Origin of the sequence: Phocaeicola intestinalis (assembly GCF_014837065.1) — a bacterium.
Lineage (GTDB): Bacteria > Bacteroidota > Bacteroidia > Bacteroidales > Bacteroidaceae > Phocaeicola > Phocaeicola intestinalis.
Genome location: NZ_JACSPP010000007.1, coordinates 1 through 57,671, shown reverse-complemented (window position 1 = coordinate 57,671; position 57,671 = coordinate 1). Strand labels below are relative to the sequence as shown.

At 42.7% G+C, this 57,671-nt stretch carries 48 protein-coding genes, 2 tRNA genes and 4 pseudogenes (1 of these 54 running past the window's edge); 36 read left to right on the top strand and 18 right to left on the bottom strand.

Translation table 11 applies throughout. From position 1 onward, the window contains the following. The 3 genes from ffh to H9625_RS03950 form a co-directional block, all read right to left on the bottom strand. Positions 1-1,049, bottom strand: partial view of a signal recognition particle protein gene (ffh, locus tag H9625_RS03960; RefSeq protein WP_022038774.1) — the 5' portion only. The gene continues 277 nt to the left of window position 1, outside the view; 1,049 of the gene's 1,326 nt are visible here — the first part of the coding sequence; it begins with the start codon at positions 1,047-1,049; its stop codon lies beyond the left edge, outside the window. A gap of 166 nt (positions 1,050-1,215) precedes the next feature. After that, positions 1,216-2,538 (bottom strand): MATE family efflux transporter, encoded by a 1,323-nt coding sequence (locus H9625_RS03955; RefSeq protein WP_087250184.1) that lies wholly within the window; start codon positions 2,536-2,538, stop codon positions 1,216-1,218. 238 nt (positions 2,539-2,776) lie between these two features. Continuing rightward, positions 2,777-3,157: a 2-amino-4-hydroxy-6-hydroxymethyldihydropteridine diphosphokinase gene (locus H9625_RS03950; RefSeq protein WP_191763068.1), complete on the bottom strand. Its 381-nt coding sequence runs from the start codon at positions 3,155-3,157 to the stop codon at positions 2,777-2,779. A gap of 378 nt (positions 3,158-3,535) precedes the next feature. Between H9625_RS03950 and H9625_RS03945 the strand changes: the two genes are divergently transcribed. From H9625_RS03945 to H9625_RS03935, 3 genes are all read left to right on the top strand, one after another. Next, a complete protein-coding gene (locus tag H9625_RS03945; protein ID WP_087398255.1) occupies positions 3,536-4,792 on the top strand; it encodes a phosphoglycerate kinase in 1,257 nt (418 codons plus the stop codon). Between the two features lie 91 nt (positions 4,793-4,883). Further along, positions 4,884-6,017, top strand: a complete 1,134-nt coding sequence (hemW, locus tag H9625_RS03940; RefSeq protein ID WP_191763066.1) for a radical SAM family heme chaperone HemW — start codon at positions 4,884-4,886, stop codon at positions 6,015-6,017. 111 nt (positions 6,018-6,128) lie between these two features. After that, positions 6,129-7,499 (top strand): TrpB-like pyridoxal phosphate-dependent enzyme, encoded by a 1,371-nt coding sequence (locus H9625_RS03935; protein ID WP_191763064.1) that lies wholly within the window; start codon positions 6,129-6,131, stop codon positions 7,497-7,499. A gap of 120 nt (positions 7,500-7,619) precedes the next feature. Here the strand turns inward: H9625_RS03935 and H9625_RS03930 are convergent, their stop codons facing one another. Together H9625_RS03930 and H9625_RS03925 are read right to left on the bottom strand one after the other, a co-directional pair. Next, positions 7,620-7,715 (bottom strand): smalltalk protein, encoded by a 96-nt coding sequence (locus H9625_RS03930; RefSeq protein WP_013618581.1) that lies wholly within the window; start codon positions 7,713-7,715, stop codon positions 7,620-7,622. A gap of 356 nt (positions 7,716-8,071) precedes the next feature. After that, on the bottom strand, positions 8,072-8,563 hold the full coding sequence (locus H9625_RS03925; RefSeq protein ID WP_191763062.1) for an HU family DNA-binding protein: 492 nt from the start codon (positions 8,561-8,563) through the stop codon (positions 8,072-8,074). Positions 8,564-9,446: 883 nt separating this feature from the next. Between H9625_RS03925 and H9625_RS03920 the strand changes: the two genes are divergently transcribed. From H9625_RS03920 to H9625_RS03895, 6 genes are all read left to right on the top strand, one after another. Further along, on the top strand, positions 9,447-9,689 hold the full coding sequence (locus H9625_RS03920) for a hypothetical protein (RefSeq protein WP_191763060.1): 243 nt from the start codon (positions 9,447-9,449) through the stop codon (positions 9,687-9,689). A gap of 52 nt (positions 9,690-9,741) precedes the next feature. Beyond that, positions 9,742-10,587, top strand: a complete 846-nt coding sequence (locus tag H9625_RS03915) for a toxin-antitoxin system YwqK family antitoxin (protein ID WP_191763058.1) — start codon at positions 9,742-9,744, stop codon at positions 10,585-10,587. Positions 10,588-10,643: 56 nt separating this feature from the next. Further along, positions 10,644-11,093, top strand: coding sequence for a hypothetical protein (locus H9625_RS03910; protein ID WP_191763056.1), 450 nt, complete (start codon positions 10,644-10,646; stop codon positions 11,091-11,093). Between the two features lie 1,215 nt (positions 11,094-12,308). Next, the gene (locus tag H9625_RS03905) at positions 12,309-12,662 is read left to right on the top strand and encodes a hypothetical protein (RefSeq protein ID WP_191763054.1); all 354 of its coding nucleotides are present in this window, start codon (positions 12,309-12,311) and stop codon (positions 12,660-12,662) included. 1 nt (position 12,663) lies between these two features. Further along, a complete protein-coding gene (locus H9625_RS03900) occupies positions 12,664-14,892 on the top strand; it encodes a BT4734/BF3469 family protein (RefSeq protein WP_191763052.1) in 2,229 nt (742 codons plus the stop codon). Between the two features lie 8 nt (positions 14,893-14,900). Beyond that, positions 14,901-15,317, top strand: coding sequence for a DUF5675 family protein (locus H9625_RS03895; protein WP_191763050.1), 417 nt, complete (start codon positions 14,901-14,903; stop codon positions 15,315-15,317). Positions 15,318-15,424: 107 nt separating this feature from the next. Here the strand turns inward: H9625_RS03895 and H9625_RS03890 are convergent, their stop codons facing one another. Further along, positions 15,425-15,667, bottom strand: coding sequence for a TPR end-of-group domain-containing protein (locus tag H9625_RS03890; RefSeq protein WP_087405871.1), 243 nt, complete (start codon positions 15,665-15,667; stop codon positions 15,425-15,427). 426 nt (positions 15,668-16,093) lie between these two features. After that, positions 16,094-16,831, bottom strand: a complete 738-nt coding sequence (locus H9625_RS03885; protein ID WP_191763048.1) for a hypothetical protein — start codon at positions 16,829-16,831, stop codon at positions 16,094-16,096. Between the two features lie 475 nt (positions 16,832-17,306). Here H9625_RS03885 and H9625_RS03880 point away from each other — a divergent pair. From H9625_RS03880 to H9625_RS03855, 6 genes are all read left to right on the top strand, one after another. Further along, positions 17,307-17,378, top strand: a tRNA-Glu gene (locus H9625_RS03880). Between the two features lie 39 nt (positions 17,379-17,417). Beyond that, positions 17,418-17,489 (top strand) — tRNA-Glu (locus H9625_RS03875). Positions 17,490-17,596: 107 nt separating this feature from the next. Then, complete coding sequence (locus tag H9625_RS03870; protein ID WP_022038781.1) at positions 17,597-17,881, top strand: hypothetical protein; 285 nt, start codon at positions 17,597-17,599, stop codon at positions 17,879-17,881. Then, entirely contained in the window at positions 17,871-18,209 is a 339-nt protein-coding gene (locus tag H9625_RS03865; protein ID WP_087397118.1) for a type II toxin-antitoxin system RelE/ParE family toxin, read from the top strand. Before H9625_RS03870 ends, H9625_RS03865 begins: the two co-directional genes overlap by 11 nt. A gap of 16 nt (positions 18,210-18,225) precedes the next feature. Continuing rightward, positions 18,226-19,644 (top strand): RapZ C-terminal domain-containing protein, encoded by a 1,419-nt coding sequence (locus tag H9625_RS03860; RefSeq protein WP_191763046.1) that lies wholly within the window; start codon positions 18,226-18,228, stop codon positions 19,642-19,644. A 6-nt stretch (positions 19,645-19,650) separates the two neighbouring features. After that, a complete protein-coding gene (locus tag H9625_RS03855) occupies positions 19,651-20,385 on the top strand; it encodes a nucleotidyltransferase family protein (RefSeq protein WP_087249599.1) in 735 nt (244 codons plus the stop codon). Positions 20,386-20,445: 60 nt separating this feature from the next. Here the strand turns inward: H9625_RS03855 and metH are convergent, their stop codons facing one another. The 6 genes from metH to H9625_RS03825 form a co-directional block, all read right to left on the bottom strand. Next, positions 20,446-23,196 carry a methionine synthase gene (metH, locus tag H9625_RS03850; RefSeq protein ID WP_191763044.1) on the bottom strand — a complete coding sequence of 917 codons (2,751 nt, stop codon included), beginning with the start codon at positions 23,194-23,196 and terminating at the stop codon, positions 20,446-20,448. A gap of 113 nt (positions 23,197-23,309) precedes the next feature. Beyond that, positions 23,310-23,768: an SsrA-binding protein gene (smpB, locus tag H9625_RS03845; RefSeq protein WP_013616098.1), complete on the bottom strand. Its 459-nt coding sequence runs from the start codon at positions 23,766-23,768 to the stop codon at positions 23,310-23,312. Next, a complete protein-coding gene (locus H9625_RS03840) occupies positions 23,768-24,334 on the bottom strand; it encodes a Yip1 family protein (protein ID WP_087249611.1) in 567 nt (188 codons plus the stop codon). Before H9625_RS03840 ends, smpB begins: the two co-directional genes overlap by 1 nt. A gap of 113 nt (positions 24,335-24,447) precedes the next feature. Then, entirely contained in the window at positions 24,448-25,296 is an 849-nt protein-coding gene (locus tag H9625_RS03835) for a hypothetical protein (RefSeq protein ID WP_191763042.1), read from the bottom strand. 155 nt (positions 25,297-25,451) lie between these two features. Beyond that, complete coding sequence (locus H9625_RS03830; RefSeq protein ID WP_087208243.1) at positions 25,452-26,264, bottom strand: hypothetical protein; 813 nt, start codon at positions 26,262-26,264, stop codon at positions 25,452-25,454. 226 nt (positions 26,265-26,490) lie between these two features. After that, positions 26,491-27,012 (bottom strand): DMP19 family protein, encoded by a 522-nt coding sequence (locus H9625_RS03825; protein ID WP_022038789.1) that lies wholly within the window; start codon positions 27,010-27,012, stop codon positions 26,491-26,493. A 524-nt stretch (positions 27,013-27,536) separates the two neighbouring features. Between H9625_RS03825 and H9625_RS03820 the strand changes: the two genes are divergently transcribed. The 12 genes and pseudogenes from H9625_RS03820 (at position 27,537) to H9625_RS03765 (ending at position 41,168) form a co-directional block, all read left to right on the top strand. Next, positions 27,537-28,238 (top strand): iron-sulfur cluster assembly scaffold protein, encoded by a 702-nt coding sequence (locus H9625_RS03820; RefSeq protein ID WP_022038790.1) that lies wholly within the window; start codon positions 27,537-27,539, stop codon positions 28,236-28,238. Between the two features lie 16 nt (positions 28,239-28,254). Further along, positions 28,255-29,265 (top strand): GGGtGRT protein, encoded by a 1,011-nt coding sequence (locus H9625_RS03815; RefSeq protein WP_087208238.1) that lies wholly within the window; start codon positions 28,255-28,257, stop codon positions 29,263-29,265. A 223-nt stretch (positions 29,266-29,488) separates the two neighbouring features. Beyond that, on the top strand, positions 29,489-30,082 hold the full coding sequence (locus tag H9625_RS03810) for a putative polyvalent protein kinase domain-containing protein (protein WP_191763040.1): 594 nt from the start codon (positions 29,489-29,491) through the stop codon (positions 30,080-30,082). A 148-nt stretch (positions 30,083-30,230) separates the two neighbouring features. Beyond that, positions 30,231-30,407: pseudogene (locus H9625_RS03805) on the top strand (GGGtGRT protein); the annotation flags it as partial. Between the two features lie 522 nt (positions 30,408-30,929). Continuing rightward, positions 30,930-31,979: an asparaginase gene (locus H9625_RS03800; protein ID WP_013618852.1), complete on the top strand. Its 1,050-nt coding sequence runs from the start codon at positions 30,930-30,932 to the stop codon at positions 31,977-31,979. A 188-nt stretch (positions 31,980-32,167) separates the two neighbouring features. Beyond that, positions 32,168-32,854 (top strand): response regulator transcription factor, encoded by a 687-nt coding sequence (locus H9625_RS03795; protein ID WP_022038766.1) that lies wholly within the window; start codon positions 32,168-32,170, stop codon positions 32,852-32,854. Positions 32,855-32,962: 108 nt separating this feature from the next. Beyond that, positions 32,963-34,744 carry a sensor histidine kinase gene (locus H9625_RS03790; protein WP_087398259.1) on the top strand — a complete coding sequence of 594 codons (1,782 nt, stop codon included), beginning with the start codon at positions 32,963-32,965 and terminating at the stop codon, positions 34,742-34,744. Positions 34,745-34,928: 184 nt separating this feature from the next. Then, positions 34,929-35,396: a Fur family transcriptional regulator gene (locus H9625_RS03785; protein ID WP_087208271.1), complete on the top strand. Its 468-nt coding sequence runs from the start codon at positions 34,929-34,931 to the stop codon at positions 35,394-35,396. A 12-nt stretch (positions 35,397-35,408) separates the two neighbouring features. After that, a complete protein-coding gene (locus H9625_RS03780) occupies positions 35,409-36,677 on the top strand; it encodes an adenylosuccinate synthase (protein WP_022038763.1) in 1,269 nt (422 codons plus the stop codon). A gap of 110 nt (positions 36,678-36,787) precedes the next feature. After that, complete coding sequence (locus H9625_RS03775) at positions 36,788-38,725, top strand: ABC-F family ATP-binding cassette domain-containing protein (RefSeq protein ID WP_022038762.1); 1,938 nt, start codon at positions 36,788-36,790, stop codon at positions 38,723-38,725. Between the two features lie 93 nt (positions 38,726-38,818). Then, complete coding sequence (locus tag H9625_RS03770; protein WP_191763038.1) at positions 38,819-40,858, top strand: M13 family metallopeptidase; 2,040 nt, start codon at positions 38,819-38,821, stop codon at positions 40,856-40,858. A gap of 103 nt (positions 40,859-40,961) precedes the next feature. Beyond that, entirely contained in the window at positions 40,962-41,168 is a 207-nt protein-coding gene (locus H9625_RS03765) for a hypothetical protein (protein ID WP_191763036.1), read from the top strand. Positions 41,169-41,567: 399 nt separating this feature from the next. Here H9625_RS03765 and H9625_RS03760 read toward each other — a convergent pair whose 3' ends face one another. The 5 genes and pseudogenes from H9625_RS03760 to H9625_RS17575 form a co-directional block, all read right to left on the bottom strand. Then, positions 41,568-41,864 (bottom strand): helix-turn-helix domain-containing protein, encoded by a 297-nt coding sequence (locus tag H9625_RS03760; RefSeq protein ID WP_191763034.1) that lies wholly within the window; start codon positions 41,862-41,864, stop codon positions 41,568-41,570. Continuing rightward, positions 41,842-42,150, bottom strand: coding sequence for a helix-turn-helix domain-containing protein (locus tag H9625_RS03755; RefSeq protein WP_191763033.1), 309 nt, complete (start codon positions 42,148-42,150; stop codon positions 41,842-41,844). The genes H9625_RS03760 and H9625_RS03755 overlap by 23 nt, the downstream gene beginning before the upstream one ends. A 622-nt stretch (positions 42,151-42,772) precedes the next feature. Further along, positions 42,773-43,935: pseudogene (locus H9625_RS17940) on the bottom strand (transposase). Between the two features lie 427 nt (positions 43,936-44,362). Further along, positions 44,363-45,805 (bottom strand): annotated as a pseudogene (locus tag H9625_RS18015) (IS4 family transposase). 529 nt (positions 45,806-46,334) lie between these two features. Further along, positions 46,335-46,618: pseudogene (locus H9625_RS17575) on the bottom strand (DDE transposase); the annotation flags it as partial. 987 nt (positions 46,619-47,605) lie between these two features. On the opposite strand from H9625_RS17575, the gene H9625_RS03745 reads away from it, so the two are divergent. From H9625_RS03745 to tnpC, 9 genes are all read left to right on the top strand, one after another. Continuing rightward, positions 47,606-48,826 (top strand): radical SAM protein, encoded by a 1,221-nt coding sequence (locus H9625_RS03745; protein ID WP_191763030.1) that lies wholly within the window; start codon positions 47,606-47,608, stop codon positions 48,824-48,826. A 145-nt stretch (positions 48,827-48,971) separates the two neighbouring features. Then, the gene (locus tag H9625_RS03740) at positions 48,972-50,858 is read left to right on the top strand and encodes a GNAT family N-acetyltransferase (protein WP_225226249.1); all 1,887 of its coding nucleotides are present in this window, start codon (positions 48,972-48,974) and stop codon (positions 50,856-50,858) included. A gap of 1 nt (position 50,859) precedes the next feature. Further along, on the top strand, positions 50,860-51,393 hold the full coding sequence (locus H9625_RS03735) for a GNAT family N-acetyltransferase (protein WP_191763027.1): 534 nt from the start codon (positions 50,860-50,862) through the stop codon (positions 51,391-51,393). Between the two features lie 3 nt (positions 51,394-51,396). Then, positions 51,397-53,235 carry a B12-binding domain-containing radical SAM protein gene (locus tag H9625_RS03730; RefSeq protein ID WP_191763025.1) on the top strand — a complete coding sequence of 613 codons (1,839 nt, stop codon included), beginning with the start codon at positions 51,397-51,399 and terminating at the stop codon, positions 53,233-53,235. Between the two features lie 19 nt (positions 53,236-53,254). Continuing rightward, positions 53,255-54,337: a glycosyltransferase family 2 protein gene (locus H9625_RS03725; protein WP_191763023.1), complete on the top strand. Its 1,083-nt coding sequence runs from the start codon at positions 53,255-53,257 to the stop codon at positions 54,335-54,337. 2 nt (positions 54,338-54,339) lie between these two features. Next, positions 54,340-55,251, top strand: a complete 912-nt coding sequence (locus tag H9625_RS03720) for a hypothetical protein (RefSeq protein WP_191763021.1) — start codon at positions 54,340-54,342, stop codon at positions 55,249-55,251. A 74-nt stretch (positions 55,252-55,325) separates the two neighbouring features. Next, positions 55,326-55,667 (top strand): IS66 family insertion sequence element accessory protein TnpA, encoded by a 342-nt coding sequence (gene tnpA / locus H9625_RS03715; RefSeq protein WP_191763020.1) that lies wholly within the window; start codon positions 55,326-55,328, stop codon positions 55,665-55,667. A 3-nt stretch (positions 55,668-55,670) separates the two neighbouring features. Continuing rightward, the gene (gene tnpB, locus H9625_RS03710; protein WP_191763018.1) at positions 55,671-56,033 is read left to right on the top strand and encodes an IS66 family insertion sequence element accessory protein TnpB; all 363 of its coding nucleotides are present in this window, start codon (positions 55,671-55,673) and stop codon (positions 56,031-56,033) included. Positions 56,034-56,116: 83 nt separating this feature from the next. Continuing rightward, complete coding sequence (gene tnpC, locus H9625_RS03705) at positions 56,117-57,631, top strand: IS66 family transposase (protein ID WP_225226247.1); 1,515 nt, start codon at positions 56,117-56,119, stop codon at positions 57,629-57,631. Positions 57,632-57,671 lie beyond the last annotated feature (40 nt).

Here is a 57,671-nt window from a genome sequence, read left to right as displayed (position 1 = left end):
GAAGCCAGTTCTTTCAGGTTACCCATCTTCTTGATTTGCTGGATCTGTCCCAAAAAGTCGTTAAAGTCGAACTGGTTCTTCTGGATTTTCTTCTGCAAACGCTTGGCTTCTTCCTCATCGTATTGCTCTTGTGCACGCTCTACCAACGAAACGATGTCGCCCATACCCAGGATACGGTCTGCCATACGTGCCGGATGGAAAAGGTCGACGGCATCCAGTTTCTCGCCCGTACCAACAAACAGGATAGGCTTGTTTACCACCGTACGGATGGAAAGGGCGGCACCGCCACGCGTATCACCATCCAATTTGGTAAGTACCACACCGGTGAAGTCGAGACGTTCGTTAAATTCACGGGCTGTGTTCACCGCATCTTGTCCGGTCATCGCATCCACCACAAAAAGGGTAGCATCCGGAGTGATGGCATTTTTGATAGCGGCAATCTCGTTCATCATCTGTTCGTCTATCGCCAACCGGCCGGCTGTATCGACAATAACCAGGTCATACCCTTTCGCCTTGGCTTCCTGAATGGCATTCAAGGCTATCTGTACCGGATCTTTGCTGTCCGGTTCGCTATAAACCGGTACTTCCACTTGCTCGCCCAGCACTTTCAACTGGTCGATGGCAGCCGGACGGTAAACATCACATGCTACCAGCAAGGGCTTACGGTTCTTCTTCGACTTGAACATCCGTGCCAGCTTGCCCGAAAAGGTTGTCTTACCCGAACCTTGCAGACCCGACATCAGGATAACAGCCGGACGGCCTTTCAACTCCAGTTCCACCGTATCGCCTCCCATCAGCTTCGCCAGCTCGTCGTGAACAATCTTCACCATCAACTGGCTGGGCTTCACGGCTGTCAGGACGTTCTGCCCCAGTGCTTTCTCTTTTACCGTATCGGTAAAGTTCTTTGCCACCTTATAGTTTACATCGGCATCCAGCAACGCACGACGTACATCTTTCAGGGTCTCCGCCACATTGATTTCGGTGATTTTGCCTTCACCTTTCAATATCTTGAACGACCGCTCCAGTCTTTCACTTAAATTATCGAACATAATTCTATTTACTATTTAGCGATTTACTATTTACTATTTAGCGATTTATTATTTACTATTTAGCGATTTACTATTTAATTTTTATGCCACAGAGGCACAGAGATGTACGCCGTCTCTGCACCCAATAAAAAAGCAGCGTGCAAAAATAGTAAAAAACTTGCAGGCTTCAAATCTTTTTGTTCTGCCATTTCGCTTTTTTCAGATAAATCACACTGAAAACCAACATCAAGGTATAGTAAATCACTTCGGTAGTGAAACAAATCTCCACCGGAGCCTGCACCACCATGCCGATAATGATGATATAGAGGGCATAAAACACCTGTATGCCGATTTCGAGCACCAATGCCGCCTGTGTATTACCTGTTCCCGAAATACCGTTGAAATACACATTGGAAAGTGCCGCAATCAGCATCGCCACGCACACTACATAAAGTGCCAGTTCCGATTCATGAAGCAATGCCTCCTCGCCTGTATATACCGAAAGGATGGCATGAGGAAATGCCACGCACAACACTACACAAACCACCATGATGAGGAACGACATCCGGGCGATGCGGTTCAGCAGATACATCACCTTCGACACACCTCCCGAACCGATAAGGTTACTCACCAACGAGTTCGCCGTAGTAGAAAGTGCCTGCACCGGAATAAGCAAAACGACGTAGACACTGCGCACAATATTGGCTATCGCCAGCTGGCGCTCGCCCAACCGCTCCAGTGCCATAAAAAATACGAACCAGATAGCCATCGAGAGGAAATACTGCACCATCGTGAAACAGGAAATATGCAAGATACGCACCACCATGTTCCAGTCGAACTGCCCGAAGCGGTGCAGCCCGTACTTATGAAGGTCTATCTTCGCATAGGTATATACAAGGTAAAACACCAGCGAAGACGCCTCGGCTATCACCGAAGCCAGTGCCGCCCCACGCACACCCATCTCGGGGAAACCCCACTCACCGAACACCAATACATAGTCGAGTATTACATTGACCGCAGCCATGACCACAGCACTCATCGTAAGCACTTTCGTCTTAGTAATGCCTATATAAAGGGCACGGAACATCACGTTGACAAATGCAAACAGGAACCCCCAGATGCGCCACGTAAAAAACTCGTAAGTAGCATGGTAGATATTGTCTGATGTAATGAGCAGGCGTATCAGAGGCTCGGCAAACAGATACATTGCCGCCAGCAGCACTACCGCCATCCCGAAACTAAAGGCAGAGCCCTGCCACATAATCGGCCCCACGGCATGGTAGTTCCCCTCACCATTACGCCGCGCTATAAGAATCTGCGAACCCACACTGAAACCGAAAGCCACCGTATAAATGCAGATATACAGCAGTCCACCCATAGCCGAAGCTCCCAGTGCCACTTCGCTCACATGTCCCAAAAAGGCAGTATCGGTCACGTTGATGACATTCTGTGCCAGCAATCCCAAGAAAATGGGATAAGTTACATTCCATATTTCTTTGTTCGTGTACATAACAGATTGTTTGATGATATAATTCTTGAAACAAGCGCACAAAGATACGGATTTTATACATACAAACCTAATCCTACTCTTTTCCCCAGGCCTGGAAACTGTCTCTGCTATACTATAGGTATAGATATATTTACTATTTTTCGATTTACGAAGTACGATTTTAATATCAAAATAGTAAATAGCAAATTGTCAAATCGTAAATTAATAAATCTGTGGTGATAAATCGCACAAGCCGTTTTTATATCCCCAACCCATGTAGTGCCAGGTGCACATATTTTTTTTGCATGTCGGCAGGTTTGCATACGACACCATCTATCATCAGCAGGTCAATGTCGAGTGGAATAACCCCTGTCTGCTTACTGGCAGGAGTGCGCCCGCAAGCTTTTTCTATGTCCTTGAAAAAGCTCCTCAAACTATCTGGATCCCAAGTGGTTTCAAACAGTGCCGCCCGGTTGAGATAAGGAGCATGATGTATGCTCCCTTCGGGTGCGGTCTGTATGGTTTTCCCCCATCGGATACAAGGGAAATAATGTCTTAATACTTTTTCGGCTATATTCATATGCATTTCCGCATGGTAATTCGACCCGATACACAAGACACATTGATGCATTTTTTTCATAAATAGTTCTTTTAATCTTTCCAACCTGCCAGAAACTGCCCGGAATCCATCCAAGAATAACGGTATAGCGTCCATAAATATATGAAACCGGCACTGCCTGAAAAACAGTGCAAGTTATAAAAAAGATCATAAACCCGCAAAAAGGGAGCCGAAAACATTCACTTCAGAACGGAACAGGATGATAAATACCATTCTGCAACCAGCCTGAATGACGCGCCAAACACAGACAACTTACTTTACCATACGAACCCGCCTTTTTTAAAACAAAATAACAAAGAGGCAGAAAATAATCGGGTGAAATACATGTCGGATAGTTTTTTTTCTTAACTTTGCGGTGCAACTGAAATGCAAACACTTTAAACAAAAAATATTGAGACTATGATGACTATTGACAAATTCAACTTTGCCGGAAAGAAGGCAATCGTCCGCGTGGACTTCAATGTACCTTTGGACGAAAATGGTAAGATTACCGATGACACTCGTATCCGTGGCGCTCTGCCTACCTTGAAGAAAATCTTGGCTGACGGCGGCGCTTTGATTATCATGTCGCACATGGGCAAGCCCAAAGGCAAAGTAAACGCCAAATATTCGTTGAGCCAGATTGTTGATGCTGTATCAGCAGCTCTGGGCACTCCGGTTCAGTTCGCTCCCGACTGCGCCAAAGCACAGGATGCAGCCGCAGCCTTGAAACCGGGCGAAGTATTGTTGCTGGAAAACCTCCGCTTCTATCCCGAAGAAGAAGGCAAACCCGTAGGCATCGAAAAAGAAGACCCTGCTTACGAAGCCGCTAAGAAAGAAATGAAGGCACGCCAGAAAGACTTCGCCAAGACATTGGCTTCGTATGCAGACTGCTACGTGATGGACGCATTCGGTACGGCTCACCGCAAACACGCTTCTACAGCCGTTATCGCCGACTATTTCGATGCAGACCACAAGATGCTGGGCTACCTGATGGAAAAAGAAGTGAAAGCCGTTGATAACGTATTGAAAGACATCAAGCGCCCGTTCACCGCTATCATGGGTGGTTCGAAAGTTTCTACAAAAATCGGTATCATCGAAAACCTGATGGATAAGGTAGACAACCTGATTCTGTGCGGCGGTATGACATTTACTTTCGCTAAGGCTCAAGGCGGCAAGATCGGTAAGTCTATCTGCGAAGATGACAAGCTCGACCTGGCTCTCGACATCATCAAGAAAGCAAAAGAAAAAGGTGTAAACCTGGTATTGGGTACCGACTGTATCGCAGCTGATGACTTCAAGAACGATGCCAACACACAAGTTTGCCCGGCTAACGACATACCGGAAGGCTGGGAAGGACTGGATGCAGGTCCTGCAAGCCGCGAAGCATTCAAGGCTGCTATCGTAAATGCCAAGACTATCCTGTGGAACGGTCCTGCCGGTGTATTCGAATTCGATAACTTCACAGGCGGTTCGAAAGCCATTGCAGAAGCCATTGCAGAAGCTACCAAGAACGGCGCGTTCTCATTGATTGGCGGTGGCGACTCTGTAGCCTGCATCAACAAGTTCGGCATGGCAGACCAGGTATCTTACATCTCTACCGGTGGCGGTGCATTGCTGGAAGCCATCGAAGGCAAAGTATTGCCGGGTGTAGCTGCTATCTGTGGCGAAGAATAAGAATAACATTATTTTTCAATAGAAACCCGAAAGCGTATGTATACGCATACGTTTTCGGGTTTCAACGTAGATAAACCTCATCAAGCGATATATGGCAGGCATCTACCTACACATTCCCTTCTGCAAACGCCGGTGCATTTATTGCGATTTCTTCTCAACCACTCAGGGAGGACAAACAGACCGTTATATCCAGACGCTATGTAAAGAACTGGAACAAAGGAAAGAGTACCTCGAAGGAGAAGATATCGAAACCATCTATTTAGGCGGAGGCACCCCTTCGCAATTGCAGGAAAAACACTTCGAACAGATATTCTCTACCTTATATATATATTATCCTGTCCGCCCGGATGCCGAAATCACCCTCGAAGCCAACCCCGATGATTTAAACAAGGAATATGTAACCATGCTCCGGCACTTTCCCTTCAACCGCCTGAGCATGGGAATACAAACCTTCAACGATACAACCTTACGGCTGCTGCACCGCCGCCATACGGCACAACAAGCCATTGATGCTTTCGAGCGATGCCGGCAAGCAGGCTTCGCCAATATCAGCATCGACCTGATGTACGGACTGCCCGGTGAGACACTCGCTTCCTGGAAAGCCGACTTGGAGCAAGCCATCGCCCTGCACCCCGAACACATTTCCGCCTACCACCTGATTTACGAAGAAGGCACACCCCTATGGAAACTCAGGGAAGAGCATCGGGTAAGCGAAATAGACGAAGATTTGAGTGTAAGCCTTTTTTCCGAACTGATTCATACGTTGAAAACCGCCGGATATGAACATTATGAGATTTCCAACTTCTGCCTGCCCGGAAAACATTCGCGCCATAATTCCAGCTATTGGATTGGAAAGAAATACTTGGGCTGCGGTGCTTCGGCTCATTCGTACAACGGCATCTCGCGCCAATGGAACATCGCATCGCTTGAAAAATACATGACAGGCATCGAAAACCATAAGCCTGATTTTGAAAAAGAAGAGCTCGACCTCTACACCCGCTACAATGATTTTATCATTACCAGCCTGCGCACCATGTGGGGCATGTCCCTGACCAGGCTCAAGACCGGTTTCGGAGAAAAACTATACGATTATTGTATCCACCTTGCCACACCCCATTTACAACAACATACTTTACAACAGACCGGCGATTTCCTGAAGCTTACCGAACAAGGTATTTTCATATCCGACAGCATCATGAGCGACCTGCTTTGGGTGGACGATTGAAACAAGATTGAAACAAGATTAGTCCCCTCTGGAAGAAATTTTCGTAAAAGAGGTTGCATAGTTTCACTTTTTTACCTATTTTTGGCAAAACGTTTAAAAATGTAAGTCATTATGAGCAATAAACAGAAAAGATTCATCTTACCCGAAGACGAAATACCACGCTTCTGGTACAACATTCAGGCAGATATGATAAACAAACCGCTGCCTCCCTTAAACCCTGCTACCAAAGAACCGCTCAAACCCGAAGACCTTTACCCTATCTTCGCCAAAGAACTTTGCCAGCAGGAATTGAACCAAACAGATACATGGATCGAGATACCCGAGGAAGTGCGCGACATGTACAAATACTACCGGAGCACCCCACTGGTACGTGCATACGGACTGGAAAAAGCATTAGACACCCCTGCCCACATCTATTTCAAAAATGAAAGTGTCAGCCCAATCGGCTCGCACAAGCTGAATTCGGCACTGGCACAAGCCTATTATTGCAAAAAAGAAGGCGTAAGCAATATCACAACCGAAACAGGAGCCGGACAATGGGGAGCAGCCCTGTCGTATGCAGCCAACGTATTCGGACTGGAAGCTGCCGTATATCAAGTAAAAATCAGCTACGAGCAGAAACCATACCGGCGCAGCATCATGCAGACCTTCGGCGCACAGGTGACTCCTTCACCTTCCATGTCAACCCGCGCAGGAAAAGACATCCTGACCAAATACCCTAACCACCAAGGTTCACTGGGTACAGCTATTTCTGAAGCAGTAGAACTGGCACGCACGACACCTAACTGCAAATACACTTTAGGCTCTGTATTAAGCCATGTCACCCTCCATCAGACCATCATCGGACTGGAAGCCGAAAAGCAGATGGAAATGGCGGGCGAATATCCCGATGCCATCATCGCTTGCTTCGGCGGAGGTTCCAACTTCGGCGGCATCGCTTTCCCGTTCATGCGGCACACCATCCTGGAAGGAAAGAAAACCCGATACATTGCAGCCGAACCGGCATCATGCCCCAAACTGACACGAGGCAAATTCGAATACGACTATGGAGACGAAGCCGGATATACCCCGCTGCTTCCGATGTACACATTGGGACACAATTTTACCCCTGCCAACATCCATGCCGGAGGCTTGCGTTATCACGGAGCTGGTGTCATCGTATCGCAGCTGATAAAAGACAACCTCATGGAAGCCGTCGACATCCAACAATTGGATTCGTTCAAATCCGGCTGCCTTTTCGCCAAAGTAGAAGGCATCATCCCGGCACCGGAATCATGCCACGCCATCGCTGCCACCATTAATGAAGCATTGAAATGCAAAGAAAGCGGCGAAGAGAAAGTGCTTCTTTTCAACCTCTCCGGACACGGCTTGATCGACATGAGCGCTTACGACCAATACCTGGCAGGCAATCTCACCAATTATAGCCTGAGCGATGAGGAAATAAACAAGAGCCTGGCAGAAGTGAATGAACTGAATAAATAATGCCTTTAAATGAAGAACCTTCTTGAATGAAGAACCTTCTTGAATGAAGAATGAGGAATGAAGAATGAAGAATTGCTCCGCCTGCATGGAAATTCTTCATTCTTCATTCTTAATTCTTAATTAAATACAAGATGTTACTCCCAGCGTAGTTCCGATAGCGGTCAAAATCGTGATAAGGGTTTGGATAATAATCCCCCAAATGTTTTTCTTTTCCATAGCTTAGTTTAGTTAATAGTTAACAATTAATAGTTAATAGTTTAAATCGAACGCAGAGACGCAAAAGCGCAAAGTTTTTATTAAGGTACTAGGAACTAGGTACTAGGGACTAGGTTTTGAATAGCTTTGCTAATGATTAGGGACTAGGAACCAGGTACTAGGGACCAGGTTTTAAATAGTTTTACTAATAGTATCTAAAACCTATGTCAACTAGTACCTAGTACCTAGTCAACTAAATAATGGTATCTGAAACCTAGTCAACTAGTACCTAGTACCTTGTCAACTGAAACTTGTTTCGTGTCCTCATGCCTTCTCTAAAAAAATTCTCCGCGCTTCCGTGTCTCTGCGTTCGATTTTTAAACACCCGGTTCTTCCGAGCCCGACGGCTTGCGCTTCGCCGCTTCGAGGTCCACGGTAGCCTCGCCCGCCTTCTCGGCTTTCAGGGTAGCCGCCTGTGCTATGCGGCTTGCCACGGGATTGAACTGTGCGCGGTTGATGAGGTCGTCAAAGTCCGAGCCGGGAGTGAAAATCACGTTGATGCCCGTGATGTTCGCCGCCGTAAAGTCCGCCAGCGAATCCGCGCCTTTCGACGAGAGCGAAATCCAGAAATCACCCAGCGCTCCCAGCTGCACCTTGTTGCCGTTCAGGAGCATCTCCACCAGGCACTCGCACATGTCCAGCACCACGCCCTGCACCGTGCCGCGCGAAAACGCCCCGTTGTGGTCGGCAATGTGCTTCACAAACTTGTCAAAGGTCATCAACTCGCTCATCTGAGCTTTTCCGTAGGCTTTCGACGGAGCTTCCTCGTCCATCGGGTTAGTCATCATGTAAACAGAATAGTCAATCATAGTAGTTTAGTTTAAGTTAGTTTTTTAGTTGACAAGGTACTAGTTGATTATGTTTCAGATAGTTTAGCGGGACGACTGCCCAACCATTCATTACCTCGCCCGGTACCTTGTCACCTGTATACCACAAAGGTACTGCTTCTTCTCCCGTCTGCCAAAAAACGGATGACGCTAAAGTGTAAAAATCCGTTAACAAAACGGCAATTCCGAGGAGAATCGCATTCCAATGCTGATTATCAATGACTTACTTTCCTTCCGATTGTCAACTACATTCGTCCGCCGCCGCATATATATGCGCGTGCGAATGCATATAGTTTCCCCATCCTGTGCAAATACTTGGATATGTCAACCTATAAGCAGTGACAGGTGACACTTATTGACACAATATCAAACTATCAAAGAGATTTACCCTACTTGGATTTAATTTATTTGTATAATATAATTAATTATATTATACAAATAAATTAAACACTGCAATACGTTCTCTTTATGTGTAAGAGATTGAGAATAGATGTTGTTACTGTCACCTGTCACCGCAGTACTTTATCAGCAATTGGGATTTTTTATGGCCTCTGACTATGTTAGCAAAAGGAGGCTTAGGAGATTGGGCTATCGTGATAATTTGGGTAATACTTTTAATTGTTGGATAAAACTAAGCTATTTTTTGCAGAGGAAACAAGACTATCCGGCCGTAAGCAATGTTTTCCTGCCCTGATAAATCAGAAAAGGTATGATTCATTCAATGCTTGCGTTTGTTTCCCAAATATCCAAGAGGTTGAAAAATCAGAGAATTTACTCTTATAAGTAAGAATGAAAATGGATTTTCTACCTGCTTAATTTCATTTTAATATACTGACCCATTGCATTTATAAGTTTTTTTGTAACTTTGTGGCATAAATTAAAAAGAACTGCCTATGTAACATTACAGACAAATAGACATAAAGATAAAGAAGCGTTAGCTTTATTCTTGCTTTCAGAAAATTCGCCAAAATTCAAAGATGCCGCAAGAGTAAAAGTTGATGCTCACGCCATACGGCGTGGGCTTTTACTCGTATATGTGGCAACGGTGTTTGGCGATACCTCTGAAAGCGTAGACGAAGTTATAAGTCCGCGCTTTTTTATTGTCTAAATCCAGCTATCGGACTTCCTAAATAATCTCTAATCTAATAAAAAATAAAAAAATGAGAAAAGGTAAATTTATACTATTCGTTTTACTCGCTTATTGTTTGCCCTCTTTTTCGCAAAAAATCGATACTCTCTATTATGATAATAATTGGAAAGGAGTAGAATCTAAACAATTCGCAAATTTTGTTCGATATGCTTCTTATGCAGAAAATAGCAATTATAAAAATAGATACCGGGATTACTATATTACTGGAGAATTACAGGGCGAAGGTGAATTTATTTCTATCGATAGATATGACGATAAAAATTCCGTCTTTGGCATCCAAAAAACTTATTACAAGAATGGGAACATAGCATCGGATTGCACTGTCGTCAATGGGAATGGCAAAGTCATCTTGTATTATGAAAATGGAAAAAAGAAAGAGGAATATGAACTTGCTAACGGAGAGCCCAACGGAATCGCTATAAGCTATTATGAAAACGGTTTAATACACACTAAAAGTAATCTTGCACACGGCAAGTTGGATGGAATCTTTTATCAATTTACAGAAAATGGCGATGCTTGTTCGCAAGTTGAATTTAAGAATGGTGAGTATACTAAACCTTATTATACTTATTCAACACAAAACGGATTAGTAACAAAATACAAAATAGCAGATAATAGTTTATACTTGGAAACGCCATCTCTCAATGAGAAGCAAACATATCATCAAAGAGGAACTACATGGGATTATTATATGAAAAACGGGTTGTGTATGATGGTTAATGCTTCGATTAATAAAGATTATGGCAAATACTTTACATTATATATTGTACTAACAAACAATTCAGTACAACCCATAACTTTAGATCCGTCATTAATTACTGCTTATAAAAAGAAAAAAATAAGACAGAAAGCCTGAATGTCCTGAAATCAGACGAATATATTGCAAAAGTTCGCCGGAAACAGAACTGGAATATGTTCTTCAATGCTTTTAATGAATCCATGGCAGCCAATAAAGCGGGATATTCGGCATCTTCTACTCAAACTAATTCAGCCTATTCGGGTGCATCTGTTTCCGGTGCGGCGGGTGCGGTCATTGGTACTGACGGAGCTGCGATAGGTGGTGCCGTCGGTGTTAGTGGATATGCAGGAGGTTCCAGCACTTCTTCCACGACTGTTGCATACAACGGTGCGGCAGCCTATCAAGCTGAGTTGATAGCAAGTGACAGAATTGCAGATTATAACAATCAAATGCTGCAAGAGCGTAACATCAAAGATGCAGGATACCTGAAGATTACAACAGTAAATCCGGGAGAAACAATCAGTGGTTACGTGAATATTCAATACAAAAAGGGAGATGAACTATCTGTCAATATACCTGTCGATTCCGTTGTTTATCCCTTTGTCTGGACTATTGATAAATGAAAACAACAAACGATTCTTCTTCAATTAGTTCGAAAAAACGGGCAAGAAGATATAATTAAGCTCTTGATACGGCATTTACGCAATTCAAGCATGAATGCCGTATCTTTTTTTAGTCATCCATTTTGTCCATATTGACCCTGATATGAAGACGGACAAATAAAAATCAGACATATTCTATCCAAGGGATGTTTTCAAAGGATATCCATATTCATAAAAAAAGAATGCGCTTGTTTTGCAGGAATAAAAAAAGACTTATCTTTGCGGAGTATTTTTAAAGAAAGGAGGAAAACCGGAAAACAGTTCATATAAGAAATAATCACAAGGGAGAGTGGTGAATGGTTGTGGTTATGGATATATCCCCCATGCGGGATACGGGATATTCACAAATTTTTAAACTAATATATTATAAAAGAGTCGTCCCCTTATTTTGTGTTCACACAAACATAAAAAGGGCATATATCAGAACTCTTTCTTTAGCCAACCCCTCCGGGAGAAAGAAGCTAAAGTTTCATGCTTCTCTTAAAGGAGCATATCTCCTGACTTCATAAAAAATTTGAAGTTTGGGAGATTTACCTATTACAGCCTTTTTTGTTAGTTTTTTCGGGAATCACCGTGTGGCTGTTGTAAGTCGATATTTTTATCCCTATAAAAATATGTCTTACATGACAAAAAAAACGACAGAAGAACTTCTCGATTATTTTTTCGAGAAGGTAAAGCCTTTCCAAGACAAACTGATTGAGAATGGATGGATAAAAAATTCCAAATGGGAATCATCACTTCACAATTGGGGAAAAGCACTGCTTGTGCAAACGATATGCACACATTTTCAAATTTCGTGTCCATGGATAATCTGCAGTGCCTTATGGGGATGCCAAAACGACACATATCGTGTCGCGTTATACAAAGCTTGCGATTGCCACGAGTTGTGGAAACCGCGGGAAGAAATAAAAAATATTATTTCTTTCCTATAAACTAATTTTCATCAGAGTTTATAGAGAATAAGGAACAGGGGTATTGATTATCATCACCCTAACCTTATTCGATATAAGTGTAAAAGCGGGAAAGTAAACAAAGCGTTGCTCTTCCCGCTTTGTCCTTTTTTTGAGACGCCGTACCTTTGCATTGTTGAAGGAAACCAAATCTTCAACATCTTAAAAAATGACAATAATAAAAAACTTAAATGACGCGGCATTTGAGAGAATGACCCGTCGAAGAGTGATTTTTGAATCAGCCGCTTCAAACGGCACAGCGCAAGAAACCGTATTGCTTCCGCGTGAAGTGATAACCAAGCTGGCAAACGACGAAAAAATAAAAGGTTCGCTGCATGCCGCCATTGATGGCGTGTACTTCACTCCCTACAACATAGGGAGCCGGGGGCCGCGGAAACCGCATGACAGGGAGCCGGCAATCAAGGATGATCCCGAAAATCCACAGATAATCGTCATACACATTGTGGTTAATGGCGACAAAAAACAGGTGGTCATCGACTTGAACCAGGAAGACGGGTATTGGTTTTACAAGCTCCTGTTAAATTATTTAAACAAAGGAGGTCTTCATGCCGATGCTTAACATGGCAAAAAGTGTAAAAGTACCCCAGCTGCAGGAATGCGGCCGGGATGCTTTCTCGAGCTTCCTTCGCATGGAAAGTGTCAAGAAGGTCTATGCCGACATTGCTGCGCTGAAAGAACAGCGCGACCGAGGAGAGCTGACCGACAAAGAGTTCGCCGAGAAGAAAAAAGCACTGAAGGAACAGCTACCCATCGTGACTTATCATGCCACGTTCAAGAACGGCATCCGCAAGAACGAAAATGCCATCCCTACGGGTTTGTTCATCATGGACTACGACCATATCGGCAATCCCAAGGAATTCTATGACACGCACGTCAAGGAGAAAACGAAGAGGCTGAACATCGTCTTGGCACACGTCACTCCCAGCGGCGAAGGACTTCGGATTGTGGCTGTCTTGCCGCCGGACATGGAAATCCCTCAGGCGCAAAAGTGGATGGCAGACCAGCTGGCCGCTCCGAAGTATGACGCTTGTGTGAAAGACCTCGCGCGTCCTTCATTCATGTTCCCCGAATCTGCACTGCTTTTTTCCGACTTCGATTTGCTGTTTGCCGATGATATCCGAGCGGAGCTGGCAAAACGGGGCATCGAACTCCAAAAGCCGGTATTCGAAGAACCCGTCCGGTCCGAAGCAGCACCTGCCGACATTCCCGCGCAAACGGCAAATGTCCCGCAGACGGGCTTTCCTTCCGAATACAAAGGCACGCCGTATAGCGCCATCATCGACGACTGGTTTGCCTCGAACGGAGGCAAGCCGGAAGAGGGCGAACGGCACACGACCTTGTTGAAGCTGGCAAGCGCGTTGCGTTATATTTGCGACAACAATCCGGCATGGCTGTTGCAGGAAATGCCTTCGTTCGGTCTTCCTCGTGAGGAAATGTCGAAAATAGCCCGCGATGCATGCGGTTATCCGCTAAAGCCCCATATGCCTTGGGGATTGAGACAGGTCTTGAATGCCTTGTCGGACAAGCAGTCGGCGGCGGAACTGCCCCCACTGCCCGAAAAACTGCCCCAGCTGATAGAGCTGCTGACATCGAACGTCCCCGATGCGCTGAAGCCCACAGTGGCGAACGCTGTATTTCCCGCACTTGCCACCCACACTTATCGTGTGACTTTCCCTTACATCGACAACAAACGGACGGGACTCCCTATGATGTGTCTGTTGATGGCTGCCTCATCGGGGGGAAAAGGCTGCATCAACGAGCCGATTGATTACATCATGGCAGACATCAGGGCGCGCGACGAGGAAAATATGCGGAAAGAGCAGGCGTGGAAAGACGACGTGAACTCGAAAGGTGCCAATAAGGACAAGCGCAAACGTCCGGAACTTCCCGTGCAGTGGGTAAACCCTGACATGACGAACGCGGCGTTTGTGCTGCGCCTGATGGATGCAAACGGACGTTTCCTGTACACCCGCATGAACGAGCTGAAAATGTTCGAAGCATTGAAAACCAATTCGAGGACAGACGGGCATCTTGAAATCATGTGCCTGGCTTTCGACGAGGATTCCTATGGTCAGACGCGTGTAGGCACACAATCGGTTACCGGAAAAGTCCGGGTGCGTTTCAATTGGAACGCATCTACCACTATCTTGCAGGGCAAGCAGTTTTTCTTGAAAAATCTGGCAGACGGACCCTTGTCGCGCATCAATCTGTGCACAATTCCTGATCAAGGCATCGGCGCGGATATCCCCGTGTATGGCGCATACGACGAGCAGTTCGCACAACGTTTGCGCCCTTACATAGAGAATCTGTGTTCCGCTGAGGGCGAGATGGAATGTCCCGAAGCGTTCGGTTTGGCAAAACGGCTGAACGAAGAATGCCGGGATATCGCAAAAGAAAGACAAAGCATGGCCTACGATTATCTTCGCAAACGTGCCGTTCTCATCGCTTACCGCAAGGCGTGCCTGCTTTATCTGGCAAACGGACAGAAGTGGGAGCCGGAAACGGAAGATTTCATCCGCTGGTCCTTGCAATACGACTTGGCTTGTAAAATGATGTTTTTCGGCAAAGAAATGGAAAATGTCATGCGAGCGGAAACTTCTTTCGCTCCCGTTGCAAAATCTCGAAGCAACCTTTTAGCGAAGCTGCCCGACGGATTTACTTACGAGGACCTTGTACGCGTACGTATGGAGGAAGGGCATCCGGAGAAAGGAGCAAAAGACTTACTGAAGCAATGGGTGCACAGAAAGTACATCGAAGTGACAGGTGACAGCTACAAAAAGCTGAGATAATGACGGCGATGGAATTGACACTAACAAGAACGGCTAAGCGCAAGACCTATACGATAGGCAGGCTGGCGGTAGACGGCGAACCGTTTTGTGACACGCTGGAACCTACGTGGCGCGACATCGGCTACGGGCGTCCCGGACGGAAGATTCCCGGACGGACCGCCATCCCCGCAGGGCGTTATCCGGTGGTCATCACCTACTCACCGAAGTTTGACAAGTGGCTTCCGCTTCTGCTCCACGTCCCGATGTTCGAAGGCGTCCGCATCCATGCCGGAAACACGGCGGAAGACACGGCTGGTTGCATCCTCGTGGGCGAAAACCTGAAACCGGGCATGGTGCTGAACTCGAACATCTGGGTGCACCGGCTGAAACAGAAGATTGTGGAGGCAAAAGCACGGGGCGAAGGGGTGTGGATAACGGTTAAATGAAGAACCTTCTTGAATGAAGAATGAGGAATGAAGAATGAAGAAACAACGTTCGGCGTTAGCCAATTCCATGCGGGCGGAGCAATTCTTCGTTCTTCATTCTTAATTCTTCATTTCCAAAGGTTCTTCATTTTTCTGATGCTTTTCAGCAGTTCCTGAAACTCTTTCATATCTCGGATATTATCCATGTCGTCGTCTTTTTCCATGTGTCTGATGTTTCTGTATCCGTTGTCGATAGCCTGACGAAGATAGGCTATCGCTTTATCTGTTTCTCCAAGAGCCAAATAAGCGTATTGCTTGCAAGTATTGTCGTTTATGCCTTCATCTGTCTCTATGCATTTCAGGAATGCCAAAGTTAGTCAATTTTTGCTTTCGTCTTTCATGCTTTCATTTTTTCGAAATGTTTTTTATCATAATTGGTTGTATCGTACTTATAAATATAACATAGGAAACGTACATAAAGACGATTCCTATCAAAGGCAATCCTCCAACCATCTTTATTATTGTGTTTTCATCTGTATAATCTACATTCAATAGTATCATCCCATAAAATCCTACGAACAGTATTACAGTAAAAACTCCGACACATACTCTTTCAAATACCTGCCAAGATTTGTTGCATATTTGTAGAGACGCAAGGTCTTGCGTCTCTACATCCGTATGGCTAACCATACACACATAAAACTATCCGTGAATGCATTCGGGGACGCAAGACTACAAGAATATGACAAGTGATTTTTCGCAATTCATTTCTGATTAACTATAACTCACATACTTGTTCATTCCCATTTGTAGCTAAAATAAACGCCCTTTTCACCTTTATCTTCACCATCAACTATTTCTATTATGGCTGACAATACATAGCCATCCGAATCAAGTTCGTATGTATAATTGCAAGTAGCATAAGGGTTTACTTCACTTTTAACGAGATTCTTACACGGTACGCCAAAAAGTTGTGGATGAGCTGTCAATAACATGATATATTCGTCCACCTCTTCTGTTACGGGATCCGGATATACTGGAAATTTATTTTCCAAGTCTGTGTAATAGGTATATGTGGTAGTCCCATCATGGGCATGAACTTTTGATACGTTCCCATTTTCCCATTCAAATGTAACGTCACCATATCTTACCAAATGCCCTTCTTCATCGTAGGAACAAGTCGCATCACCTGCTATCCGCATTAAATTGTCAAACATACATTCCGCTTTGTCCCCATCATTCCATGTCGTAGTCGCATAAGTATATCCGTCTCTCTTTTCGTACGTAATGGACTGGCTAGAATTATCTGATGGATCATTATCTGAAATTGCTCTAATCAGCCAGCCATCGGTACCATAATAGTAAGTGTACGAATCATCCGGATTTCCATTCTCCAATTCTTGAACCAGCCTTTTACCAGTCGTACCTAACACGGGATTTTCATTCGAAGGTTCATCATCATCACTACAAGCCGTAAAACTTGTTGCCAATGTTGTAGCCATGAAAGTCATAGCCAACCATTTCCATGTTTTCATTGTATTTCAATTTATGCTTGCTGTCCCCCCCACAAGCGTTTATACAAAAAAGGCGTGGGAACCATTGCGTATTACTATCGCGAGGCTCTGGACTGCCTAAACCGAGTAATAAACAATAGCCCACGCCAAAGGATATATAAGCTACTCGCACATGAGATAGGTATATAACATTGACGTGAGCGTTCTTGCTTATTATCCTCGGCTTATGAAATTGTCCAAATTCCACGATAGGATAATATCTTCAAAACGCTCTTTCCTAAATATATGTCATCCTTTTCTAAGGATGCGACAAATGTATGAAAAAGAAATGAAAAGCCCAACAAATGCAGAGATTTTTATTAAGCCCATACATTGGCACATTAGCACATTATTTATTCCCACATTAAAAAAAATTGCAAAAACGCTTGCAAATTCAAAAATAATGCGTACCTTTGCACCCGTGTTCGAGAAACACCTTCTCAACACGACAAAGGATGGCCCGTTCGTCTATCGGTTAGGACGCAAGATTTTCATTCTTGAAAGGGGAGTTCGATTCTCCCACGGGCTACTTCCAAAAACAACATCTGCCAAGGCAGAAAAGAAAGATGGCCCGTTCGTCTATCGGTTAGGACGCAAGATTTTCATTCTTGAAAGGGGAGTTCGATTCTCCCACGGGCTACCTAAGAAGGGTTATCCGAGAAATCGGGTAACTCTTTTTTTATTCAGGAAAAATTTCACTACCTTTGCCGGAAAGCATATATAAAATAAGGAGAAGGAGATACCTACATGAGTACCAAAAGCATCAATGCGGAACTGTTCCGCCAGTTGAGTTACATCGCCGATGATGAAAACTGCATGAAGAAAGCATTGGACTATATCAGGAAGCTTGCTATCCAAAAGGAGAAAGCACAGCCCCTTACCGCCACTGATACATTGGCAGAAGACATTGTGCCCTATCGCACGAAAGAAGAACTGAAAGAAGGATTCAATCAAGCTTGCCAAGAAGCAAAGCACTATAAAGATGGAAAATTGCAACTACAAACATGGGAAGAAGTATATCATGAACTATAATGTAAAACCGACTCCCTATTTCCTAAAAGAACTCAAACGCCTCAGCAAACGTTACCGATCTTTAAAAGAAGACGTAAATCTGCTTGTTGCTTCATTACATGAGAATCCATTTCAAGGAACTGATCTAGGTAAAGGACTACACAAAATCAGAATGTCTATTACTTCGAAAGGGACAGGTAAAAGCGGTGGGGCAAGAGTCATTACACTGACCTTACTTGTTACATCGGATAAAGCAGATATATTGCTGCTCACATTATACGACAAATCCGAATGTGAAAACCTGACCGATGCCGAATTGAAAGCCATCCTTGCACAAAACGGACTCTGAAACACCTATACGACTTATGCATCAAGAAAACATACAAACACTGTACCAAACATATACCGGACATCTCCCCGAAGCCATCGAACCATTGGCTGGCGCAGGCTCTAACCGCAAGTATTACCGCCTGAAAGGAACTCCGCAACTGATAGGCGTATATGGCACATCGGAAGCAGAGAACCGTGCTTTCTTGTACATGGCACAACACTTCGAGGCAAAAGGGTTGCCCGTTCCACACGTTTACGCCCAAACCGATGACGCTATGGCTTACCTGCAAGAAGACCTGGGAGACATCTCCCTGTTTCAAGCCATTGGGCACGGACGTACAACAGGTACATTCAGCAACGAAGAAAAATCCTTGCTGAAACAAACCATCCGCCTGCTTCCACGCATACAATTCGAAGGAGCGGAAGACATGGATTTCTCCGTCTGCTACCCGCAAGCTGAATTCAACCGGCGCAGCATCCTGTGGGACTTGAATTATTTCAAATATTGCTTCCTAAAAGCCACGGGCATTGACTTTCAGGAAAATTTACTGGAAGACGATTTCGAAAACATGACGCAAGTATTGCTTGCCGATACATTTTCCACCTTCATGTACCGCGACTTCCAAAGCCGTAATGTAATGATACGGGAAGGGAAACCTTACTTCATCGACTTTCAGGGCGGACGGAAAGGACCCGTTTATTACGATGTGGCTTCATTCTTATGGCAAGCCAAAGCACGATTCCCGCAACATTTACGTGAAGAGCTGATACACGACTACCTGGACGCCCTTCATGCCTATTGCCCCATGCCCGAATCCTACTTTAGGGAACAGTTAAGGCAATTCGTCCTCTTCCGCACCTTACAAGTATTGGGTGCCTACGGATTCCGTGGTTACTTTGAACAGAAGCCACACTTCCTGCAAAGCATCCCGTATGCCATCGAAAACCTGGACCAATTATTGGAAGAGGATTTTCCGGCATATCCTTACCTATGCAAAGTGCTGAAACAATTAACCAGGCTTCCCGTATATGCCACCGAACTGAACAAGCGCAAGCTTACGGTGCGGGTCATGAGCTTTTCCTATAAGAAAGGGATTCCGGAAGACCCGTCCGGAAACGGAGGCGGATATGTATTCGATTGCCGTGCCATCCATAATCCGGGCAAATACGATGCCTACAAGCAACTGACCGGACGCGATGAGCCGGTTATCCGGTTCCTGGAAGAAGACGGAGAGATACTGACCTTCTTAGAACACGTATACGCACTGGCCGATGCCCATGTGCAACGCTTTCTGGAAAGAGGTTTTACCCACCTGAGCATCTGTTTCGGATGTACAGGCGGACAACACCGCTCGGTTTATGCAGCCGAACATACCGCCCGACACATCCACGAGCAATTTGGAGTGAGGGTGGAAGTGATTCACCGGGAACAAAATATTACTTATAACTATTAAGATGCCATGAAAGCCATGATATTTGCCGCCGGTCTGGGAACCCGGCTCAAGCCCTTGACCGACCGGATACCCAAAGCATTGGTCCCTGTAAACGGAATCCCCATGCTGCAACATGTCATCCTAAAGCTAAAGCAAGCCGGATTTACTGAAATCGTCATCAATATCCACCACTTTGGCGAACAAATCATCAGCTTCCTGCAAGCCCACCAGAACTTCGGCATTACGGTTCGTATCAGCGATGAAAGAGAAGAATTGCTGGATACAGGCGGAGGCATCAAGAAAGCCATTCCTTTCTTTAGCGGCAATGAGCCTTTTTTGGTGCATAATGTGGATATATTGTCAGACACCGACCTGAAAGCCTTATACGATTATCACCGGCAAAGCACAAACGATGCAACCTTATTGGTCAGCCAACGGGAAACCTCACGCTACTTGTTGTTCGATAAAGACAATGCCCGCCTTTGCGGCTGGATAAACAAACAGACCCTGCAAACCAAGCCCAACGGTTTTGCCTATCATCCCGAACAACACGAAGCGTATGCCTTCAGCGGCATCCACGTTATCTCACCTTCCCTTTTCCGGTATATGGACGGACATTGGACCGGGAAATTTTCCATTACCGACTTCTATCTTCAAACCTGCAAAGAAGCACGCATCGGTGGATACATAGCACAAAATCTTCACCTAATAGATATCGGAAAACCGGAAACATTGGCGCAAGCGGAAAAACTTTTTGAATGAAGAATGAAGAATCGTTTTCAGCCGAATGGCATTTTTCATTCTTCATTCCTAATTCTTCATTCAAAAAAGCTCCAGCTTGTTTTTCCGGGCTTCTTCCAGCGATGCAAACTTTACCTGCTTCTCTTTGTTGCCTTCACGCAGTGCCTCATATTCGTCTGCCAATTCTTTTACAAAAGCATCATGCGTTGCCGGATTCAGCAAGCGGGCGGCAACGGGAGCATTCAGCGATGCATCTTTCATATAAATTACCGGTCCGTGATAGACCGGAGCTATCTTCAGTGCCGTATGAAGTTTTGAAGTCGTAGCCCCTCCAATCATCACCGGAATATGCACGCCGGCACGGTCGAGCTCGCGCACCACATGCACCATTTCCTCCAACGAAGGGGTTATCAATCCGCTTAATCCTACGATGTCGACTTTCTCACGTATCGCCGTTTCTACAATCTTCTCGGCGGGAACCATCACACCCAGGTCAATGATTTCGTAATTGTTGCACGCCATCACGACCGACACGATATTCTTCCCGATGTCGTGCACATCTCCCTTTACCGTAGCTACCAACACCTTTCCTGCCTTCTTCGCCCCTTCTTTCTTCTGCACTTCGATGTAAGGCTGCAAGATGGACACCGCCTTCTTCATCGTGCGTGCCGTCTTTACCACCTGAGGCAAAAACATCTTGCCCGAACCGAACAGTTCCCCTACCTGGTTCATGCCCTTCATCAGCGGTCCTTCGATGATGCTTACCGCATCGGGATAGCTTCCTAAAGCCTCTTGTAAGTCTTCTTCCAGATAATCGCCGATGCCTTTCACCAACGCATATTGCAGGCGCACATCCACATCCGCATGGTTTCTCCATGCCAAATGAGCATCTGCCGCCTGTGCATTTCCGGCATTCTCTTTCTCCGCCTTCAGCTTTTCCGCCACCTCTATCAACCGCTCGGCAGCATCGGCACGGCGGTTCAGCACCACGTCTTCGATACGTTCCAAAATATCGGCAGGAATATCGGTATAAAGCACCGACGATGCCGGATTGACGATACCCATATCCATGCCTTGTGCTATCGCATGATACAAGAATACGGCATGCATCGCCTCGCGGATGTAATTATTCCCACGGAAGGCAAAAGACAGGTTGCTCACTCCCCCGCTGACATGTGCTCCCGGCAGGTTCTTCCGGATCCATCCGGTTGCACGGATAAAGTCGACGGCATAATTATTATGTTCTTCCATCCCCGTAGCTACCGCCAGCACGTTGGGGTCGAAGATGATGTCTTGCGGCCGGAAGCCTACTTGCTCCGTCAAAATCCGGTACGCACGGCTACACACTTCTATCTTCCGCTCGTAGGTATCCGCCTGCCCTTTCTCATCAAAAGCCATGACAATAACCGCCGCGCCATATTGCTTGACCGTACGGGCATGTCCGATAAAGGCATCTTCGCCTTCTTTTAATGAAATGGAATTGACAATGCCTTTGCCCTGCACGCATTTCAGCCCGGCAAGTATCACATCCCACTTGGACGAGTCTATCATAATAGGTACGCGCGCGATATCGGGTTCCGATGCGATGAGGTTCAGGAAGGTGGTCATCTCCTGAGCGGCATCCAGCAAACCGTCGTCCATATTGATGTCAATCACCAACGCTCCGTCCTCCACCTGCTTGCGGGCGATGGACAAAGCTTCCTCGTATTTTTTTTCATTAATCAGCCGAAGGAACTTGCGCGAGCCTGCCACGTTACACCGCTCGCCTACGTTGACGAAATTGATTTCGGGCGTAACTTCCAGCAACTCCAAGCCCGAAAGCCATAAATACTTCGAAGCATCCACCCGTTGATGCGGTTTTCTGCCTTCCACCAGCGAAGCAAACCGCCGGATATAGGCTTCGGTCGTTCCGCAACATCCACCGATGATGTTCACCAAGCCCTCATCGATGTACTCTTTTACTTCCCCCTCCATTTCTTCGGGAGTCTGGTCGTATTGTCCCAGCGTATTGGGAAGCCCGGCATTGGGATATGCACTGATATAATAAGGCGCGCGGCGGGCAAGTTGCTCCAGGAATGGCTTCAATTGTCTGGCACCGAACGAACAGTTCAACCCAATAGAGAAGATATCGGCATGCTGCACCGAAGCCAGGAATGCGTCAAGCGTTTGTCCCGAAAGGGTACGTCCGCCCGTATCCGAGACCGTGACCGAAAGCATCAGAGGCACCTTGCGTCCGCATCGCTCCATCGCCTGTTCTGCGGCACAGATAGCCGCCTTCGCATTCAAGGTATCAAAAATGGTTTCTATCAGAATCGTGTCTACCCCACCTTCCAGCAATGCCGTCATCTGTTCCAGATAAGCCCCGGCAAGCCCGTCGAAGGTCAGGGCACGGTAAGCAGGATTGTTCACATCAGGACTCATCGAGCAGGTCTTGTTGGTAGGGCCTACCGACCCTGCCACCCAACGCGGCTTCTCCGGATTCTTTGCCGTATATTCATCGGCAAGCCGGCGTGCCAGACGTGCCGCCTCACGGTTGATTTCCGCACAATACCCTTCCAAATGATAATCTGCCATCGACACACGGGTGGCATTGAAGGTATTGGTCTCGATAATATCGGCACCTGCCTCCAAGTATTTACGGTGGATATCTGCTATCACATCCGGACGGGTCAGGCACAACACATCGTTGCACCCTTTCAACATGCCGGGCACCTCGCGGAACCGTTCTCCACGGAAATCCTCTTCTGTCAGTCCGTATTGCTGAATCATGGTTCCCATCGCCCCGTCCAGCACCAAGATACGTTCGTTTATCTGTTCTTGTATTGTTTTCATTGCTTCTTTTCTTAGGAACTAGTTGACTAGGGACTAGGTGACTAGGTTATAAATACAATTAGCGAAACTATTCAAAATCTAGTTCCTAGTACCTAGTCAACTAGTCCCTAAAATTATCGTTTAAACATCCGGTCCATCATCCGCTTGTCTTCTTTCTCCTTCAGGCTCTGGCGCTTGTCGTATTGCTTCTTTCCTTTGGCAAGGGCGATGACCACCTTTGCCAGCCCCTTCTCGTTGATATACATACGGGTAGGCACGATAGTGAATCCCGGCTCTGCCGAAGTGCGTTCCAGCTTACGAAGCTCTTTCTTCGTAAGCAGGAGCTTGCGGTCGCGCCGTGCCGCATGATTGTTGTACGAACCGTAAAAGTATTCGGCGATGTGCATGTTCTTCACCCACAACTCGCCGCGCGAAAAGAAACAGAACGTATCGACCAGGCTCGCCTTGCCCTGACGGATAGACTTGATTTCGGTACCCGTCAGCACGATGCCTGCCGTATAAGTGTCGATAAACTCGTAATCGAACGAGGCACGTTTGTTTTTGATATTTATGTTGCTTGCGTTTGTTTTCATCAGTTCAAAATTACAGATAATTGATTAAACAGATATTCTATCAATGCCGGACAAATCAGTATAACAAGTGTGGCCACAATGGTAAATGCCATCTGCTGCCGTTCGGGTACTTCCAGCCAGCGACGCACTCCCTCGAACACCACCACGAGGGTATAGATTTGCAATATCCAGTGGAGCAAGTCGATGGACACCAGCCCGCTGATGATGTCGAGCACGAACGTGACCACCATCGAATAGCCCACGAACACCAGCATCTTTCCGTATGCGTCACCCCGTTTCAGCCAGCCCATGCCCAGCTTGTTGAGCAGATAGGCAGACAGAAAGAAACCGCCGAACAACGCCACCGCTACGGCACAACACCGCGTAAGTGCCAACTGGAACATCAGCGAGGAAAAATCTCTCCCGATGAACGTACCGATAAACTCCGACAACCCGCACAGCCCGATAAGCGGATAAACAAATCCCGACTGGATGTCGCGTGCACCTCCACGCTCCATTATCTTGTCCCAAGCCTCTCCCGGTGCCGAAAGCAGGGAGACGATTTGATGAAATAATCCTTTATACATAGTCACTTCTCTCTTCTTAGGATGCAAATGTACAAAAAAAGTGCTAAAAATAAAGCCGGGCACCCAAATGCCCGGCTTTATTTTTATTTCTTTGCACTTTGGGATGAAAAAATTCATCTCTTGCCGCGAAGCAACTTGGATATCCCCTTGCTTCCCGATAATGCTTCATTAAATTCGACAATCTTCTGATAGTCAAGCTCTGCCTTTCCTTCCAAAACCAGATTATCGGCATAACTTACGTCTTTCGTATTCTGTTCGAATGAAATCGTTATCTTGTCCGGACGCTTGCTGTACTTTTCCTGATAACGTGCCATGGCATCGATAATATTGAAATGCCACCATCCTCCCGAAAGCTGGGTAAACTCATCATCCTCTTCCACATTCAGCATCTTATGACGCAGATAAAGAGTCATGCCGCTTTCCGAAAAATCCTTGTCGGCATCATAATACAAGGCAAACTCGTGTTGTGCCATCTCCGCTTCGCGTTGCTCCAAATCATTTGTGTCCACTTCTTTACGCACAAAAAGCTCTATCGGAAGGAAGATATCGTCCTGTTTATAAAAAAAGTCGTATGGCTTATTGCCAGAATCCAATACCACATCGGATATCGGCGCATTGGCATCGCCTTCAGCCGGAGACTGAGGAAGCCACTGCCCCTCCCTTATCAGCGAATAGCCATAAACATTCGCATCAATCTCTCCACCCGACATGTCCTGTCCGTAATCGTACGAATAATACAGCTGAATATAATCGGAAGCCCAAGGCAGGTCTTCCAAATCCTGCGGATTTAACGGAGCAACCTTATACCCCATCTGGCTGGTATAAGTACCTGTTAAAGCATCTTTCTTTACTATTTCATAATACGACACCGTTGTACTGTTATCTCCACCATCCAAGCATGAAGTAACCCCCAACATAAGACTCAATCCTGCAACAAGCAGTCCATATTTCATGTGTTTCATATACTATTCCTTTACAAATTCAAATTCGGGTTAGCGCCTACAAAGATGCAGAAAACCCTGCACTTTTCAAAATAAAAGCCGGACAAATATTGCCCGGCTTTTAAAGTTTGGCACTTAGAATAAATTACACAAGCATTGTCCGCCTCTGAATAAGATTAGCGTTCCAGCCACGTCTTATAATTTTTCACCATATCTTCATAATTGAACTCATAAGTACGATCCGCCACCATATTATCCTCATAGCTTCCATTTGAAGAATTTTGCTCGTATGAAATAACGATTCGTGTCGGTTCTTTACCGAACATCTGCTGATATTGGGCAAATGCCGAAGCCATATTAAAATGGTACAAATTGGATACTGTCACATTGAAGTTATCATCATCTTGCAGATCCGTTACATTATGACGTAAATAGAATGTCATTGAGGAACTTGTAAAATCTTCTTCCGCATTATAATACAAACTGAACTGATGCTTGTCTATTTCCTCCAATACCTCATCATTGTCTACATTCCGACGGAAGAAGTTGATAGAAAGAATCATATCGTTCAATTGATAAAAAGCCACCGCATTTCCATCTCCTGTAGCAAAGTAATTTACCGGTGCATTGGCATCCGTATCCGTCGGACGGCGTGCAAGCACAGATCCGTCATTAACCGCAGCCAATGTCATCAATGTCACATTTATTCTATTATCGGTTGTATCAGTCACTTCCTCGGCTTCATAAGAATACATAATATAAGAAAATTCTGTAGAAGGCCAGGTTGTCACTTGCGATGCATTCAGCGGTTCGTATACGGCACCATATTGGTTGACAAATGAATGGGTACCCAAATAACTACTGTTCCGCACAATTTCAGCACCATAGCCGACACCTCCATAATCCGAATCTCCATTATCCAAGCAAGAAGTAAATCCCAACATTGTTGTCAATGCCATAGCCAGCACGCTCAATTTAAACTTTTTCATGTTCTTCCTTTTTTATTTGATTTTGCAATTAATTTGATAAACTTTTTAGCTAGAATGCAAAGATGCTGAAAATACTGCATCGGTTTACGTTTTTTAACGTATATTTTTCAACCAATCATCTTCACTGCTCCATACACCTATCTTCATCGCCCGATGAAAGTACGTGCACCGGCACTTGCACCTATATGCAACGCCCCACGAAAGCACATAGCCAATGCTTCATGCTTCACTCTTCATCCTTCACTATTTCGGCAAACTGCTCTAAGTGCTCGTCTACATACCGCGCCACCTGCCCGGTCACCTCCTCCTCCATTTCTGCAAACCGCTCTTCCAGGTCATCGAACACTTCGTAACGCTCGTACATCGCCATAAACTCATCTTCGGTACACTCGCGCTCCAGGTCCTCGCGGTTTTCCTCGTAAATCTTCCGCGCCGCGTATACCAGCTTCGAGAACTCCTTCGCCCCCATCAGGCGCATCGCCTTCGCAAAAGGGTTGAGAAAGATGTAAGGACCGTATCCGTTCTGGATAAGTTGTACAAAACCGCCCTCGCCCACTTCTTCGCAAAACAGGCGGTATCCCAAAAGCGTATGCTGCCATCCGTTGAGCAAAGGCATCGTGCCGGCATCGATTTGCCCGCCCGTCACTTCCAGATAGCGGTCGGTAAACACTTGCAAAAACTCGTCCATCCCTTCGCCCGCCGCCTGGCGCAACGCTTCATCGCTTACTGTAATCTTCTTTTCTTCCATATCTTCTATACATTTTAAATTCACCACAACGTACAAAGAGGTGCACGGAGGAATACATAATCTACTATTTCCCGATTAACGAAATACGATTAAAAATATGCGAATCAAGAGTTACACAGGAGTTATCACTTCGTTCAGGAGTTAAAGGTCCATAGCCTTGCTTCTGAAACCGGCGCAATAAGGTATTGGCATCTAACTCCCTTTTAACTCCTGATTGGCATTAAATAGTAAATAGTAAATTGCCCAATCGTAAATTAAAAGACCCCTGTGTGCCTCTGTGGTGAATCGAATCACGAGGCAAAGATACAGCTTTCCCCTCACATACGAAAAAGATTTTGCCAAGTTGACATTACAAAACGGCACTTCCCATAAAAAATATCATTAAAAAGCAACAAAAAGTTCGTCCCGATACGTTGCACAAATCAAGAAAACGACTAACTTTGCGTGCGGATTCGGAGAAGAAACTCCTCCCGAACACCGCGTTTGACTACTAATTTTTTATTACTCAATAAAACGTAACGAATATGACTTATTCACACGAAGTTGAACACATGTGTTGTGTCGCAAAAGGACCCAATCACGGTCCGGCTCCCATTCCTGAAGAAGGGAAATGGATTCAGGCAAAAGAAATCAAAGACATTTCAGGACTGACCCACGGTATCGGCTGGTGCGCTCCGCAGCAAGGAACCTGCAAGCTGACCCTGAACGTAAAAGAAGGCGTCATCGAAGAATGTCTGGTAGAAACCATCGGTTGCTCGGGCATGACTCACTCTGCTGCCATGGCATCTGAAATCCTTCCGGGCAAGACCATCCTGGAAGCATTGAACACCGACTTGGTTTGCGACGCTATCAATACGGCTATGCGTGAACTGTTCCTGCAGATTGTTTACGGCCGTACTCAGTCGGCTTTCTCAGAAGGCGGCTTGGTAATCGGCGCAGGACTGGAAGACCTGGGCAAAGGTCTCCGCAGCCAGACTGGTACATTGTATGGTACAAAAGCCAAAGGCACCCGTTATCTGGAACTGACCGAAGGTTATATCACCCGTATGGCTCTTGACAAAGACAACCAGGTTATCGGTTATGAATACGTTCACATGGGCAAGTTCATGGAACAAGTGAAGAAGGGTGTTGACGCTAACGAAGCGTTGAAAGCTGTTACCGGAACTTACGGCCGCTTCAAACCCGAACAAGGCGCAGTTAAATATATTGACCCACGTAAAGAATAATAGGAGGACACAGATTATGATTAGACCAGTACAGTTTGAAAGTCAAGACCGTCGTATGAAGCAGATTCTGGCTGCATTGAACGAAAACGGCATCAAAGACATTGAAGAAGCTAACAAGATCTGTGACGAAGCAGGCCTCGACCCCTATCTGACTTGTCAGGAAACACAAGGTATCTGTTTCGAAAATGCAAAGTGGGCTTATGTGGTAGGTTGCGCCATCGCACTGAAGAAAGGCTGCAAGAACGCTGCTGACGCAGCCGAAGCTATCGGTATCGGCTTGCAGGCATTCTGTATTCCGGGCTCTGTAGCAGACGACCGTAAGGTAGGTCTGGGTCACGGAAACCTGGCAGCCCGTCTGCTCCGCGAAGAAACACAGTGCTTTGCTTTCCTGGCAGGCCACGAATCATTCGCCGCAGCCGAAGGTGCTATCAAGATTGCCGAAATGGCAAACAAAGTCCGCAAGAACCCGTTGCGCTGCATCCTGAACGGTTTGGGTAAAGACGCCGCTATGATTATCTCTCGTATCAACGGCTTCACATACGTTCAGACGAAGTTCGATTACTTCACCGGTAAACTGAACATCGTAAACGAGACTCCGTATTCAGACGGTCCGCGTGCGAAAGTAAAATGCTACGGTGCCGACGATGTTCGTGAAGGTGTAGCTATCATGTGGCACGAAAACGTAGACGTATCTATTACAGGTAACTCTACTAACCCGACCCGCTTCCAGCATCCGGTAGCAGGTACATATAAGAAAGAACGTGTACTTGCCGGCAAGCCTTACTTCTCAGTAGCATCAGGTGGCGGTACAGGCCGTACACTTCACCCGGACAACATGGCTGCAGGTCCTGCTTCTTACGGTATGACCGACACGATGGGCCGTATGCACTCAGACGCTCAGTTCGCAGGTTCTTCATCAGTTCCCGCACACGTAGAAATGATGGGATTCCTCGGTATCGGTAACAACCCGATGGTAGGATGTACCGTAGCTTGCGCTGTGAATGTGGCTTTGGCTCTGAATAAGTAATATAAGTTACTATACATAGATAAGAGGCTGTCTCAAAAAACTAGAGATGGCCTCTTTTTCTTTTTTATATAGCTACTACAATTTTAAGAAAAACTCCCATATATAATCCCATTCGCAAAAATGCTGCAATTAAAACATTGGTGATTAAAAGAAGAATGATTACCTTTGTCTTAAACTCATAAGGCAGAAGATTTATGGAATATATCAACGAATTTCACAAAGAATGGATAGAACGCACCCGCCAATCAATAATCTCTTGGAGCAAGCAGCCCATATCGTTAGAAGCCAAAAGAAAGCAGCAAGAACGCTTGAACCAACAGAGAGCTATAAGAGAGGAGAAACAGAAGAACTCATAAAGTTTGCCAATGCCAACGGATTATGGATTTCTCTCTCTGATTTAAAAGTGGAGTTCCTTAGCAAAGGAGGAGAAAACGAAGTTTATACAGGGGACAATGACGATATTGTTGTAAAACTCAATAACTTTGAATACGCAGGAGATGATTTAGAAAACTTCTTCATCCGCATTGCAGCACACAACAAGTTCTTTAGCAATGTTCCTTATCAGATGATAGGCTTCGCTTACAACAGCCAACAAGAGTTTTGTGCAGTTCTTATACAACCTTACATCTTGGCTGAGCGGGAAGCTACGGAAGATGAAATAGCTACCCATATGCAAGCATTAGGTTTTGAAATGGACTATTACGACGAATACCACAATTCGGATTATGAAGTGTTTGATGCAGTTCCCAATAATGTGCTTTATGGCATAGACGGAGATTTATACTTCATTGACACGCAGATTAGATTACGGTCTTAACTCCATTTAGGAGTACTCTCATCTAAAGGGTAACACACAGGCATTTGCCCATGATGCAGCCCTTTTGGATAATTCGTTCTTTCATTTACTAACAAGGAGTTTACACATTGCTACTGATTGCAAAGACTTACAGGGATGTTGTGTCGCCGCTTCTTACGGTATGACCGACACCATAGGCCGTATGCACTCAGACGCTCACTTCGCAGGTTCTTCATCAGTTCCCGCACACGTAGAAATGATGAGCTTCCTCGGTATCGGTAACAACCCGATGGTAGGATGTACAGTAGCTTGCGCTGTGAATGTGGCTTTGGCTCTGAATAAGTAATATAAGTTACTTTATTATAAGAAAACCCCTGTAACTCTCAAGTTATGGGGATTTTGTTTTTATCTGTCACAGACCCAAAAAGATAATTTTCAGGAACTGCACTTTATCATATTCAGATGACTTAAAAGGCTGTTGGTCTTTTCTTCTTCTCTCAGTACAGATAACCTCGTCTGGTGTAAGATTAATAATCTTCCGCTTGTAAGATTAATAATCTTGCAGCCTGAAGATTAATAATCTTACAGCGGATGGACCTATATGCGTTGCCGACGCACCTCTATCCGCAGGCTTCCGCAACCGGATGCGCCTTGCTATGATTTTATCCGGAATTACAAATTCATTTCTTGTCTACACTGATTTACAAATTTAGCTGACTGAGATATAAGCTATCAATTAGCCACAATAATACCCATCTGGGCTTTCAATTCCTCACTCAAAGGCAAACATTTTGTTATTTACCATAGAAAACATTTCGGATTTCACACGCTATTTCGTACCTTTGCATGCACAAAACAGACACGAATTATGATTAAGCCCGACTATCCATCCGTACTCCTTATATATACCGGCGGAACCATCGGTATGATAGAAAACCCCGAAACAGGGGCTTTGGAAGCCTTTAACTTCGACCAGCTTCAGGAAAACGTGCCCGAACTGCGGCGGTTCAACTACCGGATATCTTCGTACCAGTTCACCCCACCCATCGACTCATCGGACATGGAACCGGCACTGTGGGCAAAACTGGTCAAGATTATCCAATACAATTACGATAATTTCGACGGATTCGTCATCCTGCACGGCACGGACACCATGGCATATACGGCATCGGCACTGAGCTTCATGCTGGAAAACCTGAGCAAACCGGTCATCCTGACAGGAAGCCAGCTGCCCATCGGCGTGCTGCGCACCGACGGAAAAGAAAACCTGATAACCTCTATCGAGATTGCCGCAGCAAAGCATCCCGACGGTACGGCAGTGGTGCCCGAAGTGTGCATCTTCTTCGAAAACCTGCTGCTGCGCGGAAACCGCACGACGAAAATCAACGCCGAAAACTTCAACGCTTTCCGCTCGTACAACTATCCCCCGCTCGCTACGGCAGGCATCCACATCAAGTATGAATACGACCGCATCCGCAAAGCGCATCCCGATGTGCCGATGCACCCCCACTTCGTGTTCGACACCAATGTCATCATCCTCACCATCTTCCCCGGCATACAGGAAAACATCGTACAAGGTGTCTTACGCACCCCGGGACTGAAGGCTGTGGTGCTGAAGACCTACGGCTCGGGCAATGCCCCGCAAAAGCCCTGGTTCATCCGCCTGCTGAAAGAAGCTACGGAGCGCGGCATCATTATCGTCAACATCTCGCAATGCCCTACAGGCATGGTGGAAATGGCACGCTACGAAACCGGCCTGCACCTGCTGGACGCGGGCGTCATCAGCGGATACGACTCGACTGTAGAAAGCGTGCTCACCAAACTGATGTTCCTGTTAGGGCACGGGCTTACCCCGCAACAGGTGCGTAACGAGCTGAGCCGTCCCATTGCCGGAGAGTTTACCCGCCCTACTTTGTAACCGGATTGTAATACCTATTTCACAATACCGAAACAAGAAAGCCTCATCTTTGCAAGTGAATTTTTCACCACAGATTACACAGATTTTCTATTAATTAATAATTAACAATTAATAGTTAATAAAGGCAAATATCGCCATTATACCCTATTAATTATTAACTATTAATTATTAACTAAAAAAACAGAACCATGAACGAATACCGAATCCTTGTAGTAGACGATGAAGACGATTTGTGCGAAATCCTGAAGTTCAACCTCGAAATGGAGGGTTACAAAGTCGATACTGCCAACTCGGCAGAAGAGGCCCTGAAACTGGACCTTACGCAATACAACCTGTTGCTGCTAGACGTGATGATGGGCGAAATTTCCGGATTCAAGATGGCGCGCATGCTGAAGGCAGACAAAGACACTGCCAACATCCCCATCATTTTCATTACCGCCAAAGACACGGAAAACGATACCATCACGGGCTTCAACCTAGGTGCTGACGACTATATCTCGAAGCCATTCTCGCTACGCGAAGTCATCATGCGCGTGAAAGCCGTATTGCGCCGCACCGCCAACCTCCAGCTGAAAGACAGTGAAGAACTGCAATACAAGGGACTGGTCATCAATGTGCCACAGAAAAAGGTGACAATCAACGGCGAAGAAGTTTCACTCACCAAGAAAGAGTTCGAAATCCTACTGCTGCTGCTCCAAAACTCAGGACGTGTGTTCTCTCGCGAGGACATCCTCTCGAAGGTGTGGAACGATGAGGTGTACGTGCTCGACCGCACGATAGACGTTAACATCACCCGCCTGCGCAAGAAAATCGGCGAATACGGCAAACATATCGTTACCCGTCTGGGATACGGCTATTGCTTCGAATGCGAATAAATTATTTTCAGATACTAGGAATCAGGTACTAGGTTTAAACAATTCTGCCGATGTATCTAGAGCCTAGCTACCTAGTACCTAGTCAACTAGTACCTAAAAAAAAAGCTTATGACTAAACTGATATACCGTCTGTTACCGTTCAGTAAACGGCTTTTCCTGTCGGTCATCCTGCTGTTCGTCATCTTCGCGACGTGCTTCCTCGTTTTTCAATACCAGCGTGAAAAAGCATACAAGAGCGATTTGCTGAACATGCAATTACAGAATTACAATAACCGGATGTATGACTTCATCACCTCGTGCAAGTCCCTCGATACCGATTCATTGCAACAATACGTTGTTACCCATATCATTCCCGATATCCGTGTAACCATCATTACCACCCAAGGTAAAGTGATATACGACAACATCCAACCCGATGTAAGCAAGTTTGAGAACCACCGTACCCGTAAAGAGGTGCAAGACGCACTGATGTATGGAAGCGGCTATGACATCAACCGCATCTCTGCCAGCATCGAAGGGCAAGAATATTTCTATTCGGCACACTATTATCCTTCACAACAACTCATCATCCGCTCAGCACTGCCCTACAACGTAAGCCTAAGCAAGCACCTCAAAGCCGACTCGGAATTCGTATGGTTTACACTGACCATCAGCCTGATGCTGGTCATCCTGTTCTACCGCTACACACGAAAGTTGGGGATGTCCATCACCCGACTGCAACAATTCGCCCTACGTGCCGACCGCAACGAACCGATCGACATTTCTGAATCGTTCCCCAAAAACGAACTGGGCGAAATCTCCCAACACATCATCAAGATATACCAGCGCCTGCACCGTGCCAAAGAGGCTCTGTATATCGAACGCGAGAAACTGATATCGCACCTGCAAACCTCACATGAAGGATTGGGAGTCTTCACCCGCGAGCGAAAAGAAATACTGGTAAACAACCTTTTTACCCAATATGCCAACACGATCTCCGACCACAACCTGACCTCGACCGAAGAAGTGTTCAACATTGCCGAACTGCATCCCATTACCGACTTTTTGAACCGCAACGACGGAAACTTCAGCAAAGAAGAGAAAAAACTATCGCTTCATGTGGACAAGAACGGACGTTCTTTTTCGGTAGAATGCATCATTTTCCAAGATCACTCATTCGAAATATCCATCAACGACATCTCACAGGAAGAACAACAGGCACGCCTGAAGCGGCAACTCACCCAAAACATCGCCCATGAACTGAAGACACCAGTCAGCAGCATACAGGGATACCTGGAAACAATACTAAACACCCCCAACCTGCCTCCGGCAACAATGCAGGCATTCCTCGAACGAAGCTATGCGCAAAGCAACCGGCTTACCGTTCTGCTACGCGACATCTCGGTGCTGACACGCATGGATGAAGCCCCGAACCTGGTAGAACGCGAACAGGTAAACCTGAGCCTGATGCTGAAGAATATGCTGAACGAGCTGGCACTGGCATTGGAAGAAAAACACATCACGGTCATCAACAAAGTGCCCTACGGACTTATCATCAACGGAAACAGTTCGCTCCTCTATTCCATCTTCCGTAACCTGATGGACAACGCCATTGCATACGCAGGAACCGGTGTGACCATCCGCATCAACTGTTTCCGCGAAGACGAAAAATACTACTATTTCAGCTTTTCCGATACAGGAGTAGGCGTACCCGAAGAACACCTGAACCGCATCTTCGAACGTTTCTACCGGATAGACAAGGGACGCTCGCGCAAGCTTGGAGGCACTGGACTGGGACTTGCCATCGTAAAAAACGCCGTACTCTTCCACGGAGGAACCATTTTCGCCAAGAACAATCCGAGTGGAGGACTGGAATTCGTGTTCACTCTACAGAAAAACAAAGAAGAATGATACGGGACTTGCAGAAGTTAAAGCCGGTAAAGAAAACGCCAGTTACAGAAGCGGAAATGCCTTAAAAACTCATCCCAAATCAGCACATGATAAATTCAAGACAGTTTCTTATAGAAATTTTTCTTTGTAGCCTTTCTAAATTACGTAAAAAAGATTACCTTTGACCCAGAAAGAGACTGAGCGGATGGAAGAAAATATAAAAGAAAAGGTAAAACAGATTCTGACTGATTATTTGCAGAAGAACGGGCATCGCAAGACACCCGAACGATATGCCATTCTCGACACGATTTATACCATCAAAGGACATTTCGACATCGAGATGCTATATTCATATATGGCAGAAAAAGAACGTTTCCGTGTCAGCCGTGCCACGCTATACAATACGATTATCTTACTGATTGATGCAGGACTGGTCATCAAGCACCAGTTCGGCAATACATCGCAGTATGAACGTTCGTACAACAACGAGACTCACCATCACATGATCTGCACTTCGTGCGGCAAGGTTTCCGAGTTCGAAGATGAAACCTTGAAACAAGCCATCGTAGATACCAAACTGAAAGGTTTTCATGCCTCTCACTACTCCTTATATATATACGGGCTATGCAACAAGTGTATGGTAGCGAAAAGAAGAAAAATTTCAAAAACTTAAAAATTAGATTATATGAAAGTAGATGTATTGTTAGGTTTGCAATGGGGCGATGAAGGTAAAGGGAAGGTCGTAGATGTACTGACCCCGCGTTATGATGTTGTTGCTCGTTTCCAAGGAGGACCTAATGCCGGTCATACACTGGAATTTGAAGGTCAAAAATATGTACTCCGTTCTATTCCGTCAGGGATATTCCAAGGCGATAAAGTCAATATCATCGGTAATGGCGTGGTACTGGACCCAGCTTTATTCAAGAGCGAGGCAGAAGCACTTGAAGCAAGCGGACATCCGCTGAAAGAACGCCTGCACATTTCGAAAAAAGCACACCTCATCTTACCTACCCATCGGGTGCTGGATGCAGCTTATGAAGCTGCCAAGGGAGCATCGAAAGTAGGCACCACCGGAAAAGGTATCGGACCGACATATACCGACAAGGTGAGCCGCAACGGTCTGCGTGTAGGCGACATCCTGCATGGATTTGACGAGAAATACGCAGCTGCCAAAGCACGTCACGAAAAAATTCTCCAAAGCCTGAACTATTCGTATGATATAACCGAAGCCGAAAAACAATGGATGGAAGGTATCGAATACCTGCGCCAGTTCCACTTGGTGGATAGCGAACACGAAATAAACCGCCTCCTGAATGAAGGCAAGAGTGTGTTGTGCGAAGGTGCGCAAGGTACGATGCTTGATGTTGATTTCGGTTCGTATCCGTTTGTTACTTCTTCCAATACGATTTGCGCCGGAGCCTGCACGGGACTGGGACTGGCACCCAACCGAATTGGCGAAGTATATGGCATCATGAAAGCTTATTGTACCCGCGTAGGAGCCGGACCATTCCCTACCGAACTGTTCGATGAAACTGGAAAAACTATCCGCGACCTTGGACATGAATATGGGGCAGTGACCGGACGCGAACGCCGTTGTGGATGGGTCGACCTCGTAGCATTGCGTTATGCCATTATGGTCAACGGAGTCACCCAGCTTATCCTGATGAAGAGTGATGTACTCGATGCCTTCCCCATCGTGAAAGCTTGTGTAGCATACAAAGTGAACGGAGAAGAAATCGACTATTTCCCCTACGATATCACCGAAGGTGTAGAGCCGGTATATGTAGAAATGCCCGGCTGGCAGACCGATATGACCAAGATGACTAGTGAAGACGAATTCCCCGAAGAATTCAACGCCTACATTTCCTTCCTTGAAGACCAGTTGGGTACTCCCATCAAAATCGTATCAGTAGGTCCCGACCGCGAACAGACCATCGAACGCTATACTGAATAATGAGTAGATGAATTTGTAAGTTCTTAAGTTTTTGAAGTTTTAAGTTTAGCTTGCAAAACGAAAAGACTTAAGGACTTACAAACTCAAGAACTAAAGGACTAGGCATTTATATGATTTCTATAGAAGGTTTGAAAGTGGAATTCGGAGTAACTCCATTGTTCAAAGATGTATCGTTTGTTATCAACAAGAAAGACCGCATTGCCCTGGTAGGCAAGAACGGTGCAGGCAAGTCTACCTTATTGAAAATACTTGCCGGCATGCAACGTCCCACCGAAGGCACAGTAGCGGTACAGCGCGGAGTTACCATCGGTTATCTGCCCCAGGTTATGGTGCTGAGCGATACACGTACGGTACGTGCCGAAGCAGAAATGGCATTCGAACATATCTTCGAAATGAAAAAACACCTGGAACAGATGAACCAGGAACTTTCAGACCGTACCGATTATGACTCGCCAGACTATCACGGACTGATAGACCGTTTTACACACGAAAACGAACGTTTTCAAATGATGGGAGGCAATAATTACCAGGCTGAGCTGGAACGCACCTTGGTGGGCTTGGGCTTTGCCCGTTCTGATTTCGACCGTCCTACCAGTGAGTTCAGCGGAGGATGGCGTATGCGCATCGAACTTGCCAAACTGCTTTTGCGCCATCCAGACGTGCTTCTGCTTGACGAGCCTACCAATCATCTTGACATCGAGAGCATTCAGTGGCTGGAAGGATTCTTGAAAATGGAACCGGGAGCCGTAGTACTGGTCAGCCATGACCGGGCTTTCATCAACAATGTCACCAATCGCACTATCGAAATATCGTGCGGACATATCTATGATTATCGGGTACCTTACGACCAGTTCGTTGTCCTCCGCAAAGAACGACGTGAACAGCAACTCCGTGCCTACGAAAACCAACAGAAAGAAATAAAAGACACTGAAGACTTCATTGAACGTTTCCGTTATAAGGCGACTAAGGCAGTACAGGTGCAGAGCCGCATCAAGCAACTCGAAAAAATCGTACCTGTCGAAGTGGACGAAGAAGACAACTCATCCTTACACCTCAAGTTCCCACCCGCCATCCGCTCGGGCAATTATCCCGTGATATGCGAAAACCTGAAGAAAGCGTACGGTTCCCATGTGGTATTCCACGATGTGAACCTTACCATCCATCGAGGTGAAAAAATAGCATTCGTGGGCAAGAACGGCGAAGGAAAATCCACACTCGTCAAGTGCATCATGGACGAAATACCCTATGAAGGAAAACTCACCATCGGACACAACGTGCAAATCGGCTATTTTGCCCAAAACCAGGCACAACTACTTGACGAGAACCTGACCGTATTCGATACCATCGACCGCGTGGCAAAAGGAGACATACGCCTGAAGATACGCGATATCCTGGGCGCATTTATGTTCGGAGGCGAAGCTTCCGACAAAAAAGTAAAAGTGCTTTCGGGAGGAGAAAGAAGCCGGTTGGCAATGATACGCCTCTTGCTCGAACCGGTCAACCTGCTTATTCTCGACGAACCTACCAACCACCTTGATATGCGCTCGAAAGATGTACTCAAAGAAGCCATACGCGAATTCGACGGCACTGTGATAGTCGTTTCGCACGACCGTGAGTTTCTCGATGGACTGGTGACCAAAGTCTACGAATTCGGCGGAGGACTGGTGAAAGAACACATCGGCGGCATATACGATTTCTTACAGAAGAAAAAAATAGAAAATCTGAATGAACTTCATCTCTCCGCATCTACATCCGAAGGTGTAAAGAAAAAGGAAGAAAAAGACCCTCCCAGTGAAGGCAAACTTTCTTACGAAGCCCAACGAGAACAAACACGCAAGATACGCAAGCTGGAAAAACAGGTAGCAGAACTGGAAACATCTATCGAAAAAATGGAACAGCAGGTGTCGGCACTCGAAAACCGTATGGCAACACCCGAAGGTGCAGCCGACATGTCACTCTACCAGGAACATCAGAAACTGAAAGAGCAGATAGCCGCAGCGGAGACCGAATGGGAAACCATTTCACTTGAACTGGAAGAACTGAAATAAATTCTCAACCTACACTTGACTGGGAAAACACCCCCATAATTCTTTTACTCGTAATGATAAAGACAAAACTAAGTTTTTAAACAAAATAGCAATATGAAAACAAAACATTATGTAGCAGTAGCCGCTTTTGCCACACTGGCAATGGCCGGCTGCACCGGACAAAAGAATGCCACGAACACTTCGGGCATTGATTTGGCGAATATGGACACTACCGTATCCGCCGGTACCGATTTCTTCCGTTATGCCTGCGGAGGATGGAATGACGCACACCCGCTAACCGCTGAATATTCACGCTACGGCACATTCGACCAACTGGCAGAAAACAATCAGAAGCAGCTGCGCGGGCTGATTGAAGAACTTGCAGCCAAACAAAACGAATCTGGAACCGCCGCACAGAAAATCGGTGACCTTTATAATATGGCAATGGACAGTGTGACACTGAACAAGCAAGGATGCGAACCAGTGAAACCTATGCTTGAAAAAATAGCCGCACTTACTGACAAAAGCCAGGTCATCCCGATGGCAGTCGAGATGCGACGTACAGCAGGTATAGGCACTTTCTTCAGCTACTACGTTTATGCCGATCCCAAAAACAGTGTGCTGAACATCTTCCAGATGGGACAAGGCGGCATCAACTTGGGCGAAAAAGAATATTACCTCGACAATGACAGCATCACCCAAAACATCCGCGAGCAATACAAAAAATACATTGCAAAACTTTTCACCCTTGCCGGATTTACTGAAACCGATGCACAACAGAAGGTGGCAGACGTAATGGAAATAGAAACTGCCATTGCCAAAGTATCGAAAAGTGCAACCGAACTGCGTGACCCCGAAGCCAATTACCACAAAATGACATATGCCGAACTCAAGAAGCAGATTTCCGGCATTGACTGGGATGCCTTTATGAAGGCTTTGGGTATCGAAGCACCTGCCGAACTGAACGTAGAACAAATAGAACCCATTCAGGAAGTAGCGAAGCTCATCAATACCCTGCCGCTCTCCAAAAGCATTTCATACTTGGAATACAACCTGCTTGACGCTGCAGCTCCCACATTGAGCGATGATTTCGTGACTGCACGCTTCGACTTCTATGGTAAAGTGATGTCCGGACGACAAGCCAATCAACCACGCTGGAAACGTGCCGTTAATAGCGTCGATGGTTTATTGGGTGAACTGGTAGGCGAAATGTATGTCGAAAAATATTTCCCCGCTGCAGCCAAGGAACGTATGGTCAACCTCGTAAAAAACCTGCAAACAGCACTGGGACAGCGCATCGATGCACAAGAATGGATGAGCGACAGCACCAAAATGCGTGCCCATGAAAAACTGGATGCTTTCCGCGTGAAAGTGGGTTATCCCGACAAGTGGAAAGACTATTCAGCACTTGAAATCCAGAAAGACTCGTATTGGGCAAACGTATGCCGTGCTGCTGCCTGGGGCTTCAACGACATGATATCCCGTTTGGGAAAACCAGTCGACCGCGATGAATGGCTGATGACACCGCAAACCGTCAATGCTTACTACAATCCCTCTACTAACGAAATCTGCTTCCCGGCAGCAATCCTTCAACCACCATTCTTTAACATGGAAGCCGATGATGCTGCCAACTACGGTGCTATCGGCGTAGTAATCGGACACGAAATGACTCACGGATTCGATGATCAGGGACGTCAGTTCGACAAGGAAGGCAATCTGAAAGACTGGTGGGCAGCAGGAGATGCCGACCGCTTCAAAGAACGTGCACAAGTAATGGTGGACTTCTTCAACAACATCGAAGTACTTCCAGGATTACACGGAAACGGCCAGCTCACCTTGGGTGAAAACCTTGCCGACCACGGAGGTTTGAACATCGCATACCTGGCATTCCAAAACGCCACAAAAGATGCCCCGTTGGAAGATAAAAACGGCTTTACACCTGCACAACGTTTCTTCATTGCCTATGCTACGTTATGGGCAGGAAACATCCGCGACGAACAGATTCGTGTATATACCAAGAGCGATCCTCACTCGTTGGGCGAATGGCGTGTAAACGGTGCCCTGCCTCATATCCAGGCTTGGTATGATGCTTTCAACATCACTCCGAACGATCCACTTTACGTAGCTCCGGAAAAACGCGTGAACATTTGGTAAAGAATCCATATATGGCGATGAATAATATAAAAACAAGCAGATTCTTCAGTATTGGTTCTTCAGACTGATCCGTCATAAGAAGCTGTTTTGAATTTATCGTGCGATGATTTGGGATGAGTTTTTGAGGCATTTTCGCTTCTGTGATGAGGAAGATAGCGGGCTATCTGACGAAGAACAGGAGCGGAAAGGACCAAAAAATCGCCCAAAGCACACACGAAAACAGATACATCAAGCCAAGAAAAACTTTTTGGAGAAATTCAAAACAGCTTCTAAGAACTTTCCATCTGCAACAACCTTCATCGCACAATAAAAAACTCCCTATCATTATTCAGAATACGGATAATGATAGGGAGCTTTTTATTTGATTTAATTTCCTGTTTAAGGGGGTCACTCAGCCTCAAAAAGAGCATAAAAAAAAGAGCTACATCACCTGTAACTCTCCAATTATCATGTGGTGCCACCAGGAATCGAATATTTTAATTCAAAATCCTAAATTACAGCACTTTAATATCTTTGGAAAAATCCCCGAACCACTGAATCAGCCATCTGCCAAATTCACCAATTTTCGATAGATTCTCGTTAATCATCCTTTGACTTTACAAAAGTAAGTGTTCGGTTCTATTCCTCCAAATATTTATATAATTATTTAGGGGTAGCTACAAGCTATTTTATAAAGTTTATCTTTTGATTATTAATGTTTTAAGAAATATCATTCAAATACCAAAACTTTGTTTCTTTCCAATATTTCTATAATGTCCTGTTCCTTATACAGGATCTTTCCTCCTATTTTGTAATATGGCAATTTACCATTCATTCTATATTCAATGAGTGTTCTTTTGGTTATTTTGAGAGCCTTTGATAATTCTTGTTCTGTAATATAGCGGTTCCCGTCTAATATAAGTCTGTAGATTAAAGGATTTGCATCCAACATTTTGGATATACCTTCCATGGCTTCAATAAATCTCTTGACCTCATTACTATCCTTATTCAATACCTGCTGTCCCATTTCCATTATTTGTATATGTTTTAAGGTTATTCCTTACATAGCTTAGAATATCTTCTTTTTTATAATAAATCTTTCTGTCTATACGACTGAAGGGGATTAGCCCTTTCTGTCTTAAAGACAACAGTTTTCTGTCTGATATATTCATAAGAATACATACATCCTGATTATCCAACCATTCATTCTGTTCAGATTTGGAAGAGTTCAGTCCTTTCAGTTGTTTTTCTATCTTGAACAATATGTCGTTCATTTCCATAAATGCACTGGCTTCTATGTTCACTATCTCCATAATCATTTGTTTAAGTGGTTGGTACAAAAATAGAATAGAAGGCTGTGGAACACAAGAGACTATCATCAAAGTGCATTATATTACATCAGATGTCATAGCGAAGCAACTGAACTATGCAGATCGGAGGGAGCTGAAATCCCTGTCTTATTTCGGGATTTTATAAGCAGACTATGTTTGGTTATTTGGGAAGGTGGATTTTCACTGTAATTGTGAGGTCGTATATGGGATATAAGGATAGCCGCCTTTGATTTACGGCTATGCGTCACATCGGTCGCAGTTTATCCCTGTAATCTTTCCTTTAATTCCAATCCGTTTGCCGCCGCATTCTTTTTCAGGTGAATTTTCATGGCGTAAGCCATAAGGAAAATTCTCCTGAAAAAAGAAATAAATGCGGCTGGCAAATCAGGATTGGGATTTATCTTTGATGGAAGAGATAACTAACTAATTTTAGCTAGTTTTTCGTTAAAATTTTGTCTATATCATTCTTCAAAAAAAGAGAGTAATAATTCTTTGATGCAGAAGAAAGAATAATTTTAATGGAGTAACCATTTGTAATTCCTATTTTAAGCTATTTATTTTATATTTAATTTATTGGCAATAGTTCGTTAAAAATTAGCCTAGTCTAAACGGCTCTTGCAGTAAATAAAATGAGTTCTTTAAAAAGTATGTCAATTAAATGCGTATCTGGTTCAATCTCAAGCATGTAAATAAATCGTTTAAGCACGTAAGCATTGTGTATGACTGACTTGCATGATGATATGGAATATTTTATTTCCATTTTCTTACAGGTTACCTTGGCAAGGTTTATCGCTGCAAGTGATGCATTAAAGTGAAATGCCAGTTTCATGAAGTCTGTAGACTGATAGTTTGTTATTCCGGTATGTTGCTTGGCATCACGAAAGCAAAATTCGAGTTGGAAACGTCTCCTGTAAAAGTCTAGAACATCTTGTGCGTTCTGTATTTCGTCCGTATAAAAATACAACTGCTATTTGTCTGTTCTTCCATCCATAGGATACCATATAGCCAAGTTTACAAAGCGTTTGAGTGCTTTTGAGTATGCTTTTAGTCCGTAAAGTTTACCCTTATTCACTTTGTACTCGGCACATCTTGCAATGTCCAGATTTTCAAAGCCAGTCTTTCCGTCATACAATTTTGGACGTCCGCGTTTACTATTCTATTTTCTAAAGTGGGATAAAATAATATGGCATCATTCCTGAAACAGCTTATTACGTGGAAACCGTTATCGTACAATGGTTTGATGAAAGTTTCCTTTGAAAAGAATGCATCACATACGACAGTGCCAGAAATACTTTTAAGATGTTTCTGTATGCTGATAAGATAAGAACTGTACCAGTCAACAAGATTCTTTTCACAGCCTTCCAGCGTTGCATTCTCAAGCGTCTGTAAAGAGCCCAAAATCATACATTCATGGTTGTTAACGTTTATAACTCCTATACCTGTTATTTTCAGTCCGCGTTTGTATTTACCGGCACAACCGGACCAGAAATAGCCAATTCACGAAGTTTTGTTGCTTGACTTTGGAATGAAAAACGGATCAACGGCTATCGCCTTATGACCACCTTTAAGGTGTTCCCTGATAATGGCCTAATTGAAGGAAAATCATTCAAAGCTGTCATTTTCAAAATTGTTACGGTCAGGTATGGCTATGAACAATTATATAACATCTATGAATACTTTCCAGAAATATTTGCTTATATCTACAACTGATTCGAGAGCATTTCTGTGCTCGAATTGGTATTTCATAAGGAGTGATTCTTTACTCACAATTCAGCGTGGTAATACATCTTTAATCTACTAATAATCAGTGAATTATAAATACGGTCATTGATTTCGGTAGTTTTGCATATATTTTTTATCACTTTTCTTACTCCTTAACTATTCATTTTTGACAGTAATGATCTCTTTAATATAATTTTAAACTAGCTAACACTAATTCTATTATTTAATTTAAATTTATCGGTAAAAATTTATCGAAGTATTATATATGAAAAAACAACCAAAAGCTCTACCATTCTAAAAAAATTATATATATTTGCGAAGCTAAGTAATTTTTGTTGTTATTCTTTAAAATCTAACAGTGTAAAGACACGACAATTTTCTCAAATCGTGTAATTCATAAATCAACAAATTCAAGTTGATACACATTATTAACTAAATTATAACTTAAGTTTCGCAAGTAAAGTGTAGCTCCTCAGGCGGCTGGTGTCAGCCTGTCGAAAGCCTGCTTTACTGCTTTGATTTGTTTATCGTTTGATATTACTTGTTCTGTCAGAACCATTGCATCACAGTTAAGTACCTCGGCAATGACGTTTATAACTTCTACGATCAGCAGCCAAATTTTTTCGGCTACTGAAAGTTCAACAGAGTTCTTTGAAATTTCAGCAAAGAGTCCTCCGATAGTTTCGTATGACTCATTGCGTTTGACATAACTGAGTATATTGTACTGTAGTACGCACAATGATATGCCTGCAATCTGTCCGGCGAAGTCTCTGCACTGGTTCTTTCCGAGTTTGAGGTTTTGCTTCATCTCTTTATGAGCCACTTCGATAACCCATCTTCTTGAATAAAGTCTGAAGGCTTCTTTTACATCAAGTTTAAGATCAGAGGTAAGCAGAGCATTCCAATTGCCGTTCTTACCTCTTCTGTAGAAGAGCAGACTGACCTTAATGCCGGAGATTTTAGCAGAGACAGTTGCTGTGTAGTAACCGATTGAGCGGCTATACTTTACGCTCTTGGATTTCTGGAGAGCCTTGATAAGCTCAGGCGCTGTCTTGTTTCCAAGATCTGTCTCATACTTGGTTTTGCCCATCTTTATCATTCCGATAAGGTGGCATCCAAAGTGCCTTGAGACTACGAACTTCAAAAGCTCAGAGCAGGTAAACCAGCTGTCAACAAGAAGATAATCGAAACGTACGCCCTCTATGATTGAGCGTTTGAGCATACTGATGGCCGTCTCAATCTTACTTGCAAAATACTCAGCGCTACGCCTGGCAATACGCTTATCCTCTGAGTGTTCCTTGCAGTAGCGAGCTTCCGTCTGTTTCTTGGATAAACCCTGTGGCTTATCGCTTCGTTTTCCTTCCTATCCATGAAGAGAAAAGTCAAGGAGAAACTGGGATACACCATCCGTAAAACAGAGGAACATTGCCTTGAATCCAAGTATAGGCTTCATTTGGGTATGAGAGAATACCTTGCCAATCTTCTCGGTCTTGAATCCGGTCTTCGGAAGGTCTGTATCATCGATGATGACACACCTGATGTCCGACTTCAATGTCGTTCTACGTTTCACACGTGAATACACCTGCCTGAAAACCGAGTAGATTATACGTCGCCAATTGATGTTGCCGTCGTTCATGAAACGATAGAACATATCTTTGTGGCAGACAAACATCTTGCCCAGGGCAGAAGACGAATAGTTGGCAGCATTCTTAATTGAAAAGAACGGGAACAGAACAAGCAGCTGCAACACCTGAAGACAGGTGAATTTGCAATTCGGATTCTTAACTGACCCGATGACTTTGCTTTGTATCCTTATGCTGTTCATAATGGTTGATATGCTGTTTATTGCCTTGCTAGAGTCATTCTTTGCAAAAAACTCTTGGAGTTCACCGATAATATATCTATTTTTGTTCATGGCTAAAGGGTGCTATATCGTTTGTTTGGCGACATTAATATAGTGATAATCATCGAATTATCAAACTCTTTAGCCTTTTTTATTACATTATTTGAGTACTTGCGAAACTTGAAATTATAATTTTATGAGAAAAATTAGATGGAACATTTGGAAATGTGGAAATTGTGGATGCACATTAAGATTACCCGCTGAAGCAGGTGTACCTGAATCATATGGGTGTGAATGTGAATCCGGTTATCATGCCTGGTATATAGAAGACTACTATACTGAAGAAACTTGGGGGTAGTCAGGAGTTTTGTTTAAATGCGGGATGACCATATCTTTTTCTAACTATATGGGTATCCAGTAAAAGTCCTTAAATATATAATGGCATATGAAGATGATAAAACATAATCACTTCATCTGCCATTTATTGTAATTTTTCTGTATTTTCTTACTTAATTCTAACCGTTAAAACATGCCTCTCCCAAATAGGTTTGAAGAGCTTTTCTGATTCTGCAAGTAAAATCATGTTATACGTATTTAGCTGTTATGTTCGTGATTTTTCTATCATCAGTACGGCATTTGCAGTACGCATGCAGAAGAATGAAATCCACAGTATTTCTGTCTTTCTATTTCTTGTCTTTATTCTCTAAAAACGAATAATGCTGTTTTTGTGTATCGAAACTTCCTTCAAGCTTGGTGCTCTTTCTTTTGAGAGTTCACTTCTGAGAATTTTTCTCATTTATTAGTCTTTGCAGCTTCTTCCTTAAATACGAAGGATGTGGATATCCTAGCTGTCAAGTTCACTTTCTCATTAAAACTATTGCGATATTTTTCCTAAGATCAAATCCTATGTAAGCTTCTGGTAAACTACGTATTTTCTGCAACCTCTTCAACCAGATTGACAAGAAGAAACGATCCGAGTGTCTTTATCAGAGCTATTTCCCGTGTAAGACATTCAGTTCCAATATTCAGGGGGATGATTTCGAAGCAACGCGGGATTATCTCGAATAATGCAACGCTTTTCTGACGGGTACATTTTTAAGTTTTGAATTTGTTACATATTCAAAATAGTATGCTATTTTAAATAGTTAATTCATAAATAATAGGACATTTATTATGATAAAAGAAGATTTTATAAAAAAAGTTTCCTGATATAAAGGTTCAGCAATTTGAAACTGAAACTATACTAAGCAAATAGGATATCATGAATATTGTAGAACAGGCTACACAGTCTATGGATATGGGGCTTGTCTATTACGAACATAACGGATGTGATATAACTGTTTCACATCAGAGAAAATGAAGACCGAGCTTGCCAAGATGGTACCAGGCTACAAGGTTACTGATCCAAATACAGGAGAAACCGGAACTGTTGTATCAGAAAAATATATAGTTTGTGGCAATTACTGTGTGAGTGTGGAGTTTCCAAGCGGAAGCGATGTTTATGACTGCGATTTCTTTGTTTACTAATATCAAAAATTAATACGTTTTTTTATTGATTTTGTTTTAATCATTATTCTTTTTTATATCAAAAGTTCTTGTTTTAAAATATTTTGTTATAAATTTATGCGTTATAAAAAGCAGAATCCGAAAAGCTTTAATAGAGTAGGAGTAATCTAATGGTCTTTAAACATGAATAAGTTTAAACTTTTGTGTGATGGAAGAAAAGAAAAATCCATCCATATTGTAAACCGTTGTTGTCCTGGTGAATGTATTGCTGGACCGGGATCACCTATTACACGTTGCAATAAAATTAAATAACGTGATGTATTAATAAGGAGGATGTTTACCACATCCTCCTAAAATTTTAATATTATGAAGAAATACAGAATAAAAGATAATGTATATATAGTAGAAGGATTAAAGAAAGCATCAATATACGATTGTAATAATGATAAACACTATTGGGTAGATAAAGATGTATCACAATTTTTTCATAACCTTTTAGACGGTCAGGTTTCCGAAAGTGATAAAGATACATTAGATGGTGCTCTGGAACTACAACTAATAGAAGAAACAGATTGCAATGAATTACAAAAGTGGCCCGATATAACAGAATTATTTAATTTCTCTCGTCATATTGATTATGCATGGATTGAATTGACTAATCAATGTAACTTGAAATGTACTCATTGTTACAATGAGACAGAACAAAGAGAAAAAAAATGTCTATCATATGAAGACTTTACTTATGTTGTAGATGAGTTGGTCAGATTTGGAATTAAAGCAGTTCAACTTATAGGTGGGGAACCATTTGTGATTAAAGAGGATATTTTATTCAAGATGCTTGATTATGCTTCTTCGTCATTTGAGGAATTCGAGCTCTTCTTTAACGGTACATTGACTAATAAAAAACACCTTGAATATATAAAGCAAAATTATCCTAATTGTAAGATTGCTATGTCCTTACATTCTTTTATTAAAGAGGAACATGAGAAAATAACACAAGTAAAAGGCTCATATGAGAAGAGTATAGAGACACTGCATAACTTGCAGGATCTTAATATGAAATTTAGATATGTCGGTATATACGCAGCTGGCATTGATATTGGTAAAGAACTAGATTTCGGAGTTCCTTATCGAAGAGATTATATCCGTTTAACAGGTAGAGGAAACCTTTCTCATTATAATCGACAATTACTTTCAGAAAAGCTAATAACTCTTGATACATTTAAATTTAATGATTTGGAAGCTACTCTCAAAAGTACATATTCTGAATGTTGCTTTGCTAATTATCTTTATATAGGTAGTGATATGAATGTGTATCCTTGTGTTATGGAACGCAGATTATGCCATGGCAATTTGAGGAATAAGGCTTTAACAGAAATTTTGGACCGCACAATTATTAACTACTCAAAAGATAACGTGAAGGAGTGTCAAAATTGTGAATTTAGACATTTATGTAAAGATTGTCGCCCAGACTCAATTAGTATGATCGTTGATGATAAGCCTTGGTATTGTACATATGATGTTGCAAATGGAGTATGGAAAGACAAAGATGCTTTTATCGATGATTTACTTAAAATGCAAAAATAAAACGACATGATTAACAAAGGTAATTACCATATACCTTATTAATAGGAGAAATTATCGAAAGGCTATGGTATTATTGTACATATGACTCCTAAACTGGTAAATGGGCGTCTTTTAAATAAATTAACAATATTGTTTATTCATAATAATGATTTCAGATATTATAATAAGGAAGTTTGATACCAAAATGGATCTACTTCAATTCCATAAATTGCATTCAGATCCTTCTTCTATGCAGTTTTATGGTATGAATGAATTTAAGACAACTGAAGAGTCATATACATTGATGACTTCTTATATAAATTCTGAATTAAATAAAAAGTCCATTCATCGAGTAATTGCTGATGCCTTTACAAATGAATATCTTGGTGAGATTGGAGTCTTCAACATCAATGCCATACATAATAGAGCAAATGCATACTGTATTTTGTTACCAGAGTGTAGAAAAAAAGGTTATTCTGTTAAAGCTTCATCTCTATTTTATAAAGAAGTATTTGAATCAACTGAAATTAATAGGATTCAGGCGTTGGTTGACTGTGATAATATCAATGCTATCAAATCATTAAAAGGCCTTGGTTTTATTCATGAAGGTAGATTGAAAGAGTATGAGTTAGATCGAGGACGTTATATTGATATAGATATCTTTGCTTTATTAAAAAGCAGATTTTATTACATAGTGCCATGGATTTCATGGAAAGAATATATTGTTGATGGCTTATCGAAAACTTTGATATATGAACAAAGATCACATAAATATTATCTACTTTCTGGTGAAACGTCTTTAATATGGAAAACACTGGCTTCTGGAGGTTTTACGGTAAATCAGGATATTTCATCATTATCCATATTGATTGACGAAGGTATAATCATATTTTATGCCCCCCTTGGAGAGAGTAAAAACTCTTCTGGGACCATTGAAATATTTGACAAGAGTCCAGATACTTTCTATGAGAAAATTAAAAATGAGGGATATGTATATGATATCCACTGGGACATTACAAATCGGTGTAATGAAAAATGTGTACATTGCTACAATATGAATGCTCATTCTGGGCATAGGAATGAACATGAAAATGAACTCTCTTTTGAAGAAGCAGTAAAGCTTGTTGATGAATTGTCTTATTTGGGGGTTTTTAGGCTAGCTATGTCTGGTGGTGAAGTTCTTATGAAGGATTATTTTATCAAGCTGTGTCAATATATAAGATCTAAAAATATTCAGTTGATAATATATACAAATGGGCTGGCTTTCAATGAAAAACTTTTGCAGGTTGTGGCCTCGTTGTTCCCTTCTACTGTCTGCTTTAGTGTTTATGGGAATAACAGTAATGTGCATGATTCAGTAACTGGAGTAAAGGGGGCATACAATAAAATCTTATACGCATTGTCATATTTCAAGGAGAAACATATAGAGACTAGTCATAAAAATACAGCTCTATCTATCAATTATCATTGCTGGAAAGAAACTTTGGCTAAAGGCTATGATTTATCTGATAGTTCGATGTTAAATTGTACTATTTATCCTTCCATGGATGATAGAAAATTATCTAAATATTCTTTGGATGAAACTCAACTTTTACAAATGGCAATGTCCTCTGATAGCCCAATCTATTATAAGAGTCGCAAGATTGGTGCGTGCAACATAAATAAGGATCCGTCAGAAACTCCTTGTTATAATAAAACCAATACTCTATATATTAATCCATTCGGTGAAGTTGGGCTATGTATAGCATTCCCTTGTGTAATAGCAAGTTTGAGAAATAATGATATCAGATGCCTGAAGCGTAAGAAAAAAGATATGCCTTTCATTGAAGATTTTACAAGATTGAATGGTGTTGAACTTTTGGATAATTGGCGGTCTTTGAAAATTGCTGATTTAAAGGAATGTGGAAAATATGATTATTGCAAATTTTGTATAGATGTCTGCCCTGGTGATGCATTTTTATTAAATAATGATTTGCTTAGTGCACCACAAAATCATTGTTCCATTGCTATAGCAAGACATCACGCCTTTATGTTAAATTTATATCATACTTAATATGTCTTTTCCTAATATGTCTTCTATAAGGTTATCCTTGAGAGAGCATCTTGATTCTGATGCTAATGATTATTATAACTTATTATCTGATGAAAGCGCCGTAAGGTATTATGGTCGAAATACTATTGATAGTTTATCGGAAGCAAAATCTGAAATATCAGCTCTACACACCAAATATTTAATGTCTGAATCAATTAAGTGGGCTGTTATACTTGATGCTAAATCGGTTTATATTGGGTCTGTTGGTATTAAGGACTTTACTAATCAACATCATCGTGGTACATTAAGTTGTATATTTTCTCCTAGATATTGGCATTTTGGATATGCTTCTGAAGCATTAAAACTTGTCATAGTATATGCATTTGAAACATTGAAACTTAACCGAATTCAAGCATATGTGGATCCAATAAATGTCAGAGCCATGTCTTTATTTAAGAAACTTGGTTTTAGTTGTGAGGCTATATTACATGAATATGAATTTGAGAGAGGTCGTTTTATTGATATAGCTATATTAGGATTAACAAAAAATAAATGAGTCATGAAAAATGTTTTGTTGAACTGTTTGCCTCCTGTAGACCCATTACGTCCAGGATATTCGTTATCGGTTATTAAACCGTTTCTAATTCAGAATGGTTATAAGGCAAGTGTAAAATATTGGAATCTTTCTTTAAGAAATGTTATTAATGATTTTTGGTTAAATCAGATCGATTCAATTCCATTATCACAGATTTTCAAAGACTTAATGCCCTTCTATAATTATTATGCAATTGACAGAAAAGATCAGAATGTCTTTGATAGAATAAAGATTCTTATTTCTAAGTACTTTCCTAACAAAGCAATAGAATCTCATTTGGAAAACAACGCCATTTTATTGAAAAACTCTATAAAAAAAGAGTTGAAGGATATGAACATCGAAAATTTTGATTATGTATATGTTCAATCTAAATTCTATAAATACGAGCTTATCTCAGCGGGTGTATTCTGTGAAATATTGAAAGAAAGTTATCCTGAGGTAATAACAATAATAGAGGCTCAGGAATTTGAGAGAAAGGCTATGGCTTTGATGGACAGTTTTGATTGTTATGATTTTGCCACGTGGGGTGAGTATGAATTACCACTCCTTGGTCTTTTAAATTCTTTGGTAAGTAATGGAAATCTGTCCTTGACTCCCAATATTATATATCGTCAAAACGGTATGCCTGTTTCTTCATTAAAACGCATAAACCATTTTATTGATATAAATAGCACTCCTATAGCTGATTTCTCAGACTATATCGAACAAACATATGTGGATATAGAAGAAGTACGATTCCCATTAGAAAGTGGTAGAGGTTGCCATTGGAATGGTTGTTCCTTTTGTTTTATGAATGATGGTTATAAACATCGTGTCAAGAAAGTTGAGCGCATCAAATATGAAGTTCGTGAATATATAAAGCAATATAATGCTCAGCTCTTTTATTATATTGATAATGATGTTGTCGGAAATGATATTAAGAGATTTGATGAGATACTTGAGTTTTATAAGGATATAAGAAAGACTAATAAATTTGCTATAACTCTTGCTGAAATTATAGCAAAAGATATTAATGCAGACATTGTTTTGAAGATGCGGGATGCAGGCATTAGGAAAATTCAGATTGGCTATGAATCCACATCAGATAAAATGCTAAAATTGATGAATAAGAAAAGCCATTTTTCCCATTTATTACTTATTTGTAAATGGTGTTTTGCTTATGATATGCTTATGTATCCTCAAAATATACTACGAAGTATGCCATTTGAAACAGATGTATTAATTTTAGAGAACATTCAAAACCTATTTTATTTAAGATTTCTATTAAAATACGATTCATTTTATCATTCTCTTAGAGAATTATGTGTAATGTCAACTTCCCGAGATTATAAAACTTTGACTGATTCTAATAGAATTCAAGATTGGGATTACACCCCTATGCAGGAATTTATGCCAGCCTCTTTATTGAAACCAGAATATACATATGATGTGTTCTTAATTCAAACTAGGAAATACAATCCTCTATGGGAGTTATTTGCGGAAACTGAAACATATTATAAAACGCATAAATTTGATTATTCATTATCAATGAATGATAATGGAGCTGAGTATACTGAATATACTAACAATGTAGCTTGTAATCAAATACAACTTAGCCTTGATGATATTAAAATTCTTTATAACTGTGATAGAAACGTAGTAAATTTCAACAATATATATAATGAACTAGCAGATAGCTATACAAAAGAAGAGTTGTTTAAGCGATTAAAACAGCTGAATGAATTGGGTTTGATATATATGTCCGACATATATGATGAGATAGTATCTACAGTTATTGTTTCGGATAAATACGCTAATAAGTAATAGATGAGTACAGTATTATATGGCAGCAGACATTTTAATATCATTCATTATTCCTGTATGGAATAGGGAGAAGACTATCGGCTTTTGTATTGACTCGATATTATCTCAGTACTTAGATATGAATTTTGAAATTATTATTGTTGATGATTATTCTTCTGATAATTCTGTTCATTTGGTTGAAGAACTTAGAGGTAATAAGTTCTCAAATAGCCTAAATACTTCTTATCTTGCAAAGATTTTACCTGTTTCTTCATTATTATTTGAAGATTTGGACCTTGCTTTAGAACTGAAAATTAGATCTCGTATAAATATCGTAAAACTACCTAAACATCAAGGTGCTGCAATAGCGAGAAATAAAGGTATCGAAAAAGCCAACGGAATGTATATTTGGTTCGTGGATTCTGATGATTTTATTGCAAATGGTGCTTTAAAAACAATTAAATCAAATTTGCTAACATATCATTTTGATATCCTCCGTTTTGGTAAGCAAAACTTCACACGATTTCCGGATAAATATCGTATTACTTGCTTAAATAAAGGGCTTAGGATTATGAATATGAATAACATACAGGATTTGTTGTATATGCTTCAAACAGGTGCTGTATGGTGCGCTGTATTTAGAAGGGATTTTATCGCAAATAATCGTTTTGATGCAAGATTTTCTTATAGTGAAGACAGTTTATTTTCATGGCAAATAACTCTTAAAGCTAAAACAGCTGCATACCTTGATGTTTTATTATATGGTTATATGTATACCTCGGGGTCATTAACGAGCGTTAAGCCGTATGAACGTTTTGATTGCTACATTAGCGTAGTTGAAAATTATGTAAAGGCAATAAAAACATCATATAGATTAAATAAAGAAAAGTCTATATTGATGAATGTATGTGAAAGAAGATTATATTTGCATGCTTTTCACACATTTACATTTTCAGAAATTAATTCAATTATGTGGAATAGGTGGTATGAAGTTTATTATAATGTTATGATTAACAATAACATGAGGGCTGTATGGAAAAGGTTAATTTCTTATATATTATGGAAACTCCATTCTAATAGGTTGTTCAACATTATTTATAATAGATTTATAAAAGTACAATAAGAATGGAACATTTGCTGGTTGCTATTGATCAAGGTGAAACTAAAACAGATGTTATAGTTTTAAAATGTTCTGGAGAAATCTGTGCTTATGTAACAGATAAAGATTTTCGGAACTCTATGGCCAATTTTGATAATAATAGATATTTATTTATCTATCATTCTATCCAACAGGCTATTCTTGAGATTCATTCTTCATTGGATAATGTGGTTTATATATTGGCAGCCATGTGTGGAGCAGATTGGCAAGAGGATTTTGTTAACATGCAAAATACTCTTGCTAAAACTTTATTGTTCCCCAAAGAAAAAATTATCATTGTTAACGATTGTATTGCAGCCTTGCGTGCTGGAATACCATTTCGTAGAGACAATGATAATTATGCTGTAATATGTGCTGGTACAAGACTCAACTGTTCGTTATGGTCAAAGGATGATATGAAATACACTTACGGCAGATTCATAAATATTGAAGATCATGGTGCTTATGCAATAGGTCAACATATTTGGTCTGGAATTATTGATTCTTATAATGGCTTTCAGAGCTCAACTATTTTAGAAGCAAAACTATTACAGTTTTATAATAAAAAATCTTTGGCAGATTTGTATGCTAGTTTTACATGTAATAATATTGTGTTCAATCCTTCGAAATTTGCTCATTTATTAGTTGAGGCTATTAAATGCAACGATAAAGTTTCTATTAATATAATGAATACAATTGCTCACAGATGGGTTCAATATATTGTTCGTGGTTTATCCAAAGTCGCATTAACTCATGAATCAAAATTTACTGTTATACTTACTGGAGGCGTATTACAAAATTATGAATCTCCTTTTATAGAAAGAATAAAGTATGAGTTAAAGAATTATTGTCCAAATGCAACCTGTGTAGTAGCCTCTTTAAAGCCCGTTGTAGGGTAAGCATTCAGTAAACCCCGTCAAATTCCAGCCTTGATTCTTCGTATTTTTGTGTCCATAACCAATATTGTGCAAATATGAAGAATATGACATTAGACCAATTCAAGCGGACATACGAAGACTGGAAGTTATCTGGTTTGTCCGTCCGTGATTATTGTAACAATACCGGATTTGACGAAGGTAAATTTTATTACTGGCGTAGGAGACTAACCGATTCAGCTCTTCCTGATGTACAAGGATTTGTTCCTGTGAGAATGAACAATCTGAACGGTAAACTGAACATCACTACGGCTTCAAAAGAGATAGAATCTGAAAACGGTTCCGAATGCGAGATTATATACGCCAATGGTGTAACGCTCCGTATCAATAGTGCAATATCACTGGAGGTGCTAAAGTCATTAATCCTTTTATGCCAGTAAGCCATGTTTTGCCTCAGTGACTCAGACCGTTTTTTCCTTTACCCTTATCCGACTGATATGCGAAAGAGTTTTTACTCTCTGAGCGGAATCGTGACAGAGAAAATGGGTAAGGATGTACAGGAAGGCGATGCATTTATATTTATCAATAAATCATTGACCAACATGAAAATACTCCATGCCGAATACGGTGGGCTGGTGATATATAATATGAGACTTGAGAGTGGCACTTTCCGTCTGTCTGATATTGACCGTGAAGAGTCTTCCGCTTCACTCTCCGTCAATTGGTCAGAATTGACATTGATTGTGCATGGTATATCACCTTCGGAAGCTAAAAGAGCACCTCGCTGGACTCCTAAAAAACAGTAGCTTTACAGTAAAAAAAGTATGCTCAAAACCTCCTGCATATCAGGTATTTTTCGTATCTTTACAGTACAAAAAGAATACAGAAAATGGCAGAAGATCCGAATTTAAATATGGCACTTGAGGCAGTCCTTCGCGACCGTGACGACTTGTACAGACGTCTTATGCGGGCGGAAAGAAAGCTTAAAGAAATGTCGGATCTGCAGGCAATGAAAGACTCCTACGAAGCCAGGCTGTCAGAGAAAGACAGAATCATTGAAGCTAAGGATAAGGCCATTGAATCCAAGGACAACCGTATCGCATCGTTGGAACGCAAAGTGGAGTATCTTGAGAGGAAAGTATGGGGGGCGATGTCTGAAAAGAGAAGACTCCCTGACGATCCCAACCAACTGAAACTTGACTTCGGCGAGTCGGATATGACACCGGAAGAGGAGGAGGCGGTCCGCCAGGCCATAAAGGAGGTGAGCGAGTACAGGCAGGTGAAGGTCAGGGAACACGAGAAGAAGGTTCCCGTCCGCCAAAAACTGCCGGAACATCTCCGCCGTGAAGAAGAACATATCTACCCCGAAGGCTATCTTGGCAATGAAGACCAATGGGTACTGTTTGATGAAACGGAAACTTCCGAGCATCTTGAATATAAACCGGCCGAACTGTATGTCCGTGTCACTATCAGACATAAGGGTATGCGCAAGGATACAAACCGGATTATCACCGCTCCGGTGAAAAATGAACCGATACCCAAGAGTTATGCAAGCGCTTCGCTACTTACCGAGCTGATGGTCGGCAAATATGTGGACCACCTTCCGTTCTACCGGCAGATACAGATGTTCAAGCGTATAGGCATCAGCCTGCCACCGTCCAGCATCGAAGCCTGGTTCCATGAAGTGGCCGACCTGATGCGTCCCGCCTATTACCGGTTGAAGGAACTGGTCCTGTCTTCCGATTATGTCCAGTCCGATGAGACAACTATACCTATAATCAACAACGAGAAGCATCAGACAATAAAGGGATATCTTTGGCTGGTGCGGAGCGTAACGGGCAACCAGGTCTTCTTCTTTTACCATGACGGTTCCAGAAGCATGAAGGTGGCTCTGGAACTCTTCAAGGGTTATCAAGGGGCCATACAGACAGACGGATATACCGGTTATGGGATACTTGAAAAGACAAAAGGTATCATCATCATATGCTGTTGGGCACATGCCAGACGCTACTTTGAGAGGGCATTGAAGCATGACAAGGCCAGGGCGGAGTATGCCCTGACCATGATAGGCATGCTCTATGACGTGGAACGTATAGCCGATGACGACAACATGAATGAACAGCAGCGTATGGAACTGCGTAAACGGCTTGCATATCCTATAATCTGTTCGTTTGAGAAATGGTGTCTTACGGAGTATGGCAAAGTCCTTCCTAAAAGTCCGATAGGACAAGCCATGAACTACTTCCTTAATCATGTGCGGCAACTGGCACATTACACGATGGACGGTAAATATTGTATAGATAATAATTTGATAGAAAACTCGGTAAGGCCTGTTGCGATCGGACGGTTATGTAGTGTACAACATAAGCGCCCTTATGTTGGCATTATATTTATGTTGGCATAATAGAATAAAATATTGTAAATCAATCTATAAGAAATTTTTT

Coding starts and splice junctions, on each gene's coding strand:
- H9625_RS03955 (WP_087250184.1), bottom strand. CDS start 2,538: ATGTACACGAACAAAGAAATATGGAATGTAACTTATCCCATTTTCTTG.
- H9625_RS03950 (WP_191763068.1), bottom strand. CDS start 3,157: ATGAAAAAAATGCATCAATGTGTCTTGTGTATCGGGTCGAATTACCAT.
- H9625_RS03945 (WP_087398255.1), top strand. CDS start 3,536: ATGATGACTATTGACAAATTCAACTTTGCCGGAAAGAAGGCAATCGTC.
- hemW (WP_191763066.1), top strand. CDS start 4,884: ATGGCAGGCATCTACCTACACATTCCCTTCTGCAAACGCCGGTGCATT.
- H9625_RS03935 (WP_191763064.1), top strand. CDS start 6,129: ATGAGCAATAAACAGAAAAGATTCATCTTACCCGAAGACGAAATACCA.
- H9625_RS03930 (WP_013618581.1), bottom strand. CDS start 7,715: ATGGAAAAGAAAAACATTTGGGGGATTATTATCCAAACCCTTATCACG.
- H9625_RS03925 (WP_191763062.1), bottom strand. CDS start 8,563: ATGATTGACTATTCTGTTTACATGATGACTAACCCGATGGACGAGGAA.
- H9625_RS03915 (WP_191763058.1), top strand. CDS start 9,742: ATGAGAAAAGGTAAATTTATACTATTCGTTTTACTCGCTTATTGTTTG.
- H9625_RS03910 (WP_191763056.1), top strand. CDS start 10,644: ATGTTCTTCAATGCTTTTAATGAATCCATGGCAGCCAATAAAGCGGGA.
- H9625_RS03900 (WP_191763052.1), top strand. CDS start 12,664: ATGGCAAAAAGTGTAAAAGTACCCCAGCTGCAGGAATGCGGCCGGGAT.
- H9625_RS03895 (WP_191763050.1), top strand. CDS start 14,901: ATGGAATTGACACTAACAAGAACGGCTAAGCGCAAGACCTATACGATA.
- H9625_RS03885 (WP_191763048.1), bottom strand. CDS start 16,831: ATGAAAACATGGAAATGGTTGGCTATGACTTTCATGGCTACAACATTG.
- H9625_RS03870 (WP_022038781.1), top strand. CDS start 17,597: ATGAGTACCAAAAGCATCAATGCGGAACTGTTCCGCCAGTTGAGTTAC.
- H9625_RS03865 (WP_087397118.1), top strand. CDS start 17,871: ATGAACTATAATGTAAAACCGACTCCCTATTTCCTAAAAGAACTCAAA.
- H9625_RS03860 (WP_191763046.1), top strand. CDS start 18,226: ATGCATCAAGAAAACATACAAACACTGTACCAAACATATACCGGACAT.
- H9625_RS03855 (WP_087249599.1), top strand. CDS start 19,651: ATGAAAGCCATGATATTTGCCGCCGGTCTGGGAACCCGGCTCAAGCCC.
- metH (WP_191763044.1), bottom strand. CDS start 23,196: ATGAAAACAATACAAGAACAGATAAACGAACGTATCTTGGTGCTGGAC.
- smpB (WP_013616098.1), bottom strand. CDS start 23,768: ATGAAAACAAACGCAAGCAACATAAATATCAAAAACAAACGTGCCTCG.
- H9625_RS03840 (WP_087249611.1), bottom strand. CDS start 24,334: ATGTATAAAGGATTATTTCATCAAATCGTCTCCCTGCTTTCGGCACCG.
- H9625_RS03835 (WP_191763042.1), bottom strand. CDS start 25,296: ATGAAACACATGAAATATGGACTGCTTGTTGCAGGATTGAGTCTTATG.
- H9625_RS03830 (WP_087208243.1), bottom strand. CDS start 26,264: ATGAAAAAGTTTAAATTGAGCGTGCTGGCTATGGCATTGACAACAATG.
- H9625_RS03825 (WP_022038789.1), bottom strand. CDS start 27,012: ATGGAAGAAAAGAAGATTACAGTAAGCGATGAAGCGTTGCGCCAGGCG.
- H9625_RS03820 (WP_022038790.1), top strand. CDS start 27,537: ATGACTTATTCACACGAAGTTGAACACATGTGTTGTGTCGCAAAAGGA.
- H9625_RS03815 (WP_087208238.1), top strand. CDS start 28,255: ATGATTAGACCAGTACAGTTTGAAAGTCAAGACCGTCGTATGAAGCAG.
- H9625_RS03810 (WP_191763040.1), top strand. CDS start 29,489: ATGGATAGAACGCACCCGCCAATCAATAATCTCTTGGAGCAAGCAGCC.
- H9625_RS03800 (WP_013618852.1), top strand. CDS start 30,930: ATGATTAAGCCCGACTATCCATCCGTACTCCTTATATATACCGGCGGA.
- H9625_RS03795 (WP_022038766.1), top strand. CDS start 32,168: ATGAACGAATACCGAATCCTTGTAGTAGACGATGAAGACGATTTGTGC.
- H9625_RS03790 (WP_087398259.1), top strand. CDS start 32,963: ATGACTAAACTGATATACCGTCTGTTACCGTTCAGTAAACGGCTTTTC.
- H9625_RS03785 (WP_087208271.1), top strand. CDS start 34,929: ATGGAAGAAAATATAAAAGAAAAGGTAAAACAGATTCTGACTGATTAT.
- H9625_RS03780 (WP_022038763.1), top strand. CDS start 35,409: ATGAAAGTAGATGTATTGTTAGGTTTGCAATGGGGCGATGAAGGTAAA.
- H9625_RS03775 (WP_022038762.1), top strand. CDS start 36,788: ATGATTTCTATAGAAGGTTTGAAAGTGGAATTCGGAGTAACTCCATTG.
- H9625_RS03770 (WP_191763038.1), top strand. CDS start 38,819: ATGAAAACAAAACATTATGTAGCAGTAGCCGCTTTTGCCACACTGGCA.
- H9625_RS03765 (WP_191763036.1), top strand. CDS start 40,962: ATGATTTGGGATGAGTTTTTGAGGCATTTTCGCTTCTGTGATGAGGAA.
- H9625_RS03760 (WP_191763034.1), bottom strand. CDS start 41,864: ATGGGACAGCAGGTATTGAATAAGGATAGTAATGAGGTCAAGAGATTT.
- H9625_RS03755 (WP_191763033.1), bottom strand. CDS start 42,150: ATGGAGATAGTGAACATAGAAGCCAGTGCATTTATGGAAATGAACGAC.
- H9625_RS03745 (WP_191763030.1), top strand. CDS start 47,606: ATGAAGAAATACAGAATAAAAGATAATGTATATATAGTAGAAGGATTA.
- H9625_RS03740 (WP_225226249.1), top strand. CDS start 48,972: ATGATTTCAGATATTATAATAAGGAAGTTTGATACCAAAATGGATCTA.
- H9625_RS03735 (WP_191763027.1), top strand. CDS start 50,860: ATGTCTTTTCCTAATATGTCTTCTATAAGGTTATCCTTGAGAGAGCAT.
- H9625_RS03730 (WP_191763025.1), top strand. CDS start 51,397: ATGAAAAATGTTTTGTTGAACTGTTTGCCTCCTGTAGACCCATTACGT.
- H9625_RS03725 (WP_191763023.1), top strand. CDS start 53,255: ATGGCAGCAGACATTTTAATATCATTCATTATTCCTGTATGGAATAGG.
- H9625_RS03720 (WP_191763021.1), top strand. CDS start 54,340: ATGGAACATTTGCTGGTTGCTATTGATCAAGGTGAAACTAAAACAGAT.
- tnpA (WP_191763020.1), top strand. CDS start 55,326: ATGAAGAATATGACATTAGACCAATTCAAGCGGACATACGAAGACTGG.
- tnpB (WP_191763018.1), top strand. CDS start 55,671: ATGTTTTGCCTCAGTGACTCAGACCGTTTTTTCCTTTACCCTTATCCG.
- tnpC (WP_225226247.1), top strand. CDS start 56,117: ATGGCAGAAGATCCGAATTTAAATATGGCACTTGAGGCAGTCCTTCGC.